The 57671-nt window shown below is 56.8% G+C and carries 40 protein-coding genes, 2 tRNA genes and 2 pseudogenes (1 of these 44 running past the window's edge); 10 read left to right on the plus strand and 34 right to left on the minus strand.

Annotation, left to right across the window (positions count from 1 at the left end):
- Positions 1-125 precede the first annotated feature (125 nt).
- A tRNA-Met gene (locus AC1MDE_RS05140) sits at positions 126-202 on the plus strand.
- A gap of 79 nt (positions 203-281) precedes the next feature.
- Here AC1MDE_RS05140 and amiC read toward each other — a convergent pair.
- Complete coding sequence (amiC, locus tag AC1MDE_RS05145) at positions 282-1517, minus strand: N-acetylmuramoyl-L-alanine amidase AmiC (RefSeq protein WP_480344354.1); 1236 nt, start codon at positions 1515-1517, stop codon at positions 282-284.
- A 232-nt stretch (positions 1518-1749) separates the two neighbouring features.
- On the opposite strand from amiC, the gene argA reads away from it, so the two are divergent.
- Entirely contained in the window at positions 1750-3078 is a 1329-nt protein-coding gene (gene argA, locus AC1MDE_RS05150; RefSeq protein WP_479401598.1) for an amino-acid N-acetyltransferase, read from the plus strand.
- Between the two features lie 224 nt (positions 3079-3302).
- On the opposite strand, the gene recD is transcribed toward argA, so the two are convergent.
- From recD to AC1MDE_RS05215, 13 genes are all read right to left on the minus strand, one after another.
- Positions 3303-5153, minus strand: coding sequence for an exodeoxyribonuclease V subunit alpha (gene recD, locus AC1MDE_RS05155; RefSeq protein WP_480344355.1), 1851 nt, complete (start codon positions 5151-5153; stop codon positions 3303-3305).
- Positions 5150-8695, minus strand: a complete 3546-nt coding sequence (gene recB, locus AC1MDE_RS05160) for an exodeoxyribonuclease V subunit beta (RefSeq protein WP_480344356.1) — start codon at positions 8693-8695, stop codon at positions 5150-5152. The genes recD and recB overlap by 4 nt, the downstream gene beginning before the upstream one ends.
- Positions 8692-11589 carry a pitrilysin gene (gene ptrA / locus AC1MDE_RS05165; protein WP_479401596.1) on the minus strand — a complete coding sequence of 966 codons (2898 nt, stop codon included), beginning with the start codon at positions 11587-11589 and terminating at the stop codon, positions 8692-8694. Before ptrA ends, recB begins: the two co-directional genes overlap by 4 nt.
- 105 nt (positions 11590-11694) lie before the next feature.
- Positions 11695-15075 (minus strand): exodeoxyribonuclease V subunit gamma, encoded by a 3381-nt coding sequence (gene recC, locus AC1MDE_RS05170; RefSeq protein WP_480344357.1) that lies wholly within the window; start codon positions 15073-15075, stop codon positions 11695-11697.
- A 79-nt stretch (positions 15076-15154) separates the two neighbouring features.
- Positions 15155-15493, minus strand: a complete 339-nt coding sequence (locus AC1MDE_RS05175) for a prepilin-type N-terminal cleavage/methylation domain-containing protein (protein WP_236699783.1) — start codon at positions 15491-15493, stop codon at positions 15155-15157.
- Positions 15429-15857 carry a DUF2509 family protein gene (locus AC1MDE_RS05180; RefSeq protein WP_058961808.1) on the minus strand — a complete coding sequence of 143 codons (429 nt, stop codon included), beginning with the start codon at positions 15855-15857 and terminating at the stop codon, positions 15429-15431. Before AC1MDE_RS05180 ends, AC1MDE_RS05175 begins: the two co-directional genes overlap by 65 nt.
- Positions 15854-16393 (minus strand): prepilin peptidase-dependent protein, encoded by a 540-nt coding sequence (locus AC1MDE_RS05185; protein WP_058961809.1) that lies wholly within the window; start codon positions 16391-16393, stop codon positions 15854-15856. The genes AC1MDE_RS05180 and AC1MDE_RS05185 overlap by 4 nt, the downstream gene beginning before the upstream one ends.
- Complete coding sequence (locus AC1MDE_RS05190) at positions 16384-16854, minus strand: prepilin-type N-terminal cleavage/methylation domain-containing protein (RefSeq protein ID WP_479402460.1); 471 nt, start codon at positions 16852-16854, stop codon at positions 16384-16386. The genes AC1MDE_RS05185 and AC1MDE_RS05190 overlap by 10 nt, the downstream gene beginning before the upstream one ends.
- A gap of 180 nt (positions 16855-17034) precedes the next feature.
- On the minus strand, positions 17035-17829 hold the full coding sequence (gene thyA, locus AC1MDE_RS05195) for a thymidylate synthase (RefSeq protein ID WP_045816400.1): 795 nt from the start codon (positions 17827-17829) through the stop codon (positions 17035-17037).
- The gene (gene lgt, locus AC1MDE_RS05200) at positions 17826-18707 is read right to left on the minus strand and encodes a prolipoprotein diacylglyceryl transferase (protein ID WP_034823111.1); all 882 of its coding nucleotides are present in this window, start codon (positions 18705-18707) and stop codon (positions 17826-17828) included. The genes thyA and lgt overlap by 4 nt, the downstream gene beginning before the upstream one ends.
- A gap of 115 nt (positions 18708-18822) precedes the next feature.
- A complete protein-coding gene (gene ptsP, locus AC1MDE_RS05205) occupies positions 18823-21069 on the minus strand; it encodes a phosphoenolpyruvate--protein phosphotransferase (protein WP_038645088.1) in 2247 nt (748 codons plus the stop codon).
- Positions 21070-21081: 12 nt separating this feature from the next.
- Positions 21082-21612 carry an RNA pyrophosphohydrolase gene (gene rppH / locus AC1MDE_RS05210; RefSeq protein WP_034823115.1) on the minus strand — a complete coding sequence of 177 codons (531 nt, stop codon included), beginning with the start codon at positions 21610-21612 and terminating at the stop codon, positions 21082-21084.
- A gap of 512 nt (positions 21613-22124) precedes the next feature.
- The gene (locus AC1MDE_RS05215; protein ID WP_160868318.1) at positions 22125-22298 is read right to left on the minus strand and encodes a hypothetical protein; all 174 of its coding nucleotides are present in this window, start codon (positions 22296-22298) and stop codon (positions 22125-22127) included.
- Between AC1MDE_RS05215 and mutH the strand changes: the two genes are divergently transcribed.
- From mutH to AC1MDE_RS05235, 4 genes are all read left to right on the plus strand, one after another.
- Entirely contained in the window at positions 22297-22983 is a 687-nt protein-coding gene (gene mutH, locus AC1MDE_RS05220) for a DNA mismatch repair endonuclease MutH (protein WP_034823117.1), read from the plus strand. The two genes, AC1MDE_RS05215 and mutH, sit on opposite strands and share 2 nt — an antisense overlap.
- 220 nt (positions 22984-23203) lie before the next feature.
- Positions 23204-23914 carry a TerC family protein gene (locus tag AC1MDE_RS05225; protein ID WP_034823125.1) on the plus strand — a complete coding sequence of 237 codons (711 nt, stop codon included), beginning with the start codon at positions 23204-23206 and terminating at the stop codon, positions 23912-23914.
- 117 nt (positions 23915-24031) lie between these two features.
- Complete coding sequence (locus AC1MDE_RS05230; protein WP_034823127.1) at positions 24032-24250, plus strand: YgdI/YgdR family lipoprotein; 219 nt, start codon at positions 24032-24034, stop codon at positions 24248-24250.
- Positions 24251-24393: 143 nt separating this feature from the next.
- Positions 24394-25434 (plus strand): NADP(H)-dependent aldo-keto reductase, encoded by a 1041-nt coding sequence (locus AC1MDE_RS05235; RefSeq protein WP_045816396.1) that lies wholly within the window; start codon positions 24394-24396, stop codon positions 25432-25434.
- 202 nt (positions 25435-25636) lie between these two features.
- Here AC1MDE_RS05235 and lplT read toward each other — a convergent pair whose 3' ends face one another.
- The 11 genes from lplT to AC1MDE_RS05290 all read right to left on the minus strand — a co-directional run bounded on the left by lplT (position 25637) and on the right by AC1MDE_RS05290 (position 45586).
- Positions 25637-26827 carry a lysophospholipid transporter LplT gene (gene lplT / locus AC1MDE_RS05240; protein ID WP_058961810.1) on the minus strand — a complete coding sequence of 397 codons (1191 nt, stop codon included), beginning with the start codon at positions 26825-26827 and terminating at the stop codon, positions 25637-25639.
- Positions 26824-28974, minus strand: coding sequence for a bifunctional acyl-ACP--phospholipid O-acyltransferase/long-chain-fatty-acid--ACP ligase (gene aas, locus AC1MDE_RS05245; RefSeq protein WP_480344358.1), 2151 nt, complete (start codon positions 28972-28974; stop codon positions 26824-26826). The genes lplT and aas overlap by 4 nt, the downstream gene beginning before the upstream one ends.
- A gap of 661 nt (positions 28975-29635) precedes the next feature.
- Positions 29636-31030, minus strand: a complete 1395-nt coding sequence (locus AC1MDE_RS05250; protein WP_058961812.1) for an efflux transporter outer membrane subunit — start codon at positions 31028-31030, stop codon at positions 29636-29638.
- A gap of 3 nt (positions 31031-31033) precedes the next feature.
- On the minus strand, positions 31034-34135 hold the full coding sequence (locus tag AC1MDE_RS05255) for a multidrug efflux RND transporter permease subunit (protein WP_480344359.1): 3102 nt from the start codon (positions 34133-34135) through the stop codon (positions 31034-31036).
- The gene (locus AC1MDE_RS05260; protein WP_480344360.1) at positions 34135-37329 is read right to left on the minus strand and encodes an efflux RND transporter permease subunit; all 3195 of its coding nucleotides are present in this window, start codon (positions 37327-37329) and stop codon (positions 34135-34137) included. The genes AC1MDE_RS05255 and AC1MDE_RS05260 overlap by 1 nt, the downstream gene beginning before the upstream one ends.
- Positions 37326-38570: an MdtA/MuxA family multidrug efflux RND transporter periplasmic adaptor subunit gene (locus AC1MDE_RS05265; RefSeq protein ID WP_058961814.1), complete on the minus strand. Its 1245-nt coding sequence runs from the start codon at positions 38568-38570 to the stop codon at positions 37326-37328. The genes AC1MDE_RS05260 and AC1MDE_RS05265 overlap by 4 nt, the downstream gene beginning before the upstream one ends.
- Positions 38571-38712: 142 nt before the next feature.
- Positions 38713-40113, minus strand: coding sequence for an efflux transporter outer membrane subunit (locus AC1MDE_RS05270; protein WP_058961815.1), 1401 nt, complete (start codon positions 40111-40113; stop codon positions 38713-38715).
- Positions 40103-43237 (minus strand): efflux RND transporter permease subunit, encoded by a 3135-nt coding sequence (locus AC1MDE_RS05275; protein ID WP_058961816.1) that lies wholly within the window; start codon positions 43235-43237, stop codon positions 40103-40105. The genes AC1MDE_RS05270 and AC1MDE_RS05275 overlap by 11 nt, the downstream gene beginning before the upstream one ends.
- Before the next feature lie 9 nt (positions 43238-43246).
- The gene (locus tag AC1MDE_RS05280) at positions 43247-44383 is read right to left on the minus strand and encodes an efflux RND transporter periplasmic adaptor subunit (protein WP_058961817.1); all 1137 of its coding nucleotides are present in this window, start codon (positions 44381-44383) and stop codon (positions 43247-43249) included.
- 199 nt (positions 44384-44582) lie between these two features.
- Complete coding sequence (locus AC1MDE_RS05285; protein ID WP_058961818.1) at positions 44583-44771, minus strand: hypothetical protein; 189 nt, start codon at positions 44769-44771, stop codon at positions 44583-44585.
- Positions 44772-45196: 425 nt separating this feature from the next.
- Complete coding sequence (locus AC1MDE_RS05290; RefSeq protein WP_153012330.1) at positions 45197-45586, minus strand: penicillin-binding transpeptidase domain-containing protein; 390 nt, start codon at positions 45584-45586, stop codon at positions 45197-45199.
- A gap of 81 nt (positions 45587-45667) precedes the next feature.
- Here AC1MDE_RS05290 and AC1MDE_RS05295 point away from each other — a divergent pair.
- A tRNA-OTHER gene (locus AC1MDE_RS05295) sits at positions 45668-45780 on the plus strand.
- A 556-nt stretch (positions 45781-46336) separates the two neighbouring features.
- Here the strand turns inward: AC1MDE_RS05295 and AC1MDE_RS05300 are convergent.
- Together AC1MDE_RS05300 and AC1MDE_RS05305 are read right to left on the minus strand one after the other, a co-directional pair.
- A pseudogene (locus AC1MDE_RS05300) lies at positions 46337-46927 on the minus strand (peptidoglycan synthase); the annotation flags it as partial.
- 286 nt (positions 46928-47213) lie between these two features.
- Positions 47214-49474, minus strand: a pseudogene (locus tag AC1MDE_RS05305) (molybdopterin-dependent oxidoreductase).
- Between the two features lie 196 nt (positions 49475-49670).
- Between AC1MDE_RS05305 and galR the strand changes: the two are divergent.
- Positions 49671-50672, plus strand: a complete 1002-nt coding sequence (gene galR, locus AC1MDE_RS05310; protein ID WP_034823157.1) for an HTH-type transcriptional regulator GalR — start codon at positions 49671-49673, stop codon at positions 50670-50672.
- 29 nt (positions 50673-50701) lie between these two features.
- On the opposite strand, the gene AC1MDE_RS05315 is transcribed toward galR, so the two are convergent.
- Both AC1MDE_RS05315 and lysA read right to left on the minus strand, forming a co-directional pair.
- Positions 50702-51151, minus strand: a complete 450-nt coding sequence (locus AC1MDE_RS05315; RefSeq protein ID WP_072226604.1) for a GNAT family N-acetyltransferase — start codon at positions 51149-51151, stop codon at positions 50702-50704.
- The gene (gene lysA / locus AC1MDE_RS05320; RefSeq protein ID WP_479399425.1) at positions 51151-52404 is read right to left on the minus strand and encodes a diaminopimelate decarboxylase; all 1254 of its coding nucleotides are present in this window, start codon (positions 52402-52404) and stop codon (positions 51151-51153) included. The genes AC1MDE_RS05315 and lysA overlap by 1 nt, the downstream gene beginning before the upstream one ends.
- A gap of 108 nt (positions 52405-52512) precedes the next feature.
- Between lysA and AC1MDE_RS05325 the strand changes: the two genes are divergently transcribed.
- Positions 52513-53433 carry a LysR family transcriptional regulator gene (locus AC1MDE_RS05325; RefSeq protein WP_160868307.1) on the plus strand — a complete coding sequence of 307 codons (921 nt, stop codon included), beginning with the start codon at positions 52513-52515 and terminating at the stop codon, positions 53431-53433.
- Here AC1MDE_RS05325 and AC1MDE_RS05330 read toward each other — a convergent pair.
- Complete coding sequence (locus AC1MDE_RS05330; protein WP_058961822.1) at positions 53430-54593, minus strand: MFS transporter; 1164 nt, start codon at positions 54591-54593, stop codon at positions 53430-53432. The genes AC1MDE_RS05325 and AC1MDE_RS05330 overlap by 4 nt on opposite strands.
- Before the next feature lie 364 nt (positions 54594-54957).
- Here AC1MDE_RS05330 and AC1MDE_RS05335 point away from each other — a divergent pair, with 364 nt between their 5' ends.
- The gene (locus tag AC1MDE_RS05335; protein ID WP_097118011.1) at positions 54958-55584 is read left to right on the plus strand and encodes a hypothetical protein; all 627 of its coding nucleotides are present in this window, start codon (positions 54958-54960) and stop codon (positions 55582-55584) included.
- Here AC1MDE_RS05335 and AC1MDE_RS05340 read toward each other — a convergent pair whose 3' ends face one another.
- The 4 genes in view from AC1MDE_RS05340 to AC1MDE_RS05355 are tightly spaced (at most 13 nt apart) and all read right to left on the minus strand, a layout consistent with a single transcriptional unit that may run on beyond the window.
- On the minus strand, positions 55585-56256 hold the full coding sequence (locus AC1MDE_RS05340; RefSeq protein ID WP_058961824.1) for a DUF1989 domain-containing protein: 672 nt from the start codon (positions 56254-56256) through the stop codon (positions 55585-55587).
- A 13-nt stretch (positions 56257-56269) separates the two neighbouring features.
- Positions 56270-56935 (minus strand): amino acid ABC transporter permease, encoded by a 666-nt coding sequence (locus AC1MDE_RS05345; protein ID WP_034823167.1) that lies wholly within the window; start codon positions 56933-56935, stop codon positions 56270-56272.
- Positions 56935-57585: an amino acid ABC transporter permease gene (locus AC1MDE_RS05350; protein WP_058961825.1), complete on the minus strand. Its 651-nt coding sequence runs from the start codon at positions 57583-57585 to the stop codon at positions 56935-56937. Before AC1MDE_RS05350 ends, AC1MDE_RS05345 begins: the two co-directional genes overlap by 1 nt.
- Before the next feature lie 3 nt (positions 57586-57588).
- Positions 57589-57671, minus strand: partial view of an urea carboxylase-associated family protein gene (locus tag AC1MDE_RS05355; protein ID WP_479399429.1) — the 3' end only. The gene runs 565 nt beyond the window's last position; 83 of the gene's 648 nt are visible here — the last part of the coding sequence; its start codon lies off the right edge, out of view; it ends in the stop codon at positions 57589-57591.

Here is a 57671-nt window from a genome sequence, read left to right on the forward strand (position 1 = left end):
GGGGTGGAGCAGCCTGGTAGCTCGTCGGGCTCATAACCCGAAGGTCGTCGGTTCGAATCCGGCCCCCGCAACCAATTGTCTTAAGAAGAATACAATGTGAAAAGTCGCTTAACGCGGCAGACGGACGCGGGGTGGAGCAGCCTGGTAGCTCGTCGGGCTCATAACCCGAAGGTCGTCGGTTCGAATCCGGCCCCCGCAACCAATTACAGATAAGCACCTTAACGGGTGTTTTTTTGTTTTTGGCTTCCGGTAAAAAAAGCGGCGCAGTGGCCGCCCTCCTCTCAGCGACGCGCCAGCACCGCACCTTTATCGAAATACGCCTTAATCCCATGCAGAATCGCCTCAGCCACCTGATGCTGATAACGCGGCGTGCGCAGCTTACGCTCCTCCTCCACATTACTGATAAACGCGGTCTCCACCAGAATCGACGGAATATCCGGGGCTTTGAGCACCGCAAACCCCGCCTGATCCACCGTGCGTTTATGCAGGTGATTAATATGTCCCATGCGCGATAACACCTCTTTGCCGAACTTCAGGCTGTCGCTGATAGTCTGCCGCTGCACCATGTCGAACATGGTGTGATCCAGATAGCGGTCACCGCTCATGCTCACCCCACCAATCAGATCCGATTCGTTCTGGGTTTGTGCCAGGAAACGTGCGGCGGTGGACGTTGCGCCGCTGGTCGAGAGCGCGAACACCGACGAACCGCGCGCCGCACGGCTGGTAAAAGCATCGGCGTGAATCGAGACAAACAGATCGGCGCGCTGTTTACGTGCTTTCGCTACCCGCACGCGCAGCGGGATAAACACATCCTCGTTGCGCGTCATATACGCCTTCATGTTGCGCTCTTTGTCGATCAGCGCCTTCAGATAGCGACCAATCTTCAACACAATGTCCTTTTCGCGCGTTTTGTATTTGCCATGCGCACCGGGATCTTCGCCACCGTGACCGGGATCGATCATGATGATGATCGGACGATCGCGCCCCGCTTTGCCCGGCAAAGGTGCTTGCGCCGGTTGATCACGCTCAAGATCGCCCTGGTTGTAATCGTTCAGTAACGCCAGTAGCGGATCCTCTTCCGGCGAGGGCTGGCTCGGATAGAGATCGACCACTAAACGATGTTTGATGCCCGCAACCGGTGCCAGCGTGAAGATCTTCGGCGCAACGTTGCGTTTCAGCTCCAGCACCACCCGCACCGTGTTGGCATCAAACTGGCCAACTCGCGCATGTTTGATATAGGGATCGTCAACGCGCACCTGCTTATCCACCCCTCTCAGGACCGGATTGATATGCAGGTTATCGATGTCGATCACCAGACGATCGGGATTGCTCAACGTGAACTGTTTGTACTTGAGGGGGACGTTCGACTCCAGCGTCACGCGGGAGTAGGTTGACGAAGGCCAGATGCGCACCGCCACAATATGCTGGCTGGCCGCCAGCCCGGTTCGCGTTACGCTTAATAGCATGAGCGCGCCCGCACCCTGTATTAATCGTCGTCGTGTAAAAGCTTCGGACATGCCGCTCCAACTGCTGTGTAATGTCTAAAATATCGTCAATCGACGAGTGAAAGGCGAAAACTTTGCTTAACAAGCCATGGGTTGTTTTGCCAGAAAAACCAGATAATGCAGGCTGTTAGCGAGGGTTGCATCAGGAAAATCGTAAAGTAACGTCAGGCCCGGCGCTTGCATTAGCTGGCAAAAGAGCATAAAAATACACAAATTACGAATAAACATTCACAGAGGGTTTGCCGTGAAGGAACGTAGTACTGAACTGGTTCAGGGTTTTCGCCATACCGTTCCCTATATAAATGCCCACCGTGACAAGACCTTTGTCATTATGCTTGGCGGCGAAGCCATCGAGCATGAGAACTTTTCCAACATCGTTAACGACATTGGCTTGTTGCATAGTCTCGGCATTCGCCTGGTGGTTGTCTATGGTGCCAGACCGCAAATTGATGCCAGCATGGCCCAGCAACAGCTGGAACCGATTTACCACAAACACACGCGCGTAACCGATGCCCAATCACTGGAACTGGTGAAGCAGGCTGCAGGACGTTTGCAGCTGGATATCACCGCACGCCTGTCGATGAGCCTGAATAACACCCCGCTGCAGGGCGCGCACATCAACGTGGTAAGCGGTAACTTTATTATTGCCCAGCCGCTGGGCGTCGATGATGGCGTGGACTACTGCCACAGCGGCCGTATTCGTCGTATCGATGAAGAAGCCATCCATCGTCAGCTGGATAATGATGCCATTGTGCTGCTCGGCCCAGTCGCGGTGTCGGTGACCGGTGAAAGCTTTAACCTGACATCAGAAGAAGTGGCTACGCAGTTGGCTATCAAGCTAAAAGCCGAGAAAATGATTGGCTTCTGCTCCGAACAGGGCGTCACCAACCGCGAAGGCACGATTATTTCCGAACTGTTCCCCAACGAAGCGCAGACGCGTATAGATGAGATGGAAAACGACGGCGATTTCCTGTCGGGCACCGTGCGTTTCCTGCGCGGCGCGGTGAAAGCCTGCCGCAGCGGCGTGCGTCGTAGCCACCTGATCAGCTATCAGGAAGATGGCGCATTGATTCAGGAACTGTTCTCGCGTGACGGTATTGGTACGCAGATTGTGATGGAGTCCGCTGAGCAGATTCGTCGCGCCACCATCAACGATATCGGCGGCATCCTCGAATTGATTCGCCCGCTGGAGCAGCAAGGCATTCTGGTGCGTCGCTCACGCGAGCAGTTGGAAATGGAGATCGACAAATTCACCATTATTCAGCGCGATAATCTGACCATCGCTTGTGCCGCACTCTATCCGTTCCCGGATGAGCAGATTGGTGAAATGGCCTGCGTGGCGGTGCATCCCGATTACCGCAGTTCTTCACGCGGTGAGCTGTTGCTGGAGCGTGTGGCGCTACAGGCACGCCAGATGGGGTTGAAGAAGCTGTTTGTGCTGACCACCCGCAGTATTCACTGGTTCCAGGAACGCGGCTTTACGCCGGTGGATATTGAATCACTGCCGGAGAGTAAGAAGCAGATGTATAACTATCAGCGCCGGTCCAAAGTGCTGATGGCGGATTTGCGCTAACGGCGGGGAATGCCAGCTAGCGCGGTTAAAGGCAGTTAAAGGCAGTTAAAGGCAGTTAAAGGCAGTTAAAGGCAGTTAAAGGCAGCGTAGGGTAGGTTTCGCTAAACGGTCTGGAATTGCCCAACGTCTTAAACTGATAACGTTGTCAGGATGCGCATCCACGCGCATCCAATAAAACATCTGCATTGCCTGCGGTCGGTTTCTTTACCGACCTCAACTCTCGCTCAGAATGACTCTCCGCTTAACCGGTCCAACAATCCGCTGCGACGCTGAGTGCGTAATTGCACCGCACGACGAAATACGCCTTCATCGCTGTAAAGGGTTAACTGTTTGCGCGCACGCGTAATGGCGGTGTAAATCAGTTCGCGGGTGAGTACCGGTAAAAACTGTGCCGGCATCACCAGCCCGGTATGGTCGAACTCCGATCCCTGCGATTTATGCACCGTCATCGACCAGGCCGTATCATGCGCCGGTAACCGGCTTGGCTGTACGGCTTTGATGCTGCCATCCGGCAACGGGAAGAAAACTTTCAGCAGCCCTTCATCATCAAACAGCGTAATGCCAATATCGCCGTTAAACAGCCCAAGCGCGCTGTCATTGCGAGTCACCATCACCGGACGGCCCTGATACCAGCGGCTGCCCCCCTGCGGACGACGAATCAGCTGCATCTGCATCAGTTTTTGCTCAATACGCTGATTTAATCCCTGCACGCCAAACGGCCCTTCGCGCAGTGCGCACAGCAGCTGATAACGCCCAAATGCGTGCAGAATCTCTGCGGGCTGTGCTCGCTGGCTCACCAGCCGCAGGAATGGACGGTAGCCTTCCGCGATAGCATTCAGCATTGCCTGATAGGCCTCGCCATCATTGAGTGGCTGGCGTGATATATCGCTGAAGCCCGCGTTAAATGCGGCCTCAACCGCCTTTGGCTCACCGGCATTGACCGCAGCCGCCAGCTTGCCGATGCCCGAGTTAGCATCAAAGCGATAGCTCTTGCGTAGTAGGCAGATGGCGTCGCGCACGGCTGGCGCGCTGTCATCATCGTGGCCTTCAACCTGGCAACCGGTTAACGCACTCAGCTGGGCTGCACGCGCGACGCTGTATCCCGCTTCCGCACAGCGGCAAATATCGCCCAGTACCGCACCGGCTTCTACTGACGCCAGCTGATCGCGGTCACCAAGAAAAATCACGCGCGCCTGGGGTGGCAGTGCGGCGATGAGATTGGCCATCATGCCCAAATCAACCATTGAGGCTTCATCCACCACCAGCACATCCAGATGCAGCAGGTTACCGGCGTGATAGCGCAAGCGCTGGGTTTCGGGCTGGGCACCGAGCAAACGGTGCAGCGTGGTAGCTTCCGCTGGGAAGCGTTGGCGCTCGGTGTCGCTGACCGGCAGTTTTTGCAGCGCTTTACCGAGTGATTCGGTTAAACGCGCCGCCGCTTTGCCGGTCGGGGCTGCCAGTTGAATGCGCAGTGCACCCTGGCTCAGGCGAATCAATGCCGCCAGCAGTTTTGCCACGGTGGTGGTTTTCCCGGTGCCTGGGCCGCCGGAAATGACTGCTGTTTTCTGCGTTAGCGCCACCGCCGCCGCGATTTTTTGCCAGTCATCGGGTTCAGTACCAAACAGGTTATCCAGTACAGCACGCACCTCTCCATCAGGAAATGCCTGCGGAGCAGACTGCGCCTGAAAGAAACGCGCCACCTGCCCTTCATGGTGCCAGAGACGATGCAGATAAAGACGGCCTTCGGTCAGTACAATCGGTGCTGCCTGCCCGTTGTTGCTGTTGCTCAAAGCAGGCCAGCCAGCCAGAATTTGCGTCCAGTCCTGCGGCTCGCCCGCCGCCAGCCAGATGGCCTGCGCCAGTTCAGGATGGCGGCCATTGAATAACCCTTCACGGCTCAGCTGTGACAGCGGTAAGCAGACGTGCCCCTCACCCGCTTCCGCGCTGAGACAGGCAGCCGCCATGAGGCGTGCTGGCTGCGTGTCATCCGCCAGCAACAGGGCGAACTGAACATCCAGTGAGCGCAGCAAACGCAGCTCAACCGCCTGTTGAAGTAGCGCTGTAATGCCACTCATGCCGAGGCTCCCTGCCCGCGAAACAGGCTATCCAGTTGTGAAACAAAATCCAGAGTTGGCCGTGTGTGGAATACGCCGTTGGCCGGTGAAGTGCCATCCATGCCACGCAGGAACAGATAAAACACGCCGCCAAAGTGCTGCTCGTAGTCATAATCTGCCACGCGATGTTGAAGATAGCGATGTAGCGCCAGCGTGTAGAGCTGATATTGCAAATCATAGCGGTGGTCGATCATCGCCTGTCTCATCGCTGCTGGCGTATAAGCTTCGTGGCTGTCGCCCAGCCAGTTAGATTTGTAATCCAGCAGGTAATATTTGCCTTGCCAGCGGAACACCAGGTCAATGAAGCCTTTCAACATACCCTGTACCTCACGAAAATCGAGCGGCGGCGCATCGGACGATAAAGCATCCTGACGGATCAGCGCATCCAGATCATTCGCGGTCAGCAAACCGTCAATCGGCAAGTAGAAGCCCATCTCCACGAGTCGATCGCTGGTCTGTACTTGACCGAGCTGTATCCCCTGATCGTTGAGCGGCGTACTCACCACGCGCGCAATCCAATCCGTCAGTATCGGTTGCCAGTACAATGGATACCCATTCTGCTGCAGATGTTGCTCCAGCAATGCGGCCGTGGGGGGATGTGGGAAATCGAGAGATTCGAACAGTTCATGCAGGAAAGTCCCCGGCGCGGCGCCGCGCGGGAAATGGTGCGGTGTCAGTAGAGCTTCAGCGAGCTCTTCCTGCTGTTCTTCGCCTGCGGCTTCCAGATCGAAGCGTGGCATCACATCAAGTAGTCGCTGGCTACCGTGTTGCTGCATGCCTGAGTAGCTGGTGACGCGCCAGGGTTCCACCAGCGTGCGGCTAACGGTGCGGGCAGCCAATGTGTCATGAGCGGGATCAGGCGCGTGCCAGCGTTCGGCTACCTGTTCCTGCACGTGCATCACCTCGGTACCCGCGACATTGTGCTGATTGAGTAAAGTTTCCAGCTGTGCCGCTGTCGCCGCTTCACCACGCTGCAAAAGATGGCCCAGTGCGCTTTTATGCAGATCGCTCTCGCCTTCTTTTTTGCGCGTGCCGCGAAACAGCGGTGCCACACCTACGCTACAGTGATACACCGAACGGGTAAGTGCCACGTACAGCAAGCGCAGGTCTTCGGCCAAACGCTCCTGCTCGGCCATCGCCAGGCTTGCGTCATCGGCCTGCAGATCCAGCACCGCTTCAAAGTTGTCGCGATCGTGATACAGCGCGGTATCCGCCTCGCGGAATCCGGCGGCGAACGGCAGCCACACAAGCGGATATTGCAGTCCTTTAGATTTATGGATAGTGACGATCTGCACCAAATGGCGATCGCTTTCCAGACGCAATTGCTGGCTGGACGACTGACTGTCCGGGCTGGCTATCTGCTGCGCCAGATAACGCACCAGCGCGTGCGGGCTGTCGAGCTGCGCCGCCGCCTCCTGCATCAGTTCGCCCAGATGCAGCAAATCGGTCAGGCGGCGTTCGCCATTTTCTGAGGCGAGCAGGTTTTCCGCAAGCTGGCGTTCCTGTATCAGCTGGCGCAGCATCGGCAGTACGCCGCGCTGCTGCCACAGCAGTTGCCAGCGGGCAAAAGTCTCTACCAGCTCATCCCAGCCGCGCGCATCCTGATCCAACGCATCCAGCTGTGCCGCATCAAAGGTAAACAGCGAGGTAGCGAGCGCCGTGCGCAGCATGCGCTCCTGCTCGGGAGCCAGCACCGCCTGCAGTAACCACAGCAACTCGCGCGCTTCGGGCGTGGTGTAGACGCTGTCGCGGTTCGATAAATAGACCGAGGGAATGCCAAGCTGGTTAAGTGCTTCACGGATCAGATTGGCTTCGTTGCGGCTGCGCACCAGCACCGTGATATCCGATGCCTGCACCGGGCGTTGCGCGGCCGCTTTACCCAGCAGCGCACGCTGTTGCTGACCCGCCTGTAACCAGTGGCTGATATCCGCGGCACACTGTCGCGCTAACGCCTGCTGATAATCGCCTACGCTGCACCCGTCGCCCGGCAGCAGCCAGAAACGCAGTGCCGCCTGATCCTGGTTATCCAGTGTGAGAGAAAGCGTCTGATTTGGCTCAGCGAAGTGCACCGGCAAGAAAGGGATAGCATCAAAGACAAAAGGCGCTTCGAGCCGATTGAACAGCTGATTGACGCTCTCCACCATTGCTGGCGAAGAGCGCCAGTTGGTGTCAAGGGTGTAATGCGCGCTCACTTCATTGCGCGCGCGGATATAGGTAAAGATGTCTGCGCCACGAAAGGCGTAAATGGCCTGTTTTGGATCGCCAATCAACAGCAACGCATGCTCGGGTTGATTACCGTACAGCGTGCGGAAAATGCGGTATTGCTGCGGATCGGTATCCTGGAACTCATCAATTAACGCCACCGGGTAACGCTGACGAATCGCCTGCGCCAGCATTTCTCCTGCAGGCTGCTGCAGGGCATCATCCAGTCGGCTCAGGAGATCATCAAAACCCAGCAGCGCCTGCTGGCGTTTCTCTTTCCGTACGGCGGCGCGGATATCCACCAGCGCGCGCGCAATCAGCAAATCGCGTAGTGAAATGGGCTGAGTCAGAAACAGGTCGATGGCCACAAACAGGGCATGGTGCGGAGGATGGCCTTTTTTGGTTTTCTCCTCCAGCACCCGTTGACCAAAGCGCGCCAGCTCTGCGGGCACCTGATAATCCAGGGTTTCACTCTGTGCCCAGAAACTGACTTTATTCACCCACACCGGCAGATTTTTACTGCTGTAGCTGCGTTTGTCCACGTCGGACTGCCCCACCAGCGTCAGCACCTCTTCACCCACCGCGCGCCACTCGGCTTTCATCGCGTTAATGCGCGCCAGGTTTTCGTTGTGGCGCATCGTCAGCGTTTCGTCGTCAGCGGGCGCTAAACGCAGGTTAGGTGATTCGCCTTGCAGCCACGGCCGCAACGTCGCCAGCAATTGCTCCGGACCACTCCACTCACTGACAATCACGCGGGCGATATCCAGCGAGAGGGGATAACAGTGGCGACGCCAGAAATCGGCAGTGGCCTGACGCAGCAGCAGTTGTTCATCTTCAATCAACTGCTGTTCAAACAGCATGCCGGATTCAAAGGCATTGAGATTGAGCATGCGCTGACAAAAGCCGTGGATGGTAAAGATAGCCGCTTCATCCATCTGCCGCTCTGCAGCCAGCAGTAGCGATGCCGCTTCTGCTGGCTGCGGCATCTCCAGTAGCAACTGCATCAGCATCGGATTGCGGCTGGTACCGCGAATGCAGGCCAGCCGCAGCTCATGGATGTTGGCACGGATACGTCCGCGCAGCTCTGCGGTGGCCGCCTCGGTAAAGGTCACGACCAGAATTTCTTCGACCGACAGTGGCCGGGCATAGGCATGTTGCCCGCCCAGCCCCAACAAAAGCCGCAGATAAAGCAGCCCAATGGTGAAGGTTTTGCCGGTTCCAGCAGACGCCTCAATCAGCCGCTCGCCACGCAACGGCAGCGTCAGCGGATTGAGCGGTTCTGGCGGCTGAATCAGACTCATTGCGCGTCACTCTTAACCGGCAGGGATTGCTGTAGCTTCTCCACCTGATCCCAGGTCGTGAAGCCCGGCAGAGGTGCATAATCATCTTTGGTGGCGCCATCGTGGCTACCGCCAATCTGCGAAATCATCGCCATGCCCTGCTGTTCCAGCACCGCTTTATGGAAGAAATCGGCCACGCCCTGCGGCGTGAGCTTTTGAATCTGCTCGATGGCTTTTTCACGGGTATCGAAAGCAAAATTCTGCCGGTTGAAGTCACGGCTGTAGCGATTCGCTTCTTCATCAAGCGTTTGCGGGCGCTGTTTTAAGTCGTTGATCAGCGCCTGCTGATACTGGGCAAAATCTTCCGGTTTCATGTCGCGCAGGCGTTGCTCAGCCTGCGGATAGAACGCCTCAAAGCGCTGCATCAGATAGGCTGGCTGCTTGCTGTTGCTTTGCAGCAGGAAGCCAATCCCCCACTGGCGACCAATCGGCATCTGATACGAGAACACCGCATAGCCCAACTGTTCCTGGGTGCGCAGTTGGTTATAGAACCAGGGTTGGACAATCTGGCTCAACATGGTGCTGTTGGCCATGCTTTGATACTCGTCGTAACCCAGAGGCACGTAGAGTGCTGCCAGTGCAGAATCCGTGCTGCTTCCTGCGGTTTGCAGGTTGGCCTTCATGGCTTTATCGATCACCACGTCATCGCTGTGCCAGTAACTGTGACCATCGCTGTGCAACTGCTGTTGCAGATCGGTTCCCAGCTGTTTAACGCGATCGGCGGAGAGGTTGCCCACCACCATCATTTCCGGCGTAGCGTTGCGCAGTAAGGCATCACGGTAATCCGTCACGTCTTTCAGCGTCAGATCTTTCACTAGCTTGCGGCGCGTCTCACGCTGGGTATACGGCAGCTGTGACAGCATCTGCATCGGTTGAATCGCCTGCTCGAAGGCTTTGCCCTTCTCGGCGGCTTCCAGTCGATCCAGATACCAGGATTTTGCCTGTTCCAGTTGCTGTGCGTCCGGCTGGAAGCTGGCATAGCCCTCAACCAGTTTTTTCAGTAACTCCGGCAGACGCTGGGTAAAACCACTGGCGCTGAACACAATGCCGTCATCTTCACCGGTAGAAAAACTGATCCCCCCCACTGACGCCTGCGAGTTCAACTCATCCAGCGCCACGCTTGAGAGATAATCATTCAGGCCAAATAACACCTGCTGACGCGCGTCGCTTATTGCCGCTTTGTTGCGCAGTGCCAGAGTAATGGCTGCCTTTGGTTCACTGGCGTAGAACTGGCTTGGCATCCAGTAGATGCGCATGCTGTCACCGTCGGTCAGCGCCACCGGATGCGTATACGTTTTGCCATCACCAGGCATAATGGAGAAATCAGAAGGGATATACGGATTCAGCGTCGGCATCGACAGCTGAATCTGCGTACCACGCTGCTGCCAGTCACTGAACTGTGCATCACTGATTTTATCGACCTGGTAAGGCGCATTGACAAAATAGGCTTCTTTGTTGTGCGGCTCATTCGGGCTGATATACCAGATGCGGGCATTTTGCGGTGTCATCTCATCCAGACGAGATTTGATCGCCGCAGGATCAAAGTTATCCGCGAGATAAGGTGCATCCAGCGTATGATCCACTGGCACGCGCAGCATGGTATCCACTAACCATTCGATGTAATCCATGTCGCGGGTGATCGACGGATAGCGGAAATCCAGCGCCAGCACATGCGACACTTCATCGAAATAGCCCTTATCGATGCCTTTATTACGCAGCATATCGAGGTAGCTAAAGATCGCCGCCACCACTTCATCACGCTGTGCCAGGCCTTTGTCGGTCAGGGAGACCGTGATGGCAAACACGCCGCTGTTGCGGTCCGTCATCGGATCGGCACCGGCATTCACACCGTCGGCCAGCCCCTGCTTTTGCAGCCAGTCGTTAAGGGTGTTTTTACTGCGGTTGCCCAGGATGTAACTGATCAACGTATCGGTTTTGCTGCGGAACTGGTCGCTGTTGTTGGCGATGCGGAATTCAACTTTAAGCTGTTTACGCGGTTGGGCAGGCACGTAGTGGATGATGATGCCTTTCTGCGCATCGGTCACCACCGGCACTTCGATTTTCGGTACGATGGCCTGATGGTTAGCCACTCGTCCAAAAGTCTGGACCGCAATGTCGGCCATCTCTGGCAGCGATTTGTTGCTGTATATCACCGCTTTCATCAGATTGGCGGAGTAGTGGCTGTGATAAAACTCGGTCAGCGCCTGATGCAAATTGCTGTCGGGCTTATCGCGCAGCGTATCAAGGTTACCGCCTGAGTAGCGGGAAGCTGGATGCGCTGGATTCAGGGTTTCCGCCCCGACCTGCGCCATACGCAGGCCGTCGCGCGTACGCGCCATAGTGAGCTCTGCATTAACTGCATGACGCTCACGATCGGCGTTGACCGGATCGAGCAAAGGCTCTGCAATGGCATCGGCCAGACGATCCACCGCCGGTTGCAGTGCATCGTTTTCCACTTCCAGATAGAACGCGGTGCGATAAGAAGCGGTACTGGCATTGTGACTGCCGCCGTGCTTTTTCAGGAATTCGGCCAGATTATCCGGTTGCGGATAGCGTTTTGAGCCCATCAACACCATATGTTCGGTATAGTGCGCCAGCCCTAGCTGCTGATTGGGATCGTCCAGCGAGCCGATAGGCAACGTCAGTGCGGCCAGTGATTTAGGCGCTTCTTTGTCAGACACCAGCAACACCGTCATACCGTTAGTCAGCGTGATGGCCTGATAACTGCGCGGATCGTGATCGCTTTTTCGAATCGTTTCATTGATGGGCTGCCAGCCGCGATCGCTATCGGCAAAGGCATTCAGCGCCAGCATGCTCAGCAGCAGCGCTCCCATCCAGCGTGCGTAAATCCGCATTTAAACCCCTTTCTTTACCCTTTACCGCTGGCTGTGTGCCCAGCGGCGCAATAGACAACTTTTTATTATTTTGGGAACACCCGCAAAAGCGGCGTTACCCAATTGCTATTCATCATCTTGATGCGCAAGGCGCACCGGTAAATACCACTGGCGAGCGGCGGCAACAATTACCTGCACCGCCTCATCATCCAGCGTACGGCTCAGGCGCTGCAGATAAGGATCGCTGCCTTCGCCCTCCACCTGAAAACCACCCTGCCAGGCTTGCAGCAATTTGTTCAATGCCTTTTTCTGCGTGGCGTCATCGTCCAGCAACTGGCCGGATTTTCGATCAAAACTGGCATCCAGCCACGCGCCACCCGATTTGTTCAGCAACATCAACGGTTCCGTCATCCCCGCCTGATAAGCCGTCACGTATTCGTTCAACAGTGACAGCGCAGACTCAGCGTCGATGGCTTTAAAACGCCAGCGGCTTTGTTTGCGCCCGTACATGCGGCTTTCACCTGTGCCGCCCAACGCGCAGTACACCAGATGCTCCAGCCACAATAGCAGGCCATCGTTCATGTTCAGCACGCCCGGACGCCAGCGTAATAACCCATCAGCTTGCACCTGGGTTAACCAGCCGGTCAACTGCACTCCGTTAAGCGGCAGATTGATTTCCCAACTCTCTGCGGGCTGACGCTGTCCGCTCACTTCCGCAGCCACTTCCTGCATCTCTTCGGTCTGGCTCTGCCAGAAAAGTTCCCCAAAAGCACCATAAGGCAGATTGCCCGCAGCGCGATGACGCGCATAAAGCTGCGCGGGATCCTCACCGTTGACCAGGGTATTCAGTAGCTGCGCATTGATTTGATAACGCTCCAGACTATCTGGCGCAAACGGCTCGCTGTCCGGCAATTCGCTCTCTTCCATCCAGAAAGCCACGCCCAGCCGCTGCTGGAACCAGGCCCGTACCGGATGACGCCAGAAGCGCAGCAATTGCTCAAGCGAGAGCGTTTCCAGCGGCAGTGGCGGCAACCTTTGCACAAAGTCTGGCTGTGCCACGCCATTGCCGGTGGCAGCGGGCAACCATTCTGCGGCGAAGCTCTGGCCGTAAGCGTCAGGGCGGAAGTTCTCCGCTGCAAAGGGCATGCGGCTGTGGAGCTTCTGTAAATGTTCACGAACACGCTGCTCGCTGACGTCGGGTTCGCACGCTTCATCGCCTGGCAGACAAAAACTCTGACCAAGATAATCCACCAACTCCGTCACCAGCACGGAGGGATAACGCTCAGTGTTGTCCTGGATCGCACGACCGATATAGCTGATGTAGAGCTGATGCTGTGCCGAAATCAGGGCTTCAAGGAACAGGTAGCGGTCATCATCACGGCGGCTGCGATCGCCTTTGCGTGCCTGCTGCTGCATCAGGTCAAAACCGAGCGGCGCCAGCGTGCGTGGATAGACGCCATCGTTCATCCCCAGCAAGCAGACGACTTTGAACGGAATCGAACGCATTGGCATCAGGGTACAGAAGTTTATCGGCCCGGCCAGGAAGCGCTGACTGATACGCTGCTGATCGAGGCGCGAGCGCAACTCATCACGCAGTAAGGTGACGGGAATCGGTTGCTGATAATCAGCCTGCGTGCCCTGCTCAATAATCTGTTTCCACTGGGTTTCAACCAGCAGTAATGCTGCGTCGCTTTCGGCATCGCCGTTGAAGAAGCTGTCGATCAGCTCGCGGCACAGCGGCAACCACTCCGGTAGCGTACGCTCGCCAGTCAGTCGGGTGCGCCACGACTCTAAGCGAGAGAGCAATTCGGCCAGATGCCCGGCCAGTTCGGCAATCAATCCGCTGGATTCGTCGTAAGGCAGAATGCCCTGCCAGTCACCGTTGCGGCTTTCCAGCGCGTAACCCAGTAGCATGCGCTGCAGGCCGAAGCGCCAGGTATGTTGACCGGTGGCAGGCAGTGCCAATGCTTCGACGCTGGCATCATCCAGCCCCCATCGAATACCGGATTCCATCACCCAACGGCGCAGCAGGCGCAAACCGCTTTCATCCACCGAGAAGCGCTGCGCCAGCGCAGGCACTTCGAGCAGTGCCAGCACTTCTTCGGAAGCAAAGCGGCTGTCTGGCAGCGCCAGCAAGCTTAATAGGGCCAGAATCGCCGGATGTGCCTGGCTGGCGCGGCGATCCGAGATGGCAAACGGCAGATAACGATCCGCAGGCGCACTGGCAAACGCCGCCTGAATGAAGGGCGCGTAGCTATCGATATCCGCCACCATCACGATGATGTCGCGCGCTTTGAGATCGGGATCGGCCTCCATCAGCGCCAGCAGATGATCCTGTAACACTTCCACTTCACGCTGAGCGCTATGACATACCTGTAGCGTGATGGTGCGATCATCAGGGTCGAGCACCCGTTTTTTGTGGCTGTTACCCAGTTCATCGGCATGCAAACCGATCACGGCGTGGTCATCAAGGTTAAGCAGATCGGCTTGCAGACTGTGTAGCAGGCTGTCCTGCGGCATCTCAACAAAGGCATCAATATCGTTAGCGGCGGATTCCATCTGACTGAGCAGAAACAGATTATCGCGCCCCAGTTTGCCCCACGAGGCCAATAATGGATTGGTAAGTTGCTGCTCGCCGAGTTCATTGAACAGCGTTGGGGCAGCTTCGGGATCGCGGAACAGCGACTGCGCCTCGTCAGACTGCATGCGGCGACGTTTGCGGCTCTGCAATTTCGCGAGGAAAGCGTAATCCTGAATATCGCCCCAGTAGTGGCGGCAGGGGTTGGTAAACAGCAGATGAATATCAATATGGCGGCCAAGCGCTTCCAGCGCCTGCAAATACACCGGCGGCAGCGCGGAGATACCACAAATAAACACGCGCTGCGGCAATCCCGCCGGTGGCGTTTCGGCCTGCTCCAGCGCCTGGATAAAACGCGCATACAGATTGGCACGATGCCACATCGGCTGACCTAACTGCTCGGTGAACGCCACCAAATCGCGCCACAGCGGTGCCTGCCACTGCTGGGCATCACTCAGGCCATCAATGAGTTCTCCGCGCTCCCAGCTGTTGAGCCAGTCAGATCGATACACCAGATATTGGTCAAACAGATCTGCAACGCGAGCGCTGAGCTGATACAGCTTGCGCTTGTCATCGTCATCATTGAGGTAGTGACGTAATGGCTGGAACGCATCCTGCTCCAGCAAGGTGGGCAAGCGATGCATCAGTTTCCAGCTCATGCTGGCTTTGGTAAAAGCGCTCTCCTCAGGAATGCCGGGCAACACTTTGACAAACATGTTCCAGATAAAGGTCGCAGGCAGCGGAAAGTCGATATTCGCCGCGATACCAAAACTGTTTGCCAGTTCCATCTGCAGCCACTGCGCCATGCCGGGGCTTTGCACCAGCACCTGTTCGGCCGCGAGTGCATCGTTCAGCGGCTGGTTTTCAATCAGAATGCCTGCCAGATTTTTCAACAGATCGAGCTGATTGGAGTGGTAAACCCGGAACATAAATCTCCTTGAGAGGGAAAACAGCGCAGCCTGGTCACTCTACCCTGTATCGTTAACGATGCCTATCACCGAGGTCACCTTAGTGACAATTGAGCTGGGCCAGACTGGCACTGCGCTGTTGTGGGCTCGTCACCGTGACGCGCTCCAGCACGCATCCTATACCCACACTTTGCTGCTGACGCTCAATCTGCCAGCCCGCCACCCCGCGCCCCAGCAACGCTTGTCCGGCAACCTGCCACGCCTGGCGCTGCTGCCACTGCTGACTAAATCCCAGGGCCAGCGCCCGATGGTATTGCAACAGCGTGCTGATGGTCATCGCCAGCAGCAGCATCGCTACCAGCGTTTCTGCCAGGCTAAAGCCCTGCTGATCCTGCCTGCGACTGGCAGTGCTCCGGTTTAGACAATGGACAGTAGTCAATCCAGCCGTGCGCCTCGGGTTGCAGCCGATGGCTGCGTGGTGAGACCCATTGCCAGAGGCGGAGATCACTCTTTTCATCCTGACCCGATAACAGCGCATTGCCCTCCTCCATCTGCAATAAGCAGCTTAACCACTGGTGCGCGGACTGTTGCTGACATTGCCAGCCGGACGCCGCTGGCCAACTCTGCATCAGCCCCCATTGCAACGCAGCCTGTGCCTGCGCAAAATCTTTATGATGCTGCTGCGTATCGGCCACCAGCACCATGCCCTGTGACAACTGCGTGCGCGTGGCATGCAGCGTCAGGCTGCCGAGCAGTAACAGCATCAGCACCATGCCCAGCGTGCTGTTGCCGTGCTGGCTCATAAGTTTCGTCCTTCAATCCAGTGCTCAACCTGCAGGCTTTGTATACCCGATCGCCCCGTCAGATGGAGCATTAACCGGGTGCCTTGCCGCACCACGCTAAAATGCTCGATGGTGAGGAAAGCGGGATCGGTTAGGCGTTCCCAACCATTGCCGTTGCAGTTATCCACCGCGCGCTGCATTTCCAGCTGCCCGCTGCGCAACCGATAGCCGTAAAAGTCGCTGTCACTACTGCCCACATCTTCCCAGCGCCCATTGCTGTTTTCATCCCAGCGCAGCAATACACAGCTGCCACTCGCAGCCAGAGTCAGTGCGGGACCAGTACATTGCCCACGACAATATCCCGCGCGCTGTAACGCTTTTTGCAGCGTATGAGAAAGCTGCTGTAGCTCCTGCTGCAATTGCACACGCTGCTGCAGGCGCAGATTTTGCTCCAGCAGTAGCGGCAAAAATCGCCCCACGCTGACCATCAATATCGCCCCCACCGACAGCGCAATCAGCATCTCCAGCAGGCTGAAACCGGCCTCCGCTACTCGCACCCTTTTTCTCCCGTCTGGCAGGCGCGAATACGTGCTCGCGCAGAGATAATCACCCGCCAGCGACCGGCCGCATTTTCAATCTCAATGCTGCCAGGGCGCGCCACGTCACGCCGTCCAAAGAAACCCGGCTCGCCGATGATGGCACTGAAGCGTACCCCGGCATGCGGCGGTGCTAGCCACCAGCGTGAAGGCAGTTCACAGCCCTCCGCCGGTTTTACACCTACGCCCAAACAGCCGCGTTCGCCGGGAATCAGCCACAAATTGAGATCGCTGTTATGCCCGTTCGCATGGGCGCGCAGCCGTAACAGAAACCCCTGCAGCTGCTGCACGCTATCGCGCAGTTGTTGATGCTGCTGCCAGCGCTGCCAACTATGCAGGGCGCCGAGGCTGAGTATGCCGGCGATGACCATCACCAGTAGCAGCTCCGGTAAGGTGAAACCGAGGTTTGCGTGTTTGTTCATGGCAGCCAATGTGCGCTTCAATCGAACAGGCAACAAGGCATCAAGCGGCAGGATGGAAAGCGTCGCGCAGGCTGTTTTCGCGCGGTACAGGCAGAGACAAATTTTTGCGAGGCGGATACAGATAACAGAGATAAAAAAGCCCCGCACAGTGGCAGGGCTTCAGCGTGATGACGCGTGCGTTTACACCGCAACCGGCGCTTTAATGGCCGGATGCGGGTCGTAACCCTCAATCTCAAAATCTTCAAAGTTGTAATCGAAGATAGAAGCAGGTTTACGTTTGATCACCAGTTTCGGCAGCGGGCGCGGCTCGCGCGTCAGCTGCAGCTGTGCCTGTTCCAGATGATTGCTGTACAGATGGGTATCGCCACCGGTCCAGACAAAATCACCCACTTCCAGATCGCACTGCTGCGCCACCATATGCACCAGCAGCGCATAGCTGGCGATATTGAAAGGCAGACCAAGGAAGATATCGCACGAGCGCTGATAAAGCTGGCAAGAGAGCTTGCCGTTTGCCACGTAAAACTGGAAGAAGGCATGACAAGGTGCCAGCGCCATCTGATCCAGCTCGCCCACGTTCCATGCCGATACGATGATGCGGCGTGAATCGGGATCGCGCTTCAACTGCTCAATCACTTTGCTAATCTGGTCGATCTCTTCGCCTGACGCACTGCCCCAGCTGCGCCATTGCTTACCGTAGACCGGTCCTAAATCGCCATTCTCATCCGCCCACTCGTCCCAAATCGTCACCTTGTTATCTTTCAGGTAGCTGATATTGGTTTCGCCTTTCAGAAACCACAGCAGTTCATGAATGATCGAACGCAGGTGCACCTTCTTGGTGGTGACCAGTGGAAAACCATCCTGCAAATTGAAACGCATCTGGTGGCCGAAAATCGACAGGGTGCCTGTACCGGTACGGTCGGCTTTCTCTGCGCCTTCATTCAGCACATGTTGCATTAAATCCAGATACTGTTTCATTTTACCTCACGAGTTTGTTGCTGCGGACGACGACGGAACGCCCAGATCATCATAATCACACCGGCCAGAATCATTGGGATCGAGAGAATCTGCCCCATGCTGATGCCGCCTTCAAACAGGCCCAGTTGGGCATCCGGCTGGCGGAAGAATTCGACGATGATGCGGAAAGCGCCATAGCCAATCAGGAACAGGCCAGAGACGCTGCCCATCGGGCGCGGCTTGCGAATAAACAGGTTGAGGATGATGAACAGCACGATACCTTCGAGGAACAGCTCATACAGCTGCGAGGGATGACGCGGCAACACACCGTAAGTGCTCAGCAGCTGCTGATACTGCGGATTGTTGGCCGCCAGCGCGATATCTTCACTGCGCGAACCCGGGAACAGCATGGCGAATTTGAAGTTAGGATCGACACGGCCCCACAGCTCGCCATTGATAAAGTTGCCAAGACGACCGGCGCCCAAACCAAACGGAATCAGCGGCGCAATGAAATCAGACACCTGGAAGAAAGTACGTTTGGTACGACGCGCAAACACCAGCATCACCACGATCACTCCAATCAAGCCACCGTGGAACGACATACCGCCATCCCAGACTTTGAACAGATAGAGTGGATTATCGAGGAACAGCGGCAGGTTATAGAACAGCACGTAGCCGATACGGCCACCGAGGAACACGCCGAGGAAGCCCGCATACAGCAGGTTTTCCACTTCTTCTTTTTTCCAGCCGCTGCCGGGTTTGTTGGCACGGCGCACCGCCAGCCACATAGCAAATACAAAGCCCACCAGATACATCAAACCGTACCAGTGAAGCGAAATCGGTCCGATGGAGAAAATTACCGGATCGAATTGGGGAAACGAAATGTAGCCGTTAGTCATCTTTCACCATCGTTTTTTCTGCCCTGAAACGGGTCTGGCTAAGGGGTCATACCATAAAAGGCTGCGCATGATAGCACAGCCGCTTTTCACAATTGCCGCGGAAATGTAAACGCCGTTAACGGCCGCCGCGAATCAAACCGCCCAGGCCACGTCGCTCCATAAACGCGGACACCAGATGGCGCACTTCTGAAGCGGTATGGGCCGCCACGCCATTTTCACTGAGCTTCTGCGTTTCCTCGTGATCGAGGTGGCGCAACAGATACTTCACGCGCGGAATATTTTTACCGTTCATGCTGAGGTGGTGATAACCCATGCCCACCAGCAGCGCCACGCACATTGGGTCGCCGGCCATTTCACCACACAGGCAGAGTTCCAGTTTGGCCTGACGGGCTTCGTGGGCAATGCTCTGCAGCGCGCGCAGCATCGCCGGATGCAGCGGATCGTAGAGATTCGCCACACGGGTATTGTTGCGATCCACCGCCAGCAGATACTGCGTCAGGTCGTTGGTGCCCACCGAAATAAAGTCCACGCGATCCGCCAGATGCGGGATCATAAACAGCATGGACGGCACTTCGATCATCACGCCAATACGCGGTTTCGGGATCACATAGCCCAGCATCTCTTCCACTTCACGACCGGCGCGATCGATCAGACGACGCGCATCGTCGATCTCATCGATATGGCTAATCATCGGCAGCAGAATGCTGAGATTGCCGGAGGCCACGTTGGCACGCAGCATGGCACGTACCTGCACCAGGAAAATTTCTGGCTGATCGAGCGTCAGACGAATGCCGCGCCAGCCGAGGCAAGGATTTTCTTCACTGATCGGCATGTAAGGCAGCTGTTTATCGGCGCCGACATCCAGCGTACGCAACGTCACCGGCTTATCGTAGAACAGTTGCAGCATGCCTTGATATTGCGCGACCTGCTCCTCTTCCGACGGGAATCCGTTGTGCAGCATAAATGGAATTTCTGTGCGGTACAGGCCGATGCCATCCACCCAGTTATCCAGCTTCTGCTCATGCTCAGGGCTCAGGCCCGCATTCAGCATCACCTGCACCCGTTCGCCGCTTTTCAGCTCGCCGGGCTGCTCGACCACGCCTTCCGCCATTTTGCTCAGCGCATTTTCTTCGCTGATCAAACGCTGATACTCCTGCACCAGCACGGGTTCAGGATCGATTAACAACTCGCCGCGATAGCCATCGACAATCAGCAGGCGTTTGTTGAGCTGCGCAGGGATGATATCCGCACCCATGACGGTGGGAATGCCCATCGCGCGCGTCAGAATAGCCGCGTGGGAATTGGCCGCACCGTCGCGTACCACCACACCGGCTAAACGCTCCGGTGGCAGCTCTGCCAGCGTGGTCGCGGTGAGTTCATCCGCCACCAGCACGAAGCGTTCAGGCCAGGCATTGGTGCCGACCAGCGTATCGTCGAGATGGAATAGCAGACGTTGTCCGAGCACGCGCAAATCGCCCGCACGCTCGCGTAAATATTGATCCTGCAGGCTGGCAAACTGTTCGGCGAACTTCTCGATCACCGTTTTCACCGCCCACTCGGCAACCGATCCGCGATCAATCTCGGCAAACAGATCTTTTTTCAAACGGGCATCGGTTAACAGGTGCGAGTAGAGATCAAAAATCGCCGCACTCTCTTTTTGCACGCTGGCGGTAAAGCGTTTGCTGAAGCGGCGAAATTCATTGCCCGCCTCGCCCATTGCCAGCACCAGACGCTCGCGTTCACGCTGCACATCCAGCGTGGAGGCCGCAGAGACCTGATCCAGCAAGGGCTGGGTTTCATCAACCCAACCGGGCGCGACCGCCACGCCAGGCGCCGCCGCGATGGCTTTCACCCGCGTCTGACGGAACTGACCAAACAGTTGGCCGAGCTGTGATTGCGATAACAAGCCTGCCATCTGCGTGGCCAGTGTCACCAGGAAAGATTCTTCGCTTTCGTCGAACTGACGATGTTCGCGCTGCTGAACCACTAGCACGCCAAGCAGTTGGCGACGGCTGATGATCGGCACGCCAAGGAAAGAGCGATAACGCTCTTCTTTAACAGAAGGAATGTATTTGAAGCTGGGATGGCTTTGCGCGTCGGCAAGGTTGATCGGCTCGGCTAAACGTCCGACGAGCCCGACAATACCTTCATCAAACGCCAGCGTGACAGTGCGACCGCGCGGCTTTTTCAGCCCGCGCGTCGCCATCAGGTAGTAGCAACGACGATCGTGATCTGCGAGATAAACCGAGCAGACCTCGGTTTCCATCGCAAGGCAAATTTCGTTTACCAGAATGTCGAGTGCTTCATTCAGACGCGGAGCACTCGCCACTTTCTCTACTATTTCGCGCAACTGAGTGAGCATAAAGGGCGTGGCCTATCCTCTTTTACGTCGATGAGCGGCATTGTTATTACGCTGCCCCGCACTCTCCTGCATAGACATCACCACGCCAGCGAATTCTTTCATCACGCGGCGATAGACATCGCGCTTAAAAGAGACGACCTGACGCACCGGATACCAAAAGCTGACCCAGCGCCAACCATCAAACTCCGGCGTGCTGCTGTGTTGCACATTGATCTCCGCGTCACTACACATCAACTGCAGAAGAAACCACTTTTGTTTCTGGCCGATACACACCGGCTTTGTGTCCCAACGCACCAAACGTTTTGGCAACTTGTAACGTAACCAGTTACGGGTTGAAGCAAGTATTCGAACATCTTTGCGGTGTAAACCCACTTCTTCGAACAGTTCGCGATACATCGCCTGTTCAGCGGTTTCACCCGGATTGATGCCTCCCTGAGGAAATTGCCAGGAGTGCTGTCCAAAGCGCCTGGCCCATAACACTTGTCCTTGCCTGTTACAGATTACGATACCAACATTCGGGCGGTAGCCATCATCATCGATCACTGGACTACCTCAAAGCTAAATTTGAATAGCCTGATTGTTTCACACTCCTTACAGGCGGTAAACCACTGGATATCCGGGGCGATAGCCGAATAAAAACAGGATAACTCACAGAGTTTAGCCAAGTTATAAACAGCGGAGCGGTTTTCAGGGCGATCTTATTCACCTTTTCTGTGGATAGCTTTGTGCAGAACACGGGAATGAGTTGAATAACCACTTCGGAAAATTCTCATAAGGCAGACTAAGAATAGCACTAAAAACACCATTAATCATAGTGATAGAAAAAAATGACAGTGTTGTTTTAACGCGGATCACTTTCTAATTATCCTCAGGCTCCATTCGCTGCTCAAAGATCCACCACCGTCGATTTTATCCACAGATAATGCCCTAAACCTGGTCAAAGAAAGGAAAAAAAGCGTCCAAATCGCTAAAGTCAAGGCTGTAAATCGAAACAGGGGTGCTCTGTGAGGGGGGTTATCCCACCATTCTGTGGATAAGTAGTCTGGAGATCCTGTTCATTGTCGATAACAAACTGGGATAACCTTGCCATAGCATCCACAACCGTCCGGCAATGCAAATAAAAAAGCACGCTTAATCATGCTATTATCACGGTTATTCACGCTGCGCGCATGTGGAAAACTCGTACCCGCCAGCGCTGTACATCCTTTAACCAATATGAGTTTTGCCATGAATTCCCCCGTTTTATTGCCGCCGCCACCACAAGATGAAGCGGAATTACTGCAACGTGCACAACAGCTGGCAGGCCAGACGTTTGCTGCACTGGCAGCTCAGCTGGGTTTGCCGGTGCCAGCCGATTTGCGGCGGGATAAAGGCTGGGTTGGCATGCTGATTGAGCTGCACCTTGGTGCCAGCGCGGGCAGCAAAGCGGAGCAGGATTTCGCCCATCTCGGTATCGAACTCAAGACCATCCCCGTGGATGCGCTGGGCAAACCGTTGGAAACCACCTTTGTCTGCGTTGCGCCTCTGACCGGCAACAGCGGCGTAACCTGGGAGACCAGCCATGTGCGCCACAAGCTGGCTCGCGTTTTGTGGATCCCGATTGAGGGTGACCGTGCTTTGCCCCTCGCGGATCGTCGAGTGGGATCGCCGCTGTTATGGCAGCCCAGTGAGGAAGAAGATCAGCAACTGCGTGAAGACTGGGAAGAGTTGATGGATATGATCGTGCTGGGTCAGGTGGAACGCATCACCGCCCGACACGGTGCCTGGCTGCAGATCCGCCCGAAAGCCGCCAACAGTAAAGCCCTGACCGAAGCCATCGGTGAGCATGGAGAGCCTATAATGACGCTACCGCGCGGTTTTTATCTCAAGAAAAGCTTCACCGGACCGCTGCTGGCACGCCATTTTCTACTGTAAATGACTCGACTCCTTACACGACTGGTTCGGTTCCCCTGATGGGGCCTTTTTTTGGTGCAGCAAGGCGGCAAGTACGCAAATCCCCGTGAGCATACATAAGTAAGTGACTGGGGTGAACGTGAGCAGCCAAGGCAGCTGCACCAAAAGTAGGCCCCATTAGGGGAGCCGAACCAGGACGTGTATAATCGCCGTTTAATTTTCGTTTAGGATTGAATGATTCATGTTTGACTGGATTGCTGATCCCAATGCCTGGCTGGCACTGGGAACATTGACCATTCTGGAAGTGGTTTTGGGTATCGACAACATTATCTTCCTGTCGCTGGTTGTCGCTAAGTTACCGAAACACCAGCAAAACAAAGCTCGCCGCCTCGGTTTAATGGGTGCCATGCTGATGCGACTGGGTCTGCTGGCGTCCATTGCCTGGGTAGTCCGTCTCACCAATCCGCTGTTTACCCTGATGGATCACAGCTTCTCGGCGCGCGACCTGATCCTGCTGTTTGGTGGTCTGTTCCTGCTGTGGAAATCCAGCATGGAGATTCATGAAACCATCGAAGGCGCCGAAGGTGAGCACAAAACCAACGTCCACTCCTTCTTCGGCGCGATCGTTCAGATCATGTTGCTGGACATTATTTTCAGCCTCGATTCGGTGATCACCGCTGTCGGCTTGTCCGATCATCTGTTCATCATGATGGCTGCCGTGGTCATAGCGGTGCTGATGATGATGTTTGCCGCACGCGCCATTGGTGAATTTGTTGAGCGTCATCCATCGGTGAAAATGCTGGCGCTGGCATTCCTGATTCTGGTCGGCTTTACCCTGATTCTGGAGAGTTTCGGTATCCATGTACCAAAAGGTTACATTTATTTTGCCATGTTTTTCTCCATGGCCGTGGAGTGCCTGAACCTGATGCGCAGCAAGAAAAGCGCGGCTTAACGATGTCAAGGGCGAGCGCATCTCGCCCTTTAATTTTAGGAATGATGCGATTACGTCAGCCAGCGAAAGCATTTATTACTACACTTTTGCAGTTGAAGTAGGTTGAGGGAGATAAGAATGAAAGGGTTGGTGAGTGTCGTGGGTATTATGCTGGTCGCGCTGACGTTGAGTGGTTGCAGCAGTGATTACGTGATGGCGACCAAAGATGGCCGTATGATTAAAACTGATGGCAAACCGTCCATCGATAAAGAGACAGGTTTGGTGCAGTACACTGACGATCAAGGTCATGTGATGCAGATCAATGGTGACGAGGTCTCCACCATCATTGAGCGTTAAGTGCCAAATTCGATTGCCTGCACGATTTTTTCCCCAGTGCAGGCGATTTCCCGAACTTTCCCCCCTTCCTTCCGCGCCGCTTCACAGGATATAGTCCCAGAGGACACAACATTCCCTTTCATAATGAAAAAAGGAAGCCGGCAATGCATTATCACCGCATCCCCCACAGTACGCTGGAAGTCAGCCAACTTGGGTTAGGAACCATGACGTTTGGTGAGCAAAACAGCGAAGCCGACGCCCACGCGCAACTCGATTACGCGATTAGCAGTGGCATCAACCTGATTGATACCGCTGAAATGTATCCGGTGCCGCCGCGCCCGGAAACCCAGGGATTAACCGAACAGTACATTGGCAGCTGGCTGAAGAAGCGCGGCAGCCGTGACAAGATCATTCTGGCCAGCAAAATTGCCGGTCCGGTGCGCGGCGCAGATGCGTCGATTCGCCCTAACCAGGCACTGGATCGCAAAAACATTCGCGAAGCGCTGGATGCCAGCCTGAAGCGTCTGAACACCGACTATCTCGATCTCTACCAGCTGCACTGGCCGCAACGTCAAACCAACTACTTCGGCAAACTGGGTTACCAGTACAGCGAAACCACCGCCAACGTGACGCTGCTGGAAACGCTGGAAGCCCTGAATGAGCAGGTGCGCGCAGGTAAGATTCGCTACATCGGCGTGTCTAACGAAACCGCATGGGGCGTGATGCGCTATCTGCAGCTGGCTGAGAAGCACGAGTTGCCGCGTATTGTGACCATTCAGAACCCGTACAGCCTGCTGAACCGCAGCTTTGAAGTTGGCCTGGCGGAAATCAGCCAGCACGAAGGCGTTGAACTGCTGGCCTACTCAAGCCTGGCGTTTGGTACTTTGAGCGGCAAATATCTGAATGGTGCAAAACCCGCCGGTGCGCGTAACACCCTGTTCAGCCGCTTCACCCGCTACAGCGGTGAGCAGTCGAATCAGGCGATTGCCGCTTATGTTGGTCTGGCGAAGAAGCACAATCTGGATCCGTCACAGATGGCACTGGCTTACGTCCGTCAGCAGCCATTTGTCGCCAGTACCCTGCTGGGCGCGACGACGCTGGAACAGCTGAAGATTAACGTGGAGAGTTTCAACCTGACGCTGAATGCCGATGTGTTAGAGGAACTGGAAGCGATTCATCGTCAGTATACTTACCCGGCACCCTAACGGGATGTCATCGTTGCGGCGCAACGGTTTGCGTCGCAACGACCTGCAGCATTGATGGCCTGGTGGCTAAGACTTTGGCCCGATGTGCCTGGATGCACACCCTACAGGCGTATGACGCGGTTTTTGATTGTGTGCACCCGAATGCGCGCATTTCGGATCTATGGTCGCCATTGCTGGCGACCTGGTTTTTCAACGCACCGCCTTAACGGCGCGATTTCCACCACAGCAACGCAATCGCCACAGCAAAAATCCCACCGAACCCGATACCGGTTGCCACTGCAGGTGCACCCAACTTAACAGCGATGGTGTACAGCGCCAGCATCACCAACATCGCGATGTTTTCACCGAAGTTCTGTACGGCAATCGCATTACCCGCGCCCACCGACTCTTTGCCGCGCTCCTGCAACAGCGCATTAAGCGGCACCACGAAGAAGCCACCGAGCGCACCCAACACCATCAGTACCAGATAGGCATTCAGCAAGCTGGTTTGCAGTGAGAACACCACCACCATCACGCCAATTAATATCCCGGCGGGCATGCAGCGGCGCACGGTTTGCAGCGTCACCAGTTTCGCCGCCGCGGCAGCGCCAATCACAATCCCGATCGCCACCATGGCATTTAACGTGGTGGGCGTTTTATTGTCGGTGATACCGAGCGCCACGGGCACCCACAGCACCAGCAGGAAACGCAGCGTTACGCCTGCGCCCCAGAACATGCTGGTGCCGAGCAGGGAAAAACGCGTCTCGCCGTTACGCCACAACAGCAAAGCGGATTCTTTGAAACTGCGGAACATGGCACCAAACTGCCAGCTCTGACCCGGTCGTGCCGCCAACAGCTTAGGAATAAAGATATTCGCCACCACTGCCAACGCGTAAGTGAGTGCACACACAATCAGTGCGGCCAGTAGATTCCAGTCCGCCAGAATACCGCCTGCCACTGAACCCAACAGGATGGCAGCAATGGTAGAGGACTCCATCAGACCGTTGGCCTTCACCAGTCGTTCACCGCTGGTGATCTCGGTGAGGATGCCGTACTTAGCAGGCGAGTAGGATGCCGCACCAATACCCACCAGCGTATAGCCAAGGAATGGATTGAAGCCAAAACAGATAACCAGTGCGCCCAGCAGCTTGAGGCTGTTGGCGAACATCATCACCCGGCCTTTGGCAAAGCTGTCAGCCATCTGCCCGACAAACGGCGCCAGAAGAATGTAAGTGGCCACAAACATCATCTGCAGAATCGGCTGGCTCCAGTCGGGATAGAGCTGACTTTTCAGCACCGCCAGCGTGGCAAACAGCAGCGCGTTATCGCCAAACGCGGAGAAAAACTGCGCCACAATCACCGCCATCATATTGCGTGACAGTAACGGTGAATCGGGATTAACCGCCTGACTCATGCTTGATCCTCTTCGGCCAGCTGTTTCAGGCTGACGTAGTCTGGTTTACCGCTACCCAGCAGCGGCAGCTGTTTCATAAAGCGAATGTCACGCGGCACAGCCAGTTCTGGCGCACCGATATCGCGGGCGGCTTTAAGCAGTTGCTCACGACCCAGTTCGCTGTCAGTAGTGAACAACACTAAGGCTTCACCGCGATGACCGTCAGGGCGCAGTGACGCGGCATGCTGCTTCTCGCCCGAGGCTTTCAAAGCGATCTGTTCGACGCTTTCCAGTGACACCATCTCACCGGCAATTTTGGCGAAGCGTTTGGCACGGCCCTGAATCTGACAGAAGCCACCTTCATCGAAGCTAACAATGTCGCCGGTATCGTACCAACCGGCTTCCATCTCGCCTTCACCGTTATCGGCTACTGGCTTCTCCAGCACGCCAGGATTCTCGACGCGCAGATAACCGTTCATGATGTTCGGACCACGCAGTTGCAGACGACCGCCCTGCTCAATACCCGGCACGGAGATCAAACGTGAATCCATGCCGGGCAGAATACGACCCACGGTGTGAGGTTTCGCCGCCATCGGCACGTTGATTGCCACCACTGGCGCACACTCGGTGACGCCGTAGCCTTCAAGAATACGAATGCCGTACTTCTCGGCGTAGATTTGGCGCGTGCCTTCCTGCAACTTCTCTGCACCCGCTACCACATAGCGCAGGCGTGCAAAATCATACGGATTGGCAAAGCGCGCATAGTTGCCGAGGAAAGTCGACGTCCCAAACAGCACGGTGCAGTTACGGTCATACACCAGTTCGGGCACGATGCGGTAATGCAGCGGGCTCGGATAGAGGAACACCTGCGCGCCGGTTAGCAGCGGCGTAAACAGGCCGACCGTAAGGCCGAAAGCGTGGAATAGCGGCAGCGCCGACATAAAGCGATCGCGCGGGGTGAAATCCGCCACGGTGCGAATCTGTTCAACGTTAGCCAGCAGGCTTTTGTGCGAGTGCACCACGCCTTTGGGATTGCCTTCCGAACCCGAAGTGAACAGCACCATCGCGGCATCTTCCGGCTGCTGCCTGACCTGTGCGCGACGCGGCATCAGCAAGTGAGCCAGAATCCACAACTTGTCTTTCAGTGTGACCGTATCTTTCAGGTCTTCGAGGTAGATCCACTGGACTTCAGTTAAGCCTTGCGGCAGGTGCTCCAGGTTGCCTTTCTCAAGGAACTGGCGCGAGGTGAACACGGTTTTGACCTGCGAAGCGGTGAGCGCCGCACGCATGCCGTTGACGCCCGCGGTGTAGTTGAGCATCGCCGGGATGCGCCCGCGCAGTGACGCCCCGAGGATCGCCGCCGCCGTGACGGTGGCATTCGGCAATAGCAGACCAACGTATTCACCCTGCTGGCTGTAGCGTTCAAGAATTCGACCGACGCCGAGCGATTTTTTCAGCAGCCCGGTGTAGCTGTCCGGCTTGAAATTGATGTCTTCGATGCAAGGTTTAGTCAGGCCATAACGCTGGCGTGCATTAAGGAAGGCTTCAAATAGCGTTTCCCGTGGACGCACCGCCATGCGCGCTTCCATCATCACATGATGTAAGTGCTCACCCGCCAGTATGCGGCGATCGCGTGCGCGTTTGGCTTCGGGCATCGGAATGACGGTAGCCGGTAAGACGCTTAAGGTGATGCGCGGGAACAGGCGGCGTTTAAATACGCCCGCCAGACGACCAAACGGCGTATATTCCGCCCCTTCGATGCGCATGGGCACCACGGTCGCACCCGATTTCGCCGCGACAAAGCCCGCACCGCTGTAGATTTTCATCAGCGATCCGGTCACGGTGATACGGCCTTCCGGGAAGATCACCACCGGACGACCTTCATTGATCATGCGCACCAGATGTTTGATCGACATCGGTTTAGTGGGATCGAGTGGCACGAAGTCGATAATCGGCTTCAGGAGCCGCATAAACCATTGATCGCTGATCGAGGAGTAGACGGCGAACACCGGTTTAATCGGCAAAAACAGCGCCACCAAAATGCCATCAAGGAATGACATATGGTTAGGGGTGATCAGCACTTTTTCTTTGTGCAGTGCGGTGAGATCGCCACGCAGTTCCACCCGCCATAACAGGCGAAACAGGAAACGCAGAACAGTGAAAAGCATGCCAGCTCCTTAGCAGCGGTAAAATATGGCGCTTACCTTGCAATATCTGACGATTTTCGACAAGTGCTGCGGTGATTTATGGTGAGGAATTGAGGTGGGTGTGGTGCATAGCCGGTAAAAATGTGCCGTTGGGGTGCTGTTTATTGTGAAATGCTGCTCAGTGCTAATGCAGACTGTGGGCGCTTTGGCATCAGTGGGTGTTGTTGAAAATAAGACTATTAGTATCGATGCGTTTTGCCAAAGAGAGAACAGGCTGCACATTGGCTCATATCTGTTAGGAAAGAAGGCAAGCGGAGCGTGTATTTTTTCGGTGTTTCGTTCAAAAAAGCACAATGCTTAAGGCCAAAGCCCCTCTGCGGCGGTCGGGCTATCCGCAGCGCTGAGGCTTTTACGTTGGGCCAGGAGCCAGTCGCATGGATGCGACTGGCAGTTCGGGTTGGCCAGGACGGCCTTACCCGAACGGTCCGTAGGCACGACGTGGAAGACGAAGGCACCGCGTCAGCGGCGCGAGGACTGCCCGGCCGCCGCAGAGGGGCTATGGCCCATCCGCGCGCTAAAAAAGCCCACAACAGAATCAACAGCCTCAAACTCAGCTGTTCTAAACTGCCAGACAACCTTCATCTATGATGCTAAAACTCATCCCTGCCAGAACGAATAACACTTATCCCTGCCAACCCCCGCCTAGCGCGGCGATCAGCTCAACGCTGCTCACCCACTGGGTGCTCTGCAGTGACAGTAAGCTCTGCTGCTCACTCAGACTGCTGTTTTCGGTGGTCGCCACATCAAGGTAATCAATCATTCCGGCATCATACTGATTACGCGTCACGCGTGCTGACTCCTGCGCGGCGCTGGTCGCCAGCTGCTGTGAAGCTATCTCGCCCTTCAGCGTATTCAGCTGCACCAGATAATCTTCCACTTCCCCCATCGCCGTCAGCACCGACTGGCGATAATCCGCCACGCTGGCGTCATAGGCGGCGCGGGCCTGCTCCACTTTGGCTGAGGTGGCACCGAAGTCCAGTAGCGTGCCGCTTAACTCCGGCCCTAATGACCAGACGCGATTTGGCAGTGAGAACAGACTGTTGATGGCCGATGAACTCACGCCGCCCGTGGCACTTAACGTCAGATCGGGATAGTAACCGGCAATCGCTACGCCCACCGCCGCATTGGCCGCTGCCACGTTACGTTCGGCATAAGCGATATCCGGACGACGCTGCAGCAAGGCAGAAGGCAGGCTGTTAGGGATGGCTGGCAGCGTGGCATCCAGCTTAGCCACTGGCAGCGAGAAATCAGCCGGTGCACGGCCCAGCAACAGCGCAATGGCGTGTTCCGACTGCGCACGCTGCCACTGATAATCCTGTGCTGAGGCGCGCGCGCTCTCCAGCTGCATCTGCGCCTGTGCCAGCGTGGCGCGTGATTCGCTGCCCGCCGAGTACTTATTCTGAATCACCGTCATATAGCGCTGATAGGCATCGATACTGCGCTGATACAGAGCAATTTTTTCGTCGAGGATGCGCAGCTGGAAGTAATCCTGCGCCAGCTCCGATTGGGCACTTAGGGTGATATTCGCCAGTTCGGCCTTACTTGCCTGCGCGCTGGCTTTGTTCTCTTCCAGCGTACGGCGCAGTTTGCCCCACAAATCCAGCTCCCAGCTGGCACTGAGATCGGCGGCATGCGCGTTGCTGACGCTGCGCTGGCCGGTGGTGCTGGCCCGACTGCCGCTGCGCGTACTGCTGGCGTCGTAACTCACCGACGGGAATAACGCGGCGCGTGACTGCGAGGTCAGCGCCTGCGCTTCACGGTACTGCGCGGCATAGCTCGCCACGTTTTGGTTGGAGATGCTCACCTGACGCAACAGGCTATCCAGCGTGGCATCGTGATACACCGACCACCAGTCGCCTTTGCTCTGCTCATCCTGCGGCGCGGCCTGCTGCCAGCCTTTGGCTTCTTTAAAGTGGGTCGGCATCGCCATGGTCGGGCGCTGATAATCCGGCCCCACCGCACAACCCGCCAGCAACAGTGCCGCTACCATCGGGGTAAATTTCAGAACATTTTTCATCGATCAGGATTCCACATGACGCATCCGCTGCCACTGACGTTTGGTGGCACGGCTTAAACTATCGAGCCAGAGATAAACAACCGGCGTGGTAAACAGGGTTAACAGCTGGCTCAGCGCCAAACCACCAGCAATCGCGATGCCGAGCGGGCTGCGTAGATCCGCATCGCCGCCGCTGCCTAATGCCAGCGGCAAAGCACCAAAGAAGGCGGCCAGCGTGGTCATCATGATCGGACGGAAACGCATCAGACAGGCCTGCGTGATCGCCTGTTTCGGCGACATCCCCTGCGTACGCTCAGCGTGGATTGCAAAGTCGATCATCATGATGGCGTTCTTCTTCACGATGCCAATCAGCAGAATGATGCCGATCAGGGCAATCACCGTCAGTTGGGTATTGGTGAGCAGCAGCAGCAGCAGCGCGCCAACCCCCGCTGATGGCAGCGTCGAAAGAATGGTGATGGGATGGATGTAGCTCTCATACAGCACGCCGAGCACGATATACACCGCCGCCAGTGCGGCAATAATCAGCCACGGCATGGTGGCGGACAGCTGCGCAAAGGCGGCTGCGGTGCCAGCAAAACCGGCCTGAATGGTGGACGGTAAACCGAGCTGCGCCATCGCCTGCTTGATCAGCGCCTGTGCCTGCTCCAGTGACACACCATCGTTGAGGTTGAATGCTATGGTGCTGGTGGCTGACTGGCCCTGATGTGCTACCGACAGCGGCGCATTACCGCCTTTGAAGCTGGCGAAAGCGGAGAGCGGCACACGATCGCCGCTGTCGTTGATCACATACAGTTCTTTCAAAATCTCCGGATCGCGCGTGTAGCTGTCCTGCAACGACATCACCACATGATACTGATTCAGCGTGTGATACAGCGTCGCCACCTGGCGCTGGCTAAAGGCGTTGTTCAGCATGGTATCCAGCATCTGCACATTCACGCCGAGGCGTTGCGCGCGGTCGCGATCGATATTGATCACCACTTCCTGGCCGCCGGTTTGCGAATCGGAGTCCACGCTGTTGAGCTGTGGGATCGCCGCCAGCGCGGCCTGCACTTTCGGCGTCCACTCGCGCAGCACATCCAGATCGTCCGCCTGCAAGCTGTATTGATAGGTGGCATTGGCACTGCGCCCACCGATATGCAGATCCTGCGCCGCCATCAGGAACATCTGCGCCCCAGCGATATGGCTGGTCTTCAGGCTCAGTCGATTGGCGACTTCGGTGGCCGTGGCATCGCGATCGCTAAAGTCTTTAAGACGCACAAAGAAGTTGGCGCTATTGCGCGAGCCAAACATGCCGCTACCCATCGACGACATCACGCTGTCCACTGCGGGATCGGACTGGATGATCTTGGTGAACTCCAGCATCTTCGGCTTCATCGCCTGGAACGAGATGTTTTGATCGGCGCGCAGTGCGCCCATCAGCAGGCCGGTATCCTGATTGGGGAAGAAGCCCTTCTGCACCACGGTGAACAGAAACAGGTTGAGCAACACCGTCAGCACCAGGCTGAACATGGTGATCTTCTGGTGCGCCATCACCCACGCCAGACCACGCGAGTAGGCCGCCAGCAAAGCATTCAGCTGGTTTTCGATAAACTGATATAGCGGATGCGGGCGCTTGCTGACTTTCGGTTTTGGCTTCAGCAGACGCGCGCACAGCATCGGCGTCAGGCTCAGCGAGACAAACATCGAGATCAACAGCGAGACGGTGAGCGTCACCGCAAACTCGCGGAACAGACGACCGACAATACTGCCCATCAGCAGGATTGGGATAAACACCGCCACCAGCGACATGGTCATCGACAGCACAGTGAAACTCACTTCCTGCGCGCCTTTTAGCGCCGCCCGCAGCGGACTCAAACCTTCTTCGATATGGCGCGTGATGTTCTCCAGCACCACGATGGCATCATCGACGACAAATCCGGTGGCGATGATCAGTGCCATCAGCGAAAGGTTATCGAGGCTGTAGCCCAGCAGATACATCACTGCACAGGTGCCAATCAACGACACCGGCAGTGCCAGCGCCGGGATCACCACCGCCTGCACGTTACGCAGGAACACAAACACCACCGCGATCACCAACAGCATGGCGATCAGCAGCGTCTCTTCGGTGTCATACAAAGATTCACGCACCGTCGGGGAACGATCCACCACCACTTTCAACTGGGTATCCGCAGGCAGATCTTTTTCCAGCGCTGGCAACTGCGCTTTGATGGCATCAATGGTGTCGAGCATATTGGCACCGGCCTGGCGCTTAATGCCCACCATGACTGACGGCTGCGAATTGAGGAAACCGGCCTGATACTGATCTTCCACCGAATCGTAGACGGTGGCGACATCGTGCAGGCGCACCGCTTTGCCGTCTTTATAGCTGACGATCAGATCCTGATACTGCGCCGCTTTATCTAACTGACCGTTGCTGTCCACCACCCATGATTGCTGGCTACCCTGCAGAATGCCCTTGGGTTTGTTGGTGGTGCTGTTGGCGATGGCTTCACGCACCGTGTCCAGCGAGATGCCGTATTGCGCCAGCTTGAGCGGTTGCAGATCGATACGCACGGCGGGCAAGGCGCTGCCCATTAGTGACACTTCGCCCACGCCCTTGACCTGCCCCATCGCCTGCTCGATTTTGCTCTCGGCCAGGTCGTAGAGCTCACCCGGCGTGCGCGTGGCGGAGGTCAACGCCAGCATCACAATCGGTGCATCGGACGGGTTAGCTTTGCGATAGGTCGGCAGTGATTCCATCGCGCTCGGCAGCAGACTGCGCGCGGCGTTGATCGCCGCCTGCACATCGCGCGCCGCGCCGTTGATGTCGCGGTCGAGATCAAACTGCAAAATCACGCTGGTGGAGCCCTGCGAACTGGTCGAAGTCATTTCGGTGACGCCCGCGATCTGCCCCAGCGAGCGCTCCAGCGGCGTCGCCACCGTGGCCGCCATGGTCTCCGGGCTGGCACCGGCTAAGCTGGCGCTGACCATAATGGTCGGGAAATCCACCTGCGGCAGAGGAGCCACCGGCAACAGCCGATAACCCAGCAAACCGAGCAGCATGATCGACAACGTTAATAGCAACGTGGTGACCGGACGGAAGATAAAGAGTCTGGTGAGGTTCATTACTCGCTCCGCGCCTGCTGCTGTTTACGCTGCATATAGCGCTTGCCGCGCTGCGCAATGCCATCGAACCACAGATAAATCACCGGCGTGGAGAACAGCGTCAGCACCTGGCTGACAATCAACCCCCCGACAATTACCAGACCAAGCGGTTGACGCAGTTCGGCGCCGGATCCTGAGGCCAGCATCAGCGGCAGTGCACCGAGCAATGCCGCCATGGTGGTCATCAGGATCGGACGGAAGCGCAGCAAGCAGGCCTGATGAATCGCATCACGCGCACTCATGCCCTGCTTGTTTTCGGCCTCCAGCGCGAAGTCGATCATCATAATCGCGTTCTTCTTCACGATGCCGATCAGCAAAATCACCCCGATTAGGGCGATCAAACTGAATTCACTGCCCGCCAGCAACAGCGTCAACAGCGCACCCACCGCCGCTGATGGCAGCGTCGAGAGAATCGTCACCGGATGAATAAAGCTCTCGTACAGGATGCCCAACACCACATACATGGTGATCAGTGCGGCCAGAATCAGCCACAGCGTGTTACCGGTCGCGCTCTGGAATGCCGAGGTTTCTCCCTGATAGCGCAGCGTAATGCTGGATGGCAGATCCAGCTGCTGCGTCACTTCGGCAATCGCCTTCTGCCCATCCTCCAGCGAATAACCGCTGTTGAGATTGAACGACACCATCACCGCCGGGAACTGATTCAGACGCATATGCATCAGTGAACCGGTGCGCTGGTGAATGGTGGCAATCGAGGTCAGTTTCACCATCCCGGTAGTGGTGTCGCTGTCCGAGCTGGTGGTCGAACTGCTGCTTGAGCTGCTGGATGTCGTGCTCGAACTGCTGCTGGTTGAGGTACTGGAACTGCTGCTCACCGGCAGATAGACATCATCAAACGATGCCGGCGACTGCTGATACTGCGGTGCCACTTCCAGCACCACACGATACTGATTGGCCTGGGTAAAGATGGTGGAAACCAGACGCTGACCGAAGCTGTTGTAAAGCGCCGTATCCACATCCGAGGCGGTAATGCCGTAGCGCGCGGCTTTGTCGCGGTTCAGTTCGACATAGGCGACACGGCCCTGATCCTGCAGGTTACTCACCACGCCGTTAAATTCCGGGCGCTGCTGCAAGGCCGCCACCATCTTCGGCGTCCAGCTCACCAGGTTTTCACTGTCTGCGTCATCCAGCGTGAACTGATACTGGCTCGGCGTGACCTGATCGTTGACCGTCAAATCCTGCGCCGGTTGCAGATAGAGCTGAATGCCCGCCACCTGCTCCGCCGCCTGCTGCAGCTGCTTGATCACCACATCGGCTTTGTCATCGCGCTCATCAAACGACTTCAGGTTGATTTGGATACGGCCACTGTTGAGGCTGGTGTTGCTGCCGTCAATCCCGATGGTGGAAGAGAGGCTATCCACCGACGGGTTCTGCAGAATCACTTTCGCCAGCGCCTGCTGACGCTTCGACATCTCGCTAAACGACACATCCTGCGACGCCACGGTGACACCCTGAATCAGTCCGGTATCCTGCGTCGGGAAGAAACCTTTCGGGATGGCGATATACAGCAGCGCTGTCAGCGCAAAGGTCGCCAGCGCCACCAGCAGCGTCAGTTTCTGATGATTCAGCACCACCGTCAGCAAGCGGTCGTAACCGTGCACCAACTTATCGAATATTTGTCCGCCCTTACGCGAAAAACGAGACTGCTTCTCTTCCGGAATATGCTGCAACAGATAGGCGCACAGCATTGGCGTCAGCGTCAGTGACACCACCATCGACACCAGAATCGACACCGCCAGCGTAATGGCGAACTCGCGGAACAAGCGCCCTACCACATCGCCCATAAACAGTAGCGGGATCAGTACTGCAATCAGCGAGAAGGTCAGCGAGATGATGGTGAAGCCGATCTGCTGCGAGCCTTTCAGCGCCGCCTGCATCGGCGTTTCGCCCTCTTCCAGCCGACGCGAAATGTTCTCCACTACCACAATCGCATCATCGATGACGAAGCCGGTGGCGATGGTCAGCGCCATCAGCGACAGGTTATTCAGGCTGAAATCGGCCAGATACATCACGCCGAAAGTGCCAATCAGTGACAGCGGCACCGCCACGCTTGGAATCAGCGTCGCCGCCACATTGCGCAGGAACAGGAAGGTGACCATCACCACCAGCGCCACCGACAGCATCAGCTCAAACTGCACGTCGCTGATGGATGCACGGATGGTTTGGGTGCGATCCGACAAGATGCTCATCTTCACGCCATCGGGCAACGCGGCCTGCAGGGTTGGCAGCTGCGCTTTGATGCTGTCCACCACCTGAATCACGTTGGCACCAGGCTGGCGTTGCACGCTGATCACAATCGCCGGGCTGTTATTGGCCCAAGCCGACTGGAAGCTGTTCTCCGGCCCCTGTTCGATGTGCGCGATATCTTTCAGGCGCAGTGCAGCACCGTTCTGATAGGTGATGATCAGATTGCCGTACTCATCGGCGGTGCGCAGCTGATCGTTGGCATCGATGGTCACCGAATGGTATTTGCCATCGAAGCCGCCTTTTGAGCCATTGACGTTGCTGTTGCTGATCAACGTATTCACGTCTTCCAGCGACAGCTTGTGTGCCGCCAGCGCTTTCGGGTCCATCTGCACGCGGATAGCCGGCTGATGACCACCTGCCAATGTCACCATGCCGACGCCGTTAATCTGCGACAGCTTCAGCGCCACGCGGGTGTTCACCAGATCCTGCACCTGCGTCAGCGGCAGGTTATCCGAGCTGGCCGCCAGCGTAATCACCGCCGTATCCGCCGGGTTGACCTTTTTATAGGTCGGCGGATTGGGCAGATCGCTCGGCAGCAGGTTGTTGGCGGCATTGATCGCCGCCTGCACTTCCTGCTCGGCGACATCCAGCGACAGATCGAGGCTGAATTTTAGCGTGATGATCGAGGAGCCACCGGAGCTGGTGGAGGTCATCTGGCTTAAACCGGCCATCTGCCCCAGCTGGCGTTCCAGCGGTGAGGTCACAGACGATGCCATCACATCCGGGCTGGCCCCGGGATACAGGGTGGTGACCTGAATGGTCGGATAATCCACCTGCGGCAGCGCCGAGGTGGAGAGGAATTTATAGGCAAAGATCCCGGAAATCAGCACGCCGACCATCAGCAAGATGGTGGCGACGGGACGCTGGATAAACAGACGTGACGGATTCATTTTTTGGCCGCTGTGGCAGGTTTGCTGTCATCGGCCAGAGAGACTTTACTGCCGTTGGTCAGGCGATCGATGCCTTCGGTGACGAGACGCTCGCCCGGCTCGACGCCTTTAAGGATCGACTGCTGATCTTCACCAAACGCCGGGCCGGTGGTCACCGCTTTGCGCGTGACGGTGTTGTCTTGATTGATCACAAACACAAAGCTGCCGTCACTGCTCAGTTGCAGCGCCTGAGCCGGGATCACCGTGGCGTTATTCAGAATGTTGGTTTGCAGACGCAGATTCACAAACTGATTGGCAAACAGTGATTCATCTTCATTTGGGAAGGTGGCTTTTAGCTCGATGGTGCCGGTGCTGGTATCGATCTGGTTGCTAATGAACTGCACGCTACCCTGCGCCAGTTGGGTGCTGTTGTCCTGATCAAAAGCCACCGCCGGTAAACTCTGCCCGTTATGCAGCGCTTTGGTGAGCTGCGCGATATTGCTCTGCGGCACACTGAAGGTCACGGCAGCAGGCTGCATCTGCGTCACCACCACAATGCCAGTGGTATCGGTGGTTTGCACCATATTGCCCGGATCGACCAGACGCAGGCCGACACGGCCGCTGACTGGTGAAGTGATGCGCGCATACTCAATATCCAGCTTCGCACTGGCGATCTGCGCCTGATCGGCCGCTACAGCACCTTTATACTGCCCGACGGTGGCGGTTTGCGTATCAAGATCCTGGCGTGACAACGAGTCCTGGGCCGCCAGTTTTTTGTAGCGGGCCAGCGTTAACTCGGCGCTTTTCAGCAATGCCTGGTTCTGATTGAGATCGCCCTGATACTGCGCCAGTGTCGCCTGATAGCTGCGTGGATCGATCTGCGCCAGCAGCTGTCCGGCCTCGACTTTTTGCCCTTCGGTAAAGAACACTTTTTCCAGTTGACCCGCTACGCGGCTGGTCACGGTAACGCTGGCATTGGGGATCACCGTGCCCAGCGCATTGAGATACACCGGCACGTTGGCCGTCGTGGCCACGCCACTGTGCACCAGCGTGGCACTGCCGCCCATCATCGCCATGCCCGGAGGGCCGCCTGCGCCCCCGCGATGACCGCCCTTTCCGCCTCCCGGTGGCATGCCGCCCGGCGCACCGCCATGGCCGCCGACAACGCGCCAAATCACGCCAGCCACGATTAACACAACAAGTAAAATGAGTAGCCATTTCAGCCAGTGGAAACGCGATTTGCCAGGGGAATTAATTGTCATCGGACTCTTCAGATAAACAGGAAAAAGGAAAATCCCCTGCACTAACAGGGGATTATTTCAAAGTAAATCATCACTGCTTGTATTATCAGCTGAAGTGCCATGGAATTTCCATGGAGAAACCGTAAGGGTAACGTTAAGGCACTCAGGCCTTCCAACCGCCTCCTAAGGCTTTATACAAGGTGATTTTTTCGCTCAGCTGGCCCAGATGTGCACTGATTAACGACTGCTGCGAACTGTAAAGCGATCGCTGGGCCACTAATACATTGAGATAATTGTCTACACCTTGCTTAAAGCGCATTTCGGAATAGTCGTAATCGCGTTGATTAGCACCGACCTCCTGTTGCAGCGCTGTCAGCTGATCCTGCCAGGTATCCTGACCGGCCAGCGCATCATTCACCTCTTTGAACGCGGTTTGAATCGCTTTCTCATAGTCAGCAATTTCAATGCGTTTCTCGATGTGCGCGATGTTGAGATTAGCCTCGTTTTTGCCGCCGTCAAAGATCGGCAGATTGATCGACGGCACAAAGGACCAGGCACCGGTGCCGCCGCCCAGCAAACTGCCGAGGGAACTGCTGGTCGATCCCCCAGAAGCGGTCAGCGTGATGCTCGGGAAGAACGCCGCGCGCGCTGCGCCAATGTTGGCATTCGCCGCTTTCAGGCTATGTTCTGCGGCCATGATATCCGGACGACGCGTCAACAGATCAGATGGCAAGCCCGCTGGCGTGGCCGGGAACTGCCAGTTGACGTCCAGCGTCGCGTGGGACAACAAGGTAGCGGGCAGATCGATGCCCACCAGCAAGCGCAGCGCGTCCACATCCTGCCGTACCTGACGCGTATAGCTCGCCACATCCGCCTGGGCAGCCCGCACCGTGCTCTCTGCCTGCGCCAGATCCTGATCGCTACTGGCCCCGCCGTTGTAGCTGAGTTGCGTCAGACGATACGACTCTTGCTGACTTTTGGCGGTATTTTGCGCCAGATGCAGCAGATCGTTATCCGAACTCAAGGTCAGCCAGGCGGTGGCCACCTCGGAAATCAGCGAGATGCGCGTGGCGCGTTCGGTCGCGGCGGTGGACAGATAGGTTTCCTGCGCTTCATCACGCAGGCTCTGCAAGCGACCAAAGAAATCCAGCTCCCATGAGGTGACGCCCAGCCCGGCGTTCAGCTCGTGATAGGTCACCGCACCAGTGGTTTTGGTGTTGTAGAGGTTGGCCGGTTCATGCGCCGAGGTCTGGCTGGCGGTGGCATTGATCGACGGCATCAACGCGGCACGCTGTACCGTGACGCTCTGCTGTGCCTCTTCGACATTTAGCGCCGCGACGCGCAGGTCACGATTGTTGTCGAGTGACAGCTGAATCAGATTGCGCATCGTGGCGTCAGTGAAGAAGTTCTGCCACGGCAGATCCGCCACGTTGCCCACCGGCGTGGGCTGATCGTACTTCGCGTCTACCGGCATTGCGGGGCGCTGATAGTGGGGGGCCAGCGTACAGCCCGCCAGCGCCATAGCCAGCGGCAGCAGCGCCATACGGAAAGTTTTAGTGTTCATGCGTTGTCACCTCTGCGGATGCTTTTTTCTTGCGGGCGAAGAACTGCGAAACCACCACGTAGAACATCGGAACAAAGAAGATGGCGAGGAAGGTGGCGGTGATCATCCCGCCTGCTACCGCCGTACCAATCGAGTGCTGGCTACCTGCGCCTGCGCCGTTAGAGATAGTCAGCGGCAGCACGCCGAGAATAAACGCCATCGACGTCATGATAATCGGTCGGATACGCAGTCTCGCGGCTTCCACCGCTGCCTCGACCAGCGTTTTGCCTTCCCGTTCGTGCAACTCTTTGGCGAATTCCACAATCAGAATGGCGTTTTTCGCCGCCAGTCCCACCGTGGTGAGTAAGCCCACCTGGAAGAATACGTCGTTCTGCAAGCCGCGCAGCAGTACGGCACTAATAGTCCCGAGAATGCCGAGCGGCACCACCATGATCACCGAGAAGGGAATCGACCAGCTCTCATACAGCGCAGCCAGACACAGGAACACCACCAGAATCGAGATGATATACAGCTGGGTGGTCTGGTTGCCGGACGCCTGCTCTTCATAGGAAATGCCGTACCACTGCACGCGGAAGCCTTTGGGCAACTGCTTCGCCAGCTGTTCCACCGCTTTCATCGCTTCACCGGTGCTCTGCCCTGCCGCAGGCGATCCGAGGATCTCTTCAGAGGTCAGGCCGTTAAAGCGTTCGAAGTGTGGAGAGCCGTAAACCCATTTGCCGCTGGCGAAGGCGGAGAAGGGCACCATGGTGCCGCTGCTGTTGCGGAAGTACCATTTATCGAGATCGGATGGCGTGACGCGTGAATCGGCTTTACCCATCAGGTAAACCTCTTTCACACGGCCGTTATACATAAACTGATCGATATAGCTGGAACCCCACGCCACTGACAGCGTGTTGTTGATGTCGGTCATGCTCAGGCCCAACGCGCTGGCCTTCTCGTCATTGATCTCCAGCTGATACTGCGGCTCATCTTCCAGTCCGTTCATGCGCACCTGCGCCAGATGCGGATCTTTGTTGGCCAGATCGATTAACTGGTGCGTGGCATCCATCATCTGCTGATGGGTGTGCGCGCCCGTATCCTGCAGATAGAGATCGAAGCCAGTGGCGTTACCCAGCTCCATCACCGCAGGCGGCACCATGGCGAAGATTTTGGCGTTTTTGTAGTTGGCAAAATGCGCCATCACCCGGTTCGCCAGATCCTGCACGCTTTGCCCGCTGTGGGTACGATCGCTCCAGTCCTTCAGGCGCACGAAGGCCATGGCGTTACTCTGGCCGCGACCGGCAAAGTTAAAGCCCGCCACGCCAAAGGTGGTGGTGACCACTGAGGCTTCATTCTTCTGCAGGTAGTCATTGAGATCGTTGATCACCTGCTGCGTACGCTGTGAAGAGGAGTTAACCGGCAGCGTCATCTGCACCATCATCAAGCCCTGATCTTCTGCAGGCAGGAACGTAGTGGGCACACGCGTGAACAAAAAGCCCGTCACGCCGACGATCACCAGGTAGATCACCAGGAACAGGCCGCGACGGGAAATAACGTTGTTAACGCCGCGCGTATAGTGCATCGCGCCGCTGTCGAACTTACGGTTAAACCAGCCAGCAAAACCGGTGGTCTTGTGCTCCGCCGCCGAAGGTTTGAGCAGGGTGGCACAGAGTGCAGGGGTAAAGATCAGCGCCATGATCACCGACAGCGCCATCGCCGACACAATGGTGATCGAGAACTGGCGATAAATCACCCCGGTCGAGCCGGAGAAGAACGCCATTGGCAGCAGCACCGCTGACAGCACCAGCGCAATACCAAACAGTGCGCCCTGTATCTGCTGCATCGACTTGATGGTGGCGGTTTTCGGATCGAGATGTTCTTCGTGCATCACACGCTCGACGTTCTCCACCACCACGATGGCATCATCCACCAACAGCCCTATCGCCAGCACCATACCGAACATCGTCAGGGTGTTGATGCTGTAACCGAAGGCCGACAGGATGCCAAAGGTTCCAAGCAACACCACCGGCACCACCAGGGTGGTAATCAGGGTGGCGCGCAGGTTTTGCAGGAACAGCAGCATGACGAAGAACACCAGCACCACCGCTTCGATCAGCGTTTTCACCACTTCTTCAATCGAGGCGCTGACCACTGGCGAAGTGTCATACGGATACTGAATTTCAACATTATCCGGCAGTGAGTCTTTCAGATCGGCTATGGTCTGGCGCACCGCTTTGGCGGTATCCAGTTCGTTCGCCCCGGTGGCCAGACGCAGCGCGATACCTGCCGCGGGCTTGCCGTTCATGGTGGCGTCAATGCCGTAGCTCTGCGGACCGAGCGCCACGCTGGCAACGTCTTTCAAACGCACCTGTGAGCCATCGCTGTTCACTTTCAACAGCACATTTTCAAACTGCTGCACCGTGGTGAAGCGAGTTTTCCCCAGTACCGTGGCCTGCGTTTTGGCGCCCTGAATGGTCGGTAACCCGCCGAGTGAACCGGACGACACCTGCACGTTCTGGTTATCAATAGCGGTGGTGACATCACTCGGCATCAGGTTGTACTTGTACAGTTTGGCGGGATCGAGCCAGATGCGCATGGCATATTCCGAACCCAGTACCATAAAGTCACCGACGCCAGGCGTACGCGAGATCGGGTCTTCCAGCTTCGACACCAGCATATCCGCGAGATCGCCGTTGCTCAGCTTGCCGTCTTTAGAGATCAGCCCGATGACCATCATGAAGTTCTTTTGGTACTTACGGATGCGGATCCCTTGCTGGGTCACGTCGGTTGGCAACTGCGATTCCGCCAGCGAGACGCGGTCCTGTACCTGCACCTGCGCGATATCCGGATTGATGCCCTGGTTAAAGGTGGCGATGATCTGCGCACTGCCGTCCGAGGCACTACTGGATTCCAGATAGCGCAAGCCATCCAGCCCGTTTAACTGCTGCTCAATCACCTGCACCACGGTGTTCTGGGTGGTTTCGGCGCTGGCCCCCGGATAAGTCACCGAGATCGACACCGCAGGTGGGGAGATATTGGGATACTGATTGACCGGCAAACTGATGGCCGCAATCCCGCCCACCAGCATCACGATAATCGCGATAACCCAGGCAAAGATGGGACGTTCAATAAAAAACTTCGACATGCCGCCTCCTTATTGCGCTGCTGCGTCGGTCATCGACAGACTGACAGCGTTGGCAGATGGCGTGTCATGGGTGCTGGCGGCGGTGGTGGTGACTTTCGCCCCGGCACGCACACTTTGCAGATTGTTCACCACCACGTTTTCACCTTCGCTCAGGCCGGAGGTCACCAGCCATTCACCTTTGATCATCTCGCCGGTGTGAATGCTGCGCTGCTCAATGGTGTTATCGCTTTTCACCACGTAAACATACGGCTGGCCTTTGGTGTCATGCATGATCGACTCCTGCGGCACCAGAATCCCCTGCTGCTGAATGCCCTGCGGGAAGCTGGCGTGCACATACATGCCTGGCAGCAGTTCATTATGCGGGTTCGGGAACACCGCACGCAGCACCACGGTGCCGGTGGCGGTGTCGACGTTCACTTCCGAGAACGCCAGTTTGCCCTGCTGGCCATACTGGCTGTTGTCTTCCAGAGAGAGTCCGACCGCCGCCGTGTTGTCATCCACTTTGGCGATCTTGCCGTCAGCTAACGCTCGGCGCAGACGCAGCAGGTCGGTGGATGACTCACTGACATCAACATAGATCGGATCAAGTTGGGTGATGGTGGCGAGATAGTCGGTCTGGCCGTTGGTCACCAGCGCACCGGCGGTATACAGCGAACGGCTGATATGTCCGGAGATCGGCGCCTTCACCAGTGTGTAATCGAGATTGACCTTAGCGGTTTCCACATCGGCCTGTGCTTCACGCTCTGCCGCGACGGCATCGTCGTAAGTTTGCTGGCTGATGGCATGCGCGGACGCCAGCGGATGATAGCGTTTTGCCACCATGGCATCGTTTTGCCAGGTCGCCATCGCTTTGTCGTAAGCGGCTTTATAGGTCGCCGGATCGATCTGATAGAGCGGCTGACCCGCTTTTACTTCGCCGCCTTCGGTAAACAGGATTTTCTGGATCACGCCGCTGACTTGTGGGCGCACCTGTGCGGTGCGGACCGCCGTGGTGCGGCCAGGCAGTTGTGTCACCAACGTAACGGGCTCAGATTTTAGGGCGATGACACCCACCTGGGGTGTCGCGGATGCAGCGGGCTTTGCTCCGCCCTGGTCACAGGCTGCCAGTAAAAACACCACGCTGGCAGAAAGAAGTTTCAGGCGCATAATTTTTCTCTGGATGAAAGGAGGGATAGTCACTGATGTGATGACATGCAAAAAATCATTGTAGGGAGGGAGTGATAAGGCGGTTGTTAAGGTTGCGTAAAATATATTTTCCAAAGGAAAATGGTAAACCTTTCGTGCCATAAATGGCTGTGAAAATTAGCTTTTTGCGGGTTTTTTACCGCCATGCAGAGCAACAGATTTACCCTTTCGGCTCGATCCCGCGACGGCGCAGTTCGCGACGCGCCAAATCTTTCAACCAGCACGATAGCGTGATGTTTTCATCTTCGGTGACTTCGCGCAGTTGGTCATGCAACTCCGGATGAATGCGTAACTGAAACGCCGTGGAGCGGCCCTCGCCTTTTGGCGTTCGGTCTTTGGTTTTTGGCATCGGGTCACACCTCAACGAATGGCAATAAAAAACGCCCCAAAGCCGCGCTACCAACACGGCAAGGGGCTGGCGAACCGAAATGGAATGCGGCATCGCGGTGCGTTACATACAGGTTACACGGCAAGATATTTTTATGTTGGCGGGGAAGTGTTAAGACTCAGACAAGAGGTGTGAGCGAGTTCGCTGAGTGCTGAATTTCAGACAAAAAAAACCCACGCATCCGCGTGGGTCGGTGCAACCGAACAGGGTGAATACCTGAAGACAGGTATTGCTGCCGCAGCAGCCGATCTTCACACCAATCAATACCTCTGGGACTTTTATCGTCGCCGAAAGTGGTGTGAGAAAACAGCCGCAAATCGCAACGGAGTTCGGCGAAATGCAACGAGGTGTGAAAAGCACCTCACGGCAGTTACATCCTGATTTTACTAAGATTTATCCGAAGTCGGTTTGCTGTAAATGGCGTCAGGCGCAATGTTCATATGCTTCAACACCGGCCCCATAATGCTGCCGAAAATCGGCGCCGCTACCGAACCACCAAAGTGATCGCCCGCTGTCGGATGGTTGACCATCACCACCAGCGCCACCTCAGGATGGCTGGCAGGAGCAATACCGGCGGTGTAGTTAACGTAACCGCCATCGTACTTCCCGCTGGTGCCCATTTTCTCTGCGGTACCGGTTTTGGTCGCCAGGCGGTAACCCGGCACAGCGGCTTTGACGCCGGTACCGCCAGGCAATACGTCACTCTCCAGCATGTGCACCACGGTTTGCACGATTTGCGGATCGGCCACCTGCTTGCCCAACACCGGCGGTGTCACTTTGGTAATCGACAGTGGACGATATACGCCGTAAGAACCAAGCGTGGCGTATTCACGGGCGATTTGCAGCGGTGTGACGCGCAGGCCGTAGCCAAAGGCAAAGGTGGCGCGTTCAATATCCGCCCAGCGTTCACGGTGCAGCGGGAAGTAGCCCACGCTCTCGCCGGTTAACCCGAGTCCGGTCGGCTTACCCAGGCCAAACGCCTGATAGGTGTTTACCAGCGCTTCAGCAGGCATCGCCAGCGCAATGTGCGATACGCCGATATCACTCGATTTCTGCAAAATGCCCGTCATGGTCAGGCGCGGCCAGTGGCCGACGTCACGAATCAAGTGGCCGTTAACGCTGTAGGGTGTGGTATCGATCACCGAGTCAGCACGCACCAGATGACGCTCCAGCCCTTCCATCACCACCAGCGGTTTTACCGTTGAGCCGGGTTCGTAGCTGTCATTGATCGCCGTGTTGCGCATCTGTGCAGGCGTGGCGTTATCGAAGTTGTTGGGGTTGAACGAAGGATAGGAAGCCATCGCCAGGATCTCGCCCGTATCAATCTTGATCAGCACTGCCGCACCGGAATCCGCTTTATTCAGCAACACGCCATCGCGCAGTTTGCTGTAGAGGGTGAACTGGTCAAACTTATCAATACTCAGCTGTACCGTTGGCGGCTGCTTCGGCGGCTCGTAATCCAGCATCGCCACGATATTGCCCTCTTTGTCCTGACGATAAACCTCTTTGCCCGGCTCACCTTGCAGCACGTGGTCGAAACCTTTCTCCAGACCGTTCAGGCCATTGCTGTCAGCACCGACAATGCCAATCAACGGCGCAGCGGCTTCACTCATTGGATAGAAGCGGCTGTCGTTGTATACCGAGCTGATGCCCTTCAGGTGCAGTTCGGCGATGTCTTTGGCGATGCCCAGTTCGATTTTACGGCCAAGATAGAGGAAGCGCTTTTTCGGGTTCGCGGTGATCTGCTCACGCAACTCTTCCGGACGTAAGTTCAGCGCCGAGGCAAGATAGGTCCATTTGGCGTTGGTGAAGTCGGGATTGGCTTCCAGCACGCGCATCGGGTCGGCGATGATATCGCGCGCCGGTACGCTCAGTGCCAGTGCCTGGCCATCACGATCCAGTAAGGTGCCACGGTTGGTGGGCAAGGTGACGGTGCGCAGTGAACGCTGATCGGCCTCGTGCTCCAGCATCGGATGCTTAATCAGTTGCAGGTCGCCGACGAAGATCAGCAGCAACACCATGCAGCTGAAGACACCCAGACAAATCAGGCGAAAACGAAACGGGTTAAATGGTGCTTTGATCTGGTCTTTTCCCAGAAGTTTTTTTATACGGGGCATAGCATTCCGCTGCAATAAACAGTTTTTTCAAGCTTGTTATCCGCAGTTATAAAGAAAGGTAAAGCGAGTTGACAGGAAAACTGTGTTTCAGTTCGTTAGCGGGAACGACAGGCAAAAAAAACCTGCGCATCTGCGCAGGTCGGTGTAATCAAGAAAACTTTTTGATGTTCACCCATCAATACCTCTGGGACCCTGACTGTAGCAAGGTGGCATGACGGTTCTCCATCTCTCAAACGCAACAGTTACCCGCAAAATGTAACCAGCGGTGAGATTGTTAGCACCCCATTCACATCAGGTGTTTTTTGATTTCCACCAGGCAACTCATGGCGTTAGGGCCTTGCGTCAGTGACGAGGTGCCGATATCCAGCGTCAGTACATTGGGGTTACCGGCACGGTCCCACGGCTGCCAGGTGCGGCCGAATCCGGGATCAAACCAGGCGCCAGTGGCGATGATCACCACACCGGGTGTTAAGCCATCAGTGAGACGCACACCGGCCAGCATACGGCCACGTGCGTTACTGACTTCAATCTCATCGCCATCGACGATTTGGCGAGCCTCAGCGTCCTGTGGATGCATATATAAGGTTTCGCGCCCGGCCGTTTTATTCGCTTGCACCGTGGCAGTCGCGTCCATCTGGCTGTGCAGTCGATCTGAGGGCTGAATCGAGATCATATGCAGCGGGAAATCCCCGCTCAGCGGTGAGCCCAACCACTCCTGCGGCTCACGCCACTCGGGATGTCCGGCAAAATCTTCCAGTTGATAATCGGCGATGGTCTGACAGAACAGCTCGATTTTACCACTGGCGGTCTGGATCGGATGGGCCTGCGGGTTAGCACGGAAATCATCCATAAACACATACGGCTTGCCGCCTTCCGGGATCTCAACGAAACCACGCTCCCAGAATTCACCAAACTCCGGGAAGTGGATATCTTTGCGCGCGTGCGCCACCGCACACTGCTGATACAGGTGCTCAATCCACTGCATCTCGTTGCGCCCTTCGGTGAACACCTCGCGGTAGCCGAGGCGATCGGCGATATCCGCAAAGATATCGAAGTCATGGCGCGCCTGATGCTGCGGTTTCACCGCCTGATGCATCGCAAAAACAAAGCGATCGCGTGAAGAGCCGCCGATATCGTTGCGCTCCAGCGTGGTGGTGGCGGGCAGCACGATATCCGCCATCTGTGCCGCTGGCGTCCAGACAATATCCTGCACGATCACGGTATCCGGGCGCTGCCAGCCTTCCACTAAGCGGTTGAGCTGCTGATGGTGGTGGAACGGATTACCGCCCGCCCAGTGCACCAGATGGATATCGGGATAGTGCAGGGTTTCGCCCTGGAAGTTGTAGGGCTGACCAGGGTTGAGCAACATATCGCTGATGCGCGCCACCGGAATCGAGAAGTTGCCGGGATTTGGCCCGGTGCTCATCATCGGCGCGGGCCCTTCCTGACGCGGATTACCGACGCTGTTCATCGAACCGTGACCAAAGGAGAAGCCGCCCCCCGGCAAGCCTGGCTGCCCCAGCATCGAGGAGAGCGCAATCATCATCCAGTACGGCTGCTCACCGCGATGGGCACGTTGTACCGAGTAAGAACAGGTGATAAAGCTGCGTTTGCCGATCAACTGCTGTGCCAGCATCGCGATACGCGCCGCGGAATGCCGGTGATGGCACTCGCCCACGCCGGCGTTTTGGCGATGCCGTCGCTTTCGCCCAGCAGATATTCACGTAACTGCGGCCAGCCGGTGCAATGGCTGGCGAGGAAACTTTCGTCCAGCGCATTGCGGTGCGTAATCTCATAACCGAGCGCCAGCATCAGCGCCACATCGGTGTTGGGACGAATCGGAATCCACTCGGCATTCACAAACGCCGGGCAGTCATCACGCATTGGGCTGATGTTGATGATTGGCGTGCCTTTGGCGCTGAGTTGCTCCAGCGCTGGTTTCAGGCTGTGCTGTCCGGCACCGCCCGACGCCACCTGGGCATTTTTCAGCGCCAGACCACCGAAGGCGATAAAGATGTCGGCATGTTCCACCACGCTCGGCCAGTCGGTGACGCGGCCGGTGAGCGGCATGTAGGTACCAATCACATAGGGCAGGAAGAACTGCGCGGCGCCCCAGCTATAGTTGCCCTGCTGGTCCACCCCGCCGCCGCCCTGGAAGTAGAAACGACGGATCAGGGTGCGCGCATGGTTAACGCGTCCCGCCGATGACCAGCCGTAGGAGCCGTTGAAAATACCCGATGCGCCGTAGCAATCGCGTACGCGGCGATTCTCTTCTGCCACCAGATCCAGTGCGGTATCCCAATCCACGGCGACAAAATCTTCACGTCCACGCAGCGTGCGATCGCTATTCTCACGTGACTTTAGCCATGAACGACGCACCATTGGCTGGCGGATACGCTTATCCGAGTAGACCAGTTCCGGGATGGTGTTGAGCATCGGCGATGGATCGGCGTCAGCAAAAAAGGGTTCACAGCCAATCAGGCGGTCGTTTTCCGTGACGGCAGTAAATGCGCCCCAGTGCGCCAGGTGTGGCACGCGTGTTTTCATGGTTATTGGGTCCGGCAGACAGGTCTGAATCGTGCTGGCAGCATACCATGCCGCCCTGACGCGCTGAAGTCTGGCTGTGAGCGCCTGATTTTCCGCGCTTTTGCGACAGCGCTGGCATTCTCGCGGGTTGCTACAGGTACTGTTTTCCGTAACACTGATGGGATGTGTAAACGTTTTCCCGGATGCAAGTAACCGCATGGCTACCATTAAGGATGTTGCCCGCATGGCCGGGGTATCGGTCGCGACCGTTTCCCGCGTCATCAATAATTCGCCCAAAGCCAGCGAGAGTTCACGTCTCGCCGTGACCCAGGCAATGGAGCAGTTGCAGTATCACCCGAACGCCAATGCACGCGCCCTGGCGCAGCAATCCACCGAAACCCTGGGTCTGGTGGTGGGTGACGTTTCCGACCCGTTTTTTGGCGCGATGGTGAAAGCGGTCGATGAAGTCGCAGGTGCCACCGGCAACTTCCTGCTGATTGGTAACGGTTACCACATTGAGCAAAAAGAGCGTCAGGCGATTGAGCAACTGATGCGTCATCGCTGTGATGCGCTGGTGGTGCACGCCAAGAAAATTCCTGATGCCGACCTGGAAGTGCTGATGAAGCAAGTGCCGGGCATGGTGTTGCTCAACCGACTGCTGAAAGGCTTTGAATCGCGCTGCATCGCGCTGGATGACCGTTACGGTGCCTGGCTGGCAACGCGCCATCTGATTCAGCAAGGTCATACGCAAATCGCCTTTATCTGCTCGACCCACCCTATTTCTGACTCCGAAGACCGCCTGCAAGGTTACTACGACGCGTTGAAAGAGCACGGCTTACCGTCCAACGACCGCTTAGTGGCGTGGGGCGAGCCGGACGAAGTCGGGGGTGAACAAGCGATGACGGAATTGCTGGGGCGCGGTAAGCAGTTCACAGCGGTGGCCTGTTACAACGACTCCATGGCGGCTGGCGCACTGGCGGTGTTGAGTGATAACGGCATTCGCGTGCCGGAAGAGATGTCGCTGATTGGTTTTGATGATGTGCTGGTCTCACGCTATGTGCGTCCACGACTGACCACGGTGCGTTATCCGATTGTCACCATGGCGCAGCAGGCGGCGCAGCTGGCGCTGGCGTTAGCCAACGGCACGGAAATGCCAGAAGTGACCAATATGTTTAGCCCGACGCTGGTGAGAAGGCATTCGGTGAGCGGACCGGGTTGATCTCCAGGTGCGCTTCAATGCGCACCGGGTCACAAATCCTGCGAATAGACCTTCACCCGCACATCCGGGAACTCCAGCGCATCACACTGATACTGCCAGCCAAAGCGCTCGTAGTAGCCGCCGAACGTTGACCACAGCCACAGCTTTTCATGCCCGCGATCGCGGGCATAATTCAACACATGCTGCTGCAGCGCTTCACTCAGGCCATTGCCGCGCGCATGTTTATCCACATACAACGCGGCAATCCACGGATAGAGATCCTGACGGCTGATGAGATCACAGCGCCAGAATCCCACCGTGCCCAACGGCACATCGCCATCCAGCGCCACAAAGGTCACCGGATACTCGGCACCGTTCAGGCTGCTGCGCACAATGCTGTCGTAAAACTCGCGCGACGTCCCCTCGCCAAACGCCTGCCACAGCCAGTCGGTGATATGGCTGGCGTGATGTGGGACTTCACTGAGTGGAACAATGTTGATCACATCAGCTCCAGCGCCAGCAGCTCCTGAATAGTCTGCGCGCGACGAATTTCACGCGGAGCGCCATTCTCAAACAGCACTTCCGGAATCAGCGGACGGCTGTTGTAGTTGGAAGACATCGAAGCGCCGTACGCGCCGGTATCGTGGAACACCAGATAATCGCCAACCTTTGTCGCAGGCAGCGCACGCGTCTCGACTTTACCGCCTTCCAGCTGGGTGAACACATCGCCAGACTCGCACAGCGGCCCCGCCACCACGCTCTCCACCGTTGCATCACTCAATGCACGACCATCAGCTGGCAGCACAGAAATGTGGTGATAGCTGCCATACATCGATGGACGCATCAGATCGCTAAAGCCCGCATCCACCAGCACAAAGTGACGGCTGCCCATCTCCTTAACCGCACGCACCTGCGACACCAGCACGCCAGACTCCGCCACCAGGAAACGACCCGGTTCGATCTCCAGTTTCACCGCATGACCAAGATGCGCCGCAATGCGATCACGTGCGCCACTCCACAAACCGAAATAGTGCTGGGTATCAATGGCTTCTTCACCGAAGCGATAAGGAATCGACAAACCACCACCGGCTGAAATCGCTTCCAGATCCTGACCAAATTCGATGACCTGATCGACCATCGCGTCACACACCTGCTGCAGGTGGCCGTAATCGACACCGGAACCGATATGCATATGCAGACCCACCAGTTTCAGGCCGTGCTGCTGAATCGCTGCCAGCGCCAGCGGCAGATCGCTATGCCAGATGCCATGCTTGCTGTTCTCGCCACCGGTGTTGGTTTTCTGGCTGTGGCCGTGACCAAAACCCGGGTTGATGCGCAGCCACACTTTATGGCCCGCAGATACCGCGCCAAGCTGATGCAGCATATCCACCGAACCGGCATTGACCGGCACTTTTAACTCCGCGATACGCGCCAGGGTTGGCTGATCGAAGACGTCAGCGGTAAAGACGATATCTTCGCCACCCGGCTGGAAACCGGCGGCCAGGGCGCGCTCAATTTCACCCAGGGAAACGGAATCGACCTTCACGCCTGCGGCACGCATCAGGCGCAGAATGTGAATGTTGGAGCAGGCTTTTTGCGCAAAACGCACCACGTCAAACGCGCTCAGCTGGGCAATGCGCTGCTGAATGATGGCGGCATCGTAGGCCCAAAATGGACCGGCATAACGCTGGGCCAGCGGCAGTAAATTGGCGGCGGTCAGGGCCGTTTCGGTGTTGTTCAGTGGACGTGGCATCTCAATTCTCCTGTGTCTTTGCCACTATTTAGCCACAGCCATTCAATTCAGAAAAATATCTGTTTTAGCGTCAGCTATACAAATATGATATGGACTAGCGGAGGAGCTATGGCAAAAATTAACTGGCGGCATATCGAAATTTTCCACGCGGTGATGACCAGTGGCAACCTGACGCAAGCCGCCGCGTTGCTGCACACCTCGCAGCCAACCGTTAGCCGTGAGCTGGCGCGGCTGGAGCAGCAGCTGGGTCTGGAACTGTTTGAGCGGGTGCGTGGACGATTGCAGCCCACGGTGCAGGGATTGCGGTTGTATGAAGAGGTGCAGCGATCCTGGTATGGCTTAGACCGCATCATGGATGCAGCGGAAGGCTTGCGTCAGTTTCGTCAGGGCGAGCTGTCGATTGCCTGTTTGCCGGTGTTCTCGCAGTCACTGCTGCCACCACTGCTGCAACCCTTTCTGCAGCGCTATCCGCAGGTCAGCCTGAACATCATTCCGCAGGAGTCGCCGCTGCTGGAAGAGTGGCTGTCGGCACAGCGCTACGATCTGGGTCTGACCGAAACCCAGCATGCGCCGGCAGGCACCGAGCGCGTACCGCTGCTGACCTGCGATGAAGTGTGCGTGCTGCCGCCCAACCATCCGCTGTGCCAGCGTGAGGTGTTAACTCCGCAGGATTTTCAGGGGGAGAATTACGTCAGCTTGTCACGCAGTGATAGCTATCGTCAGCTGCTGGACTCGCTGTTCCATGAGCAACAGGTGGAGCGCCGTTTAGTGCTGGAAACGCACAGTGCGGCATCGGTATGCGCGATGGTGCGCGCGGGGGTAGGGATTTCGATTGTGAATCCGCTGACGGCGCTCGATTACGCCGACAGCGGTGTGGTGATGCGCAGATTCAGTATCGCGGTGCCGTTCACCGTCAGTCTGGTGCGGCCACAGCATCGCCCGGCGTCAGCGCTGGTTGATCATTTCTGCGACCACCTGCAACAGCAGGTGGCCACCTTTACCCAACGCATTGCCGAGCGTCTGGTTTAAGCGCGTACCGTTTCGCCCTGCCCGCCTGATTTGCGGAAGGTGATCAGACAGATGACCAGACCGACCACCGCCAGTGCAGCGGCGGCGACCGGCACTGACGTCAGCCCGTAGCCTTTATCGATCACCGCGCCGCCTACCCAGGCACCGAGCGCATTACCGACGTTGAACGCCGAGATGTTAAGCGTGGAGACCAGATTAGGTGCGTCTTTACCATGGCGCACCACGTTAATCTGCAAGCCAGGCACGGTAGCAAAGGTCGCCATCGCCCACAGGAACAGCGTGATTTCCGCCAGCCACAGCGCGTGGCTGGTCCAGCTGAACAGCAGCGAGAAGACGGCGATCAGCACAAAGCTGAGGATCAGGCTAAACGAGACTTTCCAGTCGGCCAGCTTGCCGCCGAGGATATTACCGACGGTTAAGCCTGCGCCAATCAGGAACAGCGTCCAGCTCACCCCACGATCGGTGATGCCCGTGACCTGCAACAGCAGCGGCGCGATATAGCTGAACAGCGCAAACATCGCAGCAGCAAAGAACACTGTCATCAGCAGCGACAGCCACAGTTTGCCATTTGCCAGCGCGCTGACTTCACTCGCCAGATGTACCGGTTTCTCTTCTTTGTTGGTTGGCAGACTGACAATCAAAGCGATAAAAGCGAGGATGCCGATGATCGCCACGCCCCAGAAGGTGGCACGCCAGCCAAACATCTGACCAAACCAGGTGCCGAGCGGCACACCCAGCACGTTGGCGAGGGTTAAGCCGGTGAACATCAGCGCCACCGCCGATGCCTGACGGCTCGGTGCCACCAGACTCGCCGCTACTACCGCACCAATCCCGAAGAAGGCCCCGTGACAGAGTGCGGTGACCACGCGCGCCAGCATCAGCAGGTTGTAGGTGTACGCCAGCGCGCACAGCACGTTGCCGATGATGAAGATGATCATCAACAGAATCAGGGTTCGTTTACGCGGCAGCTTCGCCGTCAGCAACGCCATAATCGGTGCACCGATGGCTACGCCCAGTGCATAACCACTGATCAGCCATCCTGCTGAAGGAATCGTTACCTGCAGATCGCCCGCCACTTCCGGCAGTAATCCCATAATCACGAACTCCGTGGTGCCGATGGCGAACGCACTCAGCGCCAGCGCCAGTAATGCAACAGGCATAACACACTCTCCTAAAAATGTTTTGCAGGCAGGCCGCACAACGAACGCCGTGCGGTTACAACGGACGCTTATAGATATTTGAACTGCGTCACATTCTGATTAAAGCACAGGCTTGGCAGCTCAACCAGCCTCTGCGCTGCAAGGCATCTTTGCTTGCAAAGCAATAATCCCCGCGCGCGAAAGTGACTCTGCCTGACCACTGAGACAGATGACACTTTTCACGCTACGCTTGATTCAGTTGTGATCGCTGTCACAGCTCATCAGCTTTTGGCGAGCAATCAAGCAGTAAAGGATGGGCGCGCATTGCCGATACCTCAACCAGTTACGCGGTGATGCGGTGTCAAACAATGCAGGGGGAACACCTATGCGATGGCTGATCGCACTGACAGTGGGTTGCCTGAGCGGCTGCTCCGTGGGGCACTATGAGTACAGCAAAGAAGCCGCAAAACGCGTCGATATGACCGTGACCGGCATTCCTACCGTGCTGGGCATTGGCGCGCTAGGCACCACCATTCCACTGACGCCTGAATACAGCTTAACGGCCGCGCACGTGGCGAAATACTCGATGTATCGGGTGAAAGCCTGGCATCCCGAGTGCGATATCGCCGTGGTGTACCACAAGAACAGCGAACCCAATCTTCCTCCCCCGTTCCGCAACAGCCATATTGGCGACAACGTCAATCTCTATGGCTACAGCTTTATTTCTGCCATGCCGGTGGCCTCAAGCGGCAAGAATTTGATCAACACCACACTGGCTAACGATTGGAATAAACCAAGTTGTGTGGTGGTCGCGGCGAATGCCGGTGTAGTGAAAGGCATGTCGGGTGGTGCGGTGTACAACGCCAGCGATGATACGCTGGCGGGGGTAATTGTCGGCTACAGCAGCGCGATTGACGACAATAAAAGCGGTAAGACCTTGTATAAGGATGTGGCGCTGTATGTGCCTTATTCGCGTTTTCAGGTGTGGCTGGATCAGGTCGTGAAATCGTAATTACGCTGGTACCCAGGCCCCTTTCAACTGCACCTGCGGGAATCCGGCGGTCAGAATACGCAGTTCGGCATCACGCGGGGTGTTGTCGCCCTGCCCCTGAATGCTGACGATATCCTGCGGACAAGCGGAGAATGCCACGTAGCAATCCATCTCAGCGCGCAGCACAATGTAGTCGCCTGGCTTAGTCACCACCGGCAGCGTTTTCAACGTGATACCATCCGGCTGCACCTGAATATTCATAAAAATATTCAGAGACGCCAGATTACCGTGCGGCAGTTCAACACCTAACTCGCGCATGCCCTCAAACAGGTTATCGTGGCAGTTGCGGTGATACTCGGTGCAGCCCAGCAGCTCATAACGACGCGCATCGCAGGCCGCCATAAAGGAATCATGCACGCCGGGTGAGGTATCCGCCACCAGGGTCAGAATCGGGTGGCGCTGGCTGGTGATAAAGCTGTCACCGACTTTGGGATTAAGACGCTGGTTCCACACGCGCGTCGCTTCCATACACATATATTCACTGACGTCTTCGGCGTTGTACGCCCAGCAATCCACTACCTGAGTGCCATGCAGATTGATCACCTGCACCGCTTCCCCTTTCTTCAGACGCACCGCTTTGCCGTAGCGCGCGGGAATGGTGATCGCTTCACGATGCTGATATTTAGCTGACATAGTGTTCTCCTGATTAATGCTGCATGCCGCGACGATAGCGCGTCATGCGAGATTCAAGGCCGCGTGCCAACCAGTCGATCAGACTGTTGAGCAGCCAGTAACAAAGCGCCACCGTGAGATAGATCTCCAGCGGCGCGTAGGTATCTGAAATCGCCTGTTTGGCGGCGTACATAAACTCCTGCACCGAGACAATCGACAGCAGCGCCGAGTCTTTAATCAAACCAATCATCAGACCGACCAGCGGCGACAGCATCTGCGGCAGGGTTTGCGGCAACACCACATCGCGCAGCTGTTCGCTGCGGCTCAAACCCAGCACGCGGCAAGCTTCCCACTGCCCCTTCGGCAATGCCTCTATTGCCGCACGAATAACCTGTGCGATATAGGGCGCGTAATAGAGCGTCAGGGCCAGCACACCCACCACCGGCGATGACAGCGTGATGTCGTACTCCGGCAGCACAAAATAGAGCAGGTAGATCACCACCAGCAGCGGCAACGCGAGGGTTAATCCGCTGTAAAGATTGAGTAAACGCAACCAGAACGGTGAGGCGCGCATTAGCAGTAATGCCATCAGCCCGCCCCACGCCAGCGAACAGAGTGCGGCGACAATGCACAGTTGCAGCGTGGCGATCATGCCGTCTCCCAGCGAAGGCAGGGAAGTGAGAATGGCTTGCCAATCCATCAGGCGATCCTCCGTTTGGCTTCCAGACGTCTTGCGGCGGCAATCAGCGGCATGGCGATCAGCAGATATCCCGCCGCCACCAGTAACAGCACTTGCGTGGCTTCGTAGGTGCGCGCAATCACAATCTGTCCGGCATAGGTCAATTCGGTCAGCGCCACCACCGAGGCCAGCGGCGTGGTTTTCAGCAGGATGGTGAACTCGTTAACCAGCATCGGCAGGCTGGCACGCATCACCTGCGGATTGATCACATACCACCAGGTTAAGAAGCGGCTGAGCCCCAACGTGCGTGCAGCTTCGAGCTGACCGCGCGTCACCAGTGAACGATTGACGCGCAAAATCTCTGCCACGTAAGCACCGCTGTTAAGGCCGATGGCAATCACCGCGGCCAGCATTGGCTGACCGCCCAATCCCAAGCGCGGTAAGGTGAAAAACACCACGAACAGTTGCACGATGGCCGGTGTACCGCGCATCAGGCTAACGTACAGCCGCCCGATGGCACGCCAGATCCAGGCGCGGCGCAGTTGCAGGAAGCAGCCAAGCTGCCCCATCACCACGCTGACCAATGACGCCAGTACCGTGAGTATTAACGTCATCAGCAGGCCGTGTCCGAGTTCCGGCAGCGCGGCCACTACCTGTTGATCCAGCCCCATGCGTTACTCCGCGTTAAAATCGTGCAGGTTTTCCGCAACCGACAGCAACAGCGGTGCCGGTTGATCGTTGCCCTCGATGCCGGTGT

The sequence above is a fragment of the Pantoea folii genome, assembly GCF_056678875.1.

Excerpts from the sequence above, each read along its gene's own strand:
- lysA (WP_479399425.1), bottom strand. The coding sequence starts at position 52,404 with ATGCCACGTCCACTGAACAACACCGAAACGGCCCTGACCGCCGCCAAT.
- AC1MDE_RS05340 (WP_058961824.1), bottom strand. The coding sequence starts at position 56,256 with ATGTCAGCTAAATATCAGCATCGTGAAGCGATCACCATTCCCGCGCGC.
- AC1MDE_RS05345 (WP_034823167.1), bottom strand. The coding sequence starts at position 56,935 with ATGGATTGGCAAGCCATTCTCACTTCCCTGCCTTCGCTGGGAGACGGC.
- recC (WP_480344357.1), bottom strand. The coding sequence starts at position 15,075 with ATGTTCCGGGTTTACCACTCCAATCAGCTCGATCTGTTGAAAAATCTG.
- AC1MDE_RS05255 (WP_480344359.1), bottom strand. The coding sequence starts at position 34,135 with ATGAACCTCACCAGACTCTTTATCTTCCGTCCGGTCACCACGTTGCTA.
- AC1MDE_RS05260 (WP_480344360.1), bottom strand. The coding sequence starts at position 37,329 with ATGAATCCGTCACGTCTGTTTATCCAGCGTCCCGTCGCCACCATCTTG.
- mutH (WP_034823117.1), top strand. The coding sequence starts at position 22,297 with ATGAATTCCCCCGTTTTATTGCCGCCGCCACCACAAGATGAAGCGGAA.
- AC1MDE_RS05270 (WP_058961815.1), bottom strand. The coding sequence starts at position 40,113 with ATGAACACTAAAACTTTCCGTATGGCGCTGCTGCCGCTGGCTATGGCG.
- AC1MDE_RS05335 (WP_097118011.1), top strand. The coding sequence starts at position 54,958 with ATGCGATGGCTGATCGCACTGACAGTGGGTTGCCTGAGCGGCTGCTCC.
- AC1MDE_RS05325 (WP_160868307.1), top strand. The coding sequence starts at position 52,513 with ATGGCAAAAATTAACTGGCGGCATATCGAAATTTTCCACGCGGTGATG.
- AC1MDE_RS05230 (WP_034823127.1), top strand. The coding sequence starts at position 24,032 with ATGAAAGGGTTGGTGAGTGTCGTGGGTATTATGCTGGTCGCGCTGACG.
- AC1MDE_RS05280 (WP_058961817.1), bottom strand. The coding sequence starts at position 44,383 with ATGCGCCTGAAACTTCTTTCTGCCAGCGTGGTGTTTTTACTGGCAGCC.
- AC1MDE_RS05215 (WP_160868318.1), bottom strand. The coding sequence starts at position 22,298 with ATGGCAAAACTCATATTGGTTAAAGGATGTACAGCGCTGGCGGGTACG.
- lgt (WP_034823111.1), bottom strand. The coding sequence starts at position 18,707 with ATGACTAACGGCTACATTTCGTTTCCCCAATTCGATCCGGTAATTTTC.
- AC1MDE_RS05265 (WP_058961814.1), bottom strand. The coding sequence starts at position 38,570 with ATGACAATTAATTCCCCTGGCAAATCGCGTTTCCACTGGCTGAAATGG.
- recB (WP_480344356.1), bottom strand. The coding sequence starts at position 8,695 with ATGAGTCTGATTCAGCCGCCAGAACCGCTCAATCCGCTGACGCTGCCG.
- AC1MDE_RS05250 (WP_058961812.1), bottom strand. The coding sequence starts at position 31,030 with ATGAAAAATGTTCTGAAATTTACCCCGATGGTAGCGGCACTGTTGCTG.
- recD (WP_480344355.1), bottom strand. The coding sequence starts at position 5,153 with ATGAGTGGCATTACAGCGCTACTTCAACAGGCGGTTGAGCTGCGTTTG.
- AC1MDE_RS05235 (WP_045816396.1), top strand. The coding sequence starts at position 24,394 with ATGCATTATCACCGCATCCCCCACAGTACGCTGGAAGTCAGCCAACTT.
- AC1MDE_RS05275 (WP_058961816.1), bottom strand. The coding sequence starts at position 43,237 with ATGTCGAAGTTTTTTATTGAACGTCCCATCTTTGCCTGGGTTATCGCG.
- AC1MDE_RS05225 (WP_034823125.1), top strand. The coding sequence starts at position 23,204 with ATGTTTGACTGGATTGCTGATCCCAATGCCTGGCTGGCACTGGGAACA.
- AC1MDE_RS05180 (WP_058961808.1), bottom strand. The coding sequence starts at position 15,857 with ATGAGCCAGCACGGCAACAGCACGCTGGGCATGGTGCTGATGCTGTTA.
- AC1MDE_RS05190 (WP_479402460.1), bottom strand. The coding sequence starts at position 16,854 with ATGAACAAACACGCAAACCTCGGTTTCACCTTACCGGAGCTGCTACTG.
- thyA (WP_045816400.1), bottom strand. The coding sequence starts at position 17,829 with ATGAAACAGTATCTGGATTTAATGCAACATGTGCTGAATGAAGGCGCA.
- amiC (WP_480344354.1), bottom strand. The coding sequence starts at position 1,517 with ATGTCCGAAGCTTTTACACGACGACGATTAATACAGGGTGCGGGCGCG.
- lplT (WP_058961810.1), bottom strand. The coding sequence starts at position 26,827 with ATGAGTCAGGCGGTTAATCCCGATTCACCGTTACTGTCACGCAATATG.
- AC1MDE_RS05330 (WP_058961822.1), bottom strand. The coding sequence starts at position 54,593 with ATGCCTGTTGCATTACTGGCGCTGGCGCTGAGTGCGTTCGCCATCGGC.
- galR (WP_034823157.1), top strand. The coding sequence starts at position 49,671 with ATGGCTACCATTAAGGATGTTGCCCGCATGGCCGGGGTATCGGTCGCG.
- ptsP (WP_038645088.1), bottom strand. The coding sequence starts at position 21,069 with ATGCTCACTCAGTTGCGCGAAATAGTAGAGAAAGTGGCGAGTGCTCCG.
- AC1MDE_RS05350 (WP_058961825.1), bottom strand. The coding sequence starts at position 57,585 with ATGGGGCTGGATCAACAGGTAGTGGCCGCGCTGCCGGAACTCGGACAC.
- AC1MDE_RS05285 (WP_058961818.1), bottom strand. The coding sequence starts at position 44,771 with ATGCCAAAAACCAAAGACCGAACGCCAAAAGGCGAGGGCCGCTCCACG.
- ptrA (WP_479401596.1), bottom strand. The coding sequence starts at position 11,589 with ATGCGGATTTACGCACGCTGGATGGGAGCGCTGCTGCTGAGCATGCTG.
- aas (WP_480344358.1), bottom strand. The coding sequence starts at position 28,974 with ATGCTTTTCACTGTTCTGCGTTTCCTGTTTCGCCTGTTATGGCGGGTG.